The organism is Streptomyces sp. NPDC058284 (assembly GCF_042881135.1).
Lineage (GTDB): Bacteria > Actinomycetota > Actinomycetes > Streptomycetales > Streptomycetaceae > Streptomyces.
Map to the genome: position 1 here is coordinate 57,672 of NZ_JBHVYE010000004.1, position 57,240 is coordinate 114,911.

The 57,240-nt window shown below is 69.9% G+C and carries 45 protein-coding genes and 1 pseudogene (1 of these 46 cut by a window edge); 21 read left to right on the forward strand and 25 right to left on the reverse strand.

The features are described 5' to 3' along the window. Positions 1-250: 250 nt before the first annotated feature. Positions 251-697 (forward strand): hypothetical protein, encoded by a 447-nt coding sequence (locus ACFVYR_RS07960; protein WP_384253295.1) that lies wholly within the window; start codon positions 251-253, stop codon positions 695-697. A 138-nt stretch (positions 698-835) separates the two neighbouring features. Next, entirely contained in the window at positions 836-1,222 is a 387-nt protein-coding gene (locus ACFVYR_RS07965) for a hypothetical protein (RefSeq protein ID WP_384253293.1), read from the forward strand. Positions 1,223-1,427: 205 nt separating this feature from the next. On the opposite strand, the gene ACFVYR_RS07970 is transcribed toward ACFVYR_RS07965, so the two are convergent. Then, on the reverse strand, positions 1,428-1,718 hold the full coding sequence (locus tag ACFVYR_RS07970) for a DUF6228 family protein (RefSeq protein ID WP_384253291.1): 291 nt from the start codon (positions 1,716-1,718) through the stop codon (positions 1,428-1,430). 151 nt (positions 1,719-1,869) lie between these two features. On the opposite strand from ACFVYR_RS07970, the gene ACFVYR_RS07975 reads away from it, so the two are divergent. After that, positions 1,870-2,862, forward strand: a complete 993-nt coding sequence (locus ACFVYR_RS07975) for an aldo/keto reductase (protein ID WP_384253288.1) — start codon at positions 1,870-1,872, stop codon at positions 2,860-2,862. Between the two features lie 29 nt (positions 2,863-2,891). On the opposite strand, the gene ACFVYR_RS07980 is transcribed toward ACFVYR_RS07975, so the two are convergent. After that, positions 2,892-3,500, reverse strand: a complete 609-nt coding sequence (locus ACFVYR_RS07980; protein ID WP_384253286.1) for an SGNH/GDSL hydrolase family protein — start codon at positions 3,498-3,500, stop codon at positions 2,892-2,894. 283 nt (positions 3,501-3,783) lie between these two features. Then, positions 3,784-4,053 (reverse strand): DUF6233 domain-containing protein, encoded by a 270-nt coding sequence (locus ACFVYR_RS07985; RefSeq protein ID WP_384253284.1) that lies wholly within the window; start codon positions 4,051-4,053, stop codon positions 3,784-3,786. 233 nt (positions 4,054-4,286) lie between these two features. Between ACFVYR_RS07985 and ACFVYR_RS07990 the strand changes: the two genes are divergently transcribed. Further along, positions 4,287-6,263 (forward strand): hypothetical protein, encoded by a 1,977-nt coding sequence (locus tag ACFVYR_RS07990; protein ID WP_384253282.1) that lies wholly within the window; start codon positions 4,287-4,289, stop codon positions 6,261-6,263. Positions 6,264-6,390: 127 nt separating this feature from the next. On the opposite strand, the gene ACFVYR_RS07995 is transcribed toward ACFVYR_RS07990, so the two are convergent. The 5 genes from ACFVYR_RS07995 to xylB form a co-directional block, all read right to left on the reverse strand. After that, positions 6,391-7,914, reverse strand: a complete 1,524-nt coding sequence (locus tag ACFVYR_RS07995) for an aldehyde dehydrogenase family protein (protein WP_384253279.1) — start codon at positions 7,912-7,914, stop codon at positions 6,391-6,393. A 285-nt stretch (positions 7,915-8,199) separates the two neighbouring features. Then, a complete protein-coding gene (locus ACFVYR_RS08000) occupies positions 8,200-9,468 on the reverse strand; it encodes a GAF domain-containing protein (protein WP_384253277.1) in 1,269 nt (422 codons plus the stop codon). A 181-nt stretch (positions 9,469-9,649) separates the two neighbouring features. Further along, complete coding sequence (locus ACFVYR_RS08005; protein ID WP_384253275.1) at positions 9,650-10,249, reverse strand: N-acetylmuramoyl-L-alanine amidase; 600 nt, start codon at positions 10,247-10,249, stop codon at positions 9,650-9,652. Between the two features lie 421 nt (positions 10,250-10,670). Further along, the gene (locus ACFVYR_RS08010) at positions 10,671-11,900 is read right to left on the reverse strand and encodes an ROK family protein (RefSeq protein WP_384253273.1); all 1,230 of its coding nucleotides are present in this window, start codon (positions 11,898-11,900) and stop codon (positions 10,671-10,673) included. 14 nt (positions 11,901-11,914) lie between these two features. Beyond that, the gene (gene xylB / locus ACFVYR_RS08015; protein ID WP_384253271.1) at positions 11,915-13,369 is read right to left on the reverse strand and encodes a xylulokinase; all 1,455 of its coding nucleotides are present in this window, start codon (positions 13,367-13,369) and stop codon (positions 11,915-11,917) included. A gap of 119 nt (positions 13,370-13,488) precedes the next feature. Here xylB and xylA point away from each other — a divergent pair, with 119 nt between their 5' ends. Then, positions 13,489-14,655, forward strand: coding sequence for a xylose isomerase (gene xylA, locus ACFVYR_RS08020; RefSeq protein WP_384253269.1), 1,167 nt, complete (start codon positions 13,489-13,491; stop codon positions 14,653-14,655). Positions 14,656-15,107: 452 nt separating this feature from the next. Here the strand turns inward: xylA and ACFVYR_RS08025 are convergent, their stop codons facing one another. Continuing rightward, positions 15,108-16,430, reverse strand: a complete 1,323-nt coding sequence (locus tag ACFVYR_RS08025) for an SWF or SNF family helicase (RefSeq protein WP_384253266.1) — start codon at positions 16,428-16,430, stop codon at positions 15,108-15,110. After that, on the reverse strand, positions 16,427-19,318 hold the full coding sequence (locus tag ACFVYR_RS08030; protein WP_384253263.1) for a DEAD/DEAH box helicase: 2,892 nt from the start codon (positions 19,316-19,318) through the stop codon (positions 16,427-16,429). Before ACFVYR_RS08030 ends, ACFVYR_RS08025 begins: the two co-directional genes overlap by 4 nt. A 237-nt stretch (positions 19,319-19,555) precedes the next feature. Here ACFVYR_RS08030 and ACFVYR_RS08035 point away from each other — a divergent pair, with 237 nt between their 5' ends. Continuing rightward, the gene (locus ACFVYR_RS08035) at positions 19,556-20,608 is read left to right on the forward strand and encodes a fatty acid desaturase family protein (RefSeq protein ID WP_384253260.1); all 1,053 of its coding nucleotides are present in this window, start codon (positions 19,556-19,558) and stop codon (positions 20,606-20,608) included. 165 nt (positions 20,609-20,773) lie between these two features. After that, positions 20,774-20,956: a hypothetical protein gene (locus tag ACFVYR_RS08040; RefSeq protein ID WP_384253258.1), complete on the forward strand. Its 183-nt coding sequence runs from the start codon at positions 20,774-20,776 to the stop codon at positions 20,954-20,956. A gap of 109 nt (positions 20,957-21,065) precedes the next feature. On the opposite strand, the gene ACFVYR_RS08045 is transcribed toward ACFVYR_RS08040, so the two are convergent. Both ACFVYR_RS08045 and ACFVYR_RS08050 read right to left on the reverse strand, forming a co-directional pair. After that, positions 21,066-21,890 (reverse strand): hypothetical protein, encoded by an 825-nt coding sequence (locus tag ACFVYR_RS08045; RefSeq protein ID WP_384253255.1) that lies wholly within the window; start codon positions 21,888-21,890, stop codon positions 21,066-21,068. Between the two features lie 141 nt (positions 21,891-22,031). After that, positions 22,032-22,337, reverse strand: a complete 306-nt coding sequence (locus ACFVYR_RS08050) for a hypothetical protein (protein ID WP_384253252.1) — start codon at positions 22,335-22,337, stop codon at positions 22,032-22,034. A 99-nt stretch (positions 22,338-22,436) separates the two neighbouring features. Between ACFVYR_RS08050 and ACFVYR_RS08055 the strand changes: the two genes are divergently transcribed. Continuing rightward, entirely contained in the window at positions 22,437-23,372 is a 936-nt protein-coding gene (locus ACFVYR_RS08055; protein WP_384253249.1) for an oxygenase MpaB family protein, read from the forward strand. 21 nt (positions 23,373-23,393) lie between these two features. Here ACFVYR_RS08055 and ACFVYR_RS08060 read toward each other — a convergent pair whose 3' ends face one another. Beyond that, positions 23,394-23,993, reverse strand: a complete 600-nt coding sequence (locus ACFVYR_RS08060; RefSeq protein WP_384253246.1) for a class I SAM-dependent methyltransferase — start codon at positions 23,991-23,993, stop codon at positions 23,394-23,396. Between the two features lie 162 nt (positions 23,994-24,155). On the opposite strand from ACFVYR_RS08060, the gene ACFVYR_RS08065 reads away from it, so the two are divergent. The 7 genes from ACFVYR_RS08065 (at position 24,156) to ACFVYR_RS08095 (ending at position 30,786) form a co-directional block, all read left to right on the forward strand. Next, a complete protein-coding gene (locus tag ACFVYR_RS08065) occupies positions 24,156-24,932 on the forward strand; it encodes an MHYT domain-containing protein (RefSeq protein WP_384253244.1) in 777 nt (258 codons plus the stop codon). Positions 24,933-24,984: 52 nt separating this feature from the next. Further along, a complete protein-coding gene (locus ACFVYR_RS08070; protein ID WP_384253241.1) occupies positions 24,985-27,615 on the forward strand; it encodes a nitrate- and nitrite sensing domain-containing protein in 2,631 nt (876 codons plus the stop codon). After that, positions 27,612-28,046 carry a roadblock/LC7 domain-containing protein gene (locus ACFVYR_RS08075; protein ID WP_384253238.1) on the forward strand — a complete coding sequence of 145 codons (435 nt, stop codon included), beginning with the start codon at positions 27,612-27,614 and terminating at the stop codon, positions 28,044-28,046. The genes ACFVYR_RS08070 and ACFVYR_RS08075 overlap by 4 nt, the downstream gene beginning before the upstream one ends. 62 nt (positions 28,047-28,108) lie before the next feature. Continuing rightward, positions 28,109-28,519, forward strand: a complete 411-nt coding sequence (locus tag ACFVYR_RS08080) for a DUF742 domain-containing protein (protein WP_384253235.1) — start codon at positions 28,109-28,111, stop codon at positions 28,517-28,519. Then, entirely contained in the window at positions 28,500-29,105 is a 606-nt protein-coding gene (locus ACFVYR_RS08085) for an ATP/GTP-binding protein (RefSeq protein WP_384253232.1), read from the forward strand. The genes ACFVYR_RS08080 and ACFVYR_RS08085 overlap by 20 nt, the downstream gene beginning before the upstream one ends. A gap of 233 nt (positions 29,106-29,338) precedes the next feature. Further along, on the forward strand, positions 29,339-29,752 hold the full coding sequence (locus tag ACFVYR_RS08090) for a roadblock/LC7 domain-containing protein (RefSeq protein ID WP_384253228.1): 414 nt from the start codon (positions 29,339-29,341) through the stop codon (positions 29,750-29,752). Between the two features lie 110 nt (positions 29,753-29,862). After that, entirely contained in the window at positions 29,863-30,786 is a 924-nt protein-coding gene (locus tag ACFVYR_RS08095; RefSeq protein WP_384253225.1) for a DUF6397 family protein, read from the forward strand. Positions 30,787-30,819: 33 nt separating this feature from the next. Here ACFVYR_RS08095 and ACFVYR_RS08100 read toward each other — a convergent pair whose 3' ends face one another. Genes ACFVYR_RS08100 through ACFVYR_RS08115 form a run of 4 tightly spaced genes read right to left on the reverse strand, consistent with a single transcriptional unit; the run spans position 30,820 to position 36,195 of the window. Beyond that, positions 30,820-31,398, reverse strand: a complete 579-nt coding sequence (locus ACFVYR_RS08100; RefSeq protein WP_384253222.1) for a tetratricopeptide repeat protein — start codon at positions 31,396-31,398, stop codon at positions 30,820-30,822. 56 nt (positions 31,399-31,454) lie between these two features. After that, positions 31,455-32,636: a winged helix DNA-binding domain-containing protein gene (locus ACFVYR_RS08105; RefSeq protein ID WP_384253407.1), complete on the reverse strand. Its 1,182-nt coding sequence runs from the start codon at positions 32,634-32,636 to the stop codon at positions 31,455-31,457. A gap of 36 nt (positions 32,637-32,672) precedes the next feature. Then, a complete protein-coding gene (locus tag ACFVYR_RS08110; protein ID WP_384253219.1) occupies positions 32,673-33,575 on the reverse strand; it encodes an acyl-CoA thioesterase in 903 nt (300 codons plus the stop codon). A gap of 46 nt (positions 33,576-33,621) precedes the next feature. Further along, complete coding sequence (locus ACFVYR_RS08115) at positions 33,622-36,195, reverse strand: DEAD/DEAH box helicase (RefSeq protein WP_384253216.1); 2,574 nt, start codon at positions 36,193-36,195, stop codon at positions 33,622-33,624. A gap of 61 nt (positions 36,196-36,256) precedes the next feature. Here ACFVYR_RS08115 and ACFVYR_RS08120 point away from each other — a divergent pair, with 61 nt between their 5' ends. Then, positions 36,257-37,051, forward strand: a complete 795-nt coding sequence (locus tag ACFVYR_RS08120) for a metal-dependent hydrolase (RefSeq protein WP_384253213.1) — start codon at positions 36,257-36,259, stop codon at positions 37,049-37,051. Between the two features lie 122 nt (positions 37,052-37,173). On the opposite strand, the pseudogene ACFVYR_RS08125 reads toward ACFVYR_RS08120, so the two are convergent. From ACFVYR_RS08125 to ACFVYR_RS08140, 4 genes and pseudogenes are all read right to left on the reverse strand, one after another. Next, positions 37,174-39,017: pseudogene (locus tag ACFVYR_RS08125) on the reverse strand (ABC transporter ATP-binding protein). Beyond that, the gene (locus ACFVYR_RS08130; protein WP_384253210.1) at positions 39,014-40,831 is read right to left on the reverse strand and encodes an ABC transporter transmembrane domain-containing protein; all 1,818 of its coding nucleotides are present in this window, start codon (positions 40,829-40,831) and stop codon (positions 39,014-39,016) included. The pseudogene ACFVYR_RS08125 and the gene ACFVYR_RS08130 overlap by 4 nt, the downstream one beginning before the upstream one ends. A 315-nt stretch (positions 40,832-41,146) precedes the next feature. After that, positions 41,147-42,928, reverse strand: coding sequence for an ABC transporter ATP-binding protein (locus ACFVYR_RS08135; RefSeq protein WP_384253207.1), 1,782 nt, complete (start codon positions 42,926-42,928; stop codon positions 41,147-41,149). Further along, complete coding sequence (locus ACFVYR_RS08140; protein ID WP_384253204.1) at positions 42,925-44,826, reverse strand: ABC transporter transmembrane domain-containing protein; 1,902 nt, start codon at positions 44,824-44,826, stop codon at positions 42,925-42,927. Before ACFVYR_RS08140 ends, ACFVYR_RS08135 begins: the two co-directional genes overlap by 4 nt. 202 nt (positions 44,827-45,028) lie before the next feature. Between ACFVYR_RS08140 and ACFVYR_RS08145 the strand changes: the two genes are divergently transcribed. After that, positions 45,029-45,775 (forward strand): L,D-transpeptidase family protein, encoded by a 747-nt coding sequence (locus ACFVYR_RS08145; protein ID WP_384253201.1) that lies wholly within the window; start codon positions 45,029-45,031, stop codon positions 45,773-45,775. A 52-nt stretch (positions 45,776-45,827) separates the two neighbouring features. Further along, a complete protein-coding gene (locus ACFVYR_RS08150) occupies positions 45,828-47,447 on the forward strand; it encodes a peptide-N4-asparagine amidase (RefSeq protein ID WP_384253198.1) in 1,620 nt (539 codons plus the stop codon). A gap of 133 nt (positions 47,448-47,580) precedes the next feature. On the opposite strand, the gene ACFVYR_RS08155 is transcribed toward ACFVYR_RS08150, so the two are convergent. From ACFVYR_RS08155 to ACFVYR_RS08165, 3 genes are all read right to left on the reverse strand, one after another. Next, the gene (locus tag ACFVYR_RS08155) at positions 47,581-49,068 is read right to left on the reverse strand and encodes a Gfo/Idh/MocA family protein (RefSeq protein WP_384253196.1); all 1,488 of its coding nucleotides are present in this window, start codon (positions 49,066-49,068) and stop codon (positions 47,581-47,583) included. Positions 49,069-49,267: 199 nt separating this feature from the next. After that, complete coding sequence (locus ACFVYR_RS08160; RefSeq protein ID WP_384253194.1) at positions 49,268-52,216, reverse strand: FAD-binding and (Fe-S)-binding domain-containing protein; 2,949 nt, start codon at positions 52,214-52,216, stop codon at positions 49,268-49,270. Positions 52,217-52,297: 81 nt separating this feature from the next. Continuing rightward, positions 52,298-52,741, reverse strand: a complete 444-nt coding sequence (locus tag ACFVYR_RS08165; protein ID WP_384253191.1) for a MarR family winged helix-turn-helix transcriptional regulator — start codon at positions 52,739-52,741, stop codon at positions 52,298-52,300. 94 nt (positions 52,742-52,835) lie between these two features. Here ACFVYR_RS08165 and ACFVYR_RS08170 point away from each other — a divergent pair, with 94 nt between their 5' ends. From ACFVYR_RS08170 to ACFVYR_RS08180, 3 genes are all read left to right on the forward strand, one after another. Next, positions 52,836-54,644, forward strand: a complete 1,809-nt coding sequence (locus tag ACFVYR_RS08170) for an ABC transporter ATP-binding protein (RefSeq protein WP_384253188.1) — start codon at positions 52,836-52,838, stop codon at positions 54,642-54,644. Positions 54,645-54,687: 43 nt separating this feature from the next. Further along, entirely contained in the window at positions 54,688-55,500 is an 813-nt protein-coding gene (gene mltG, locus ACFVYR_RS08175) for an endolytic transglycosylase MltG (protein WP_384253186.1), read from the forward strand. A gap of 117 nt (positions 55,501-55,617) precedes the next feature. After that, positions 55,618-56,319 carry an antibiotic biosynthesis monooxygenase gene (locus tag ACFVYR_RS08180; protein WP_384253183.1) on the forward strand — a complete coding sequence of 234 codons (702 nt, stop codon included), beginning with the start codon at positions 55,618-55,620 and terminating at the stop codon, positions 56,317-56,319. 27 nt (positions 56,320-56,346) lie between these two features. Here ACFVYR_RS08180 and ACFVYR_RS08185 read toward each other — a convergent pair whose 3' ends face one another. Continuing rightward, positions 56,347-57,240, reverse strand: partial view of an NAD(P)-binding domain-containing protein gene (locus ACFVYR_RS08185; RefSeq protein ID WP_384253405.1) — the 3' portion only. The gene runs 165 nt beyond the window's last position; only the last 894 of its 1,059 coding nucleotides appear in the window; its start codon lies beyond the right edge, outside the window; the stop codon is at positions 56,347-56,349.

Genomic DNA, 57,240 nt, shown 5'->3' on the forward strand with positions numbered 1-57,240 from the left:
GGGCCAACCGTGTCCTGGACACTGTGTCGGCGTCTACACGCAGGGTGAGCACCGCCCCGACGCTAGCAGTTGTCGCGATGGATTTGAACTGGCTCGAATGCTTTCCGGCGTGAGGCCCACGCCTGCTTGAGTCGTGTTGTCGAACAACGGCAGCAACGTTCACTGCCCGATCTGAGGCGGTCGTCTCCGCACTTGCGCATCGGGCACTCAAGGAACAATCGGGCACTCAAGGAACAGGGGAGTGGTTGTCATGGTGAAGTTGAAGGACACAACGACGGTGAAGAGCCACACGAGGAAGGTCGGCATGGCCGTGACGGCAGCCGTGTCGGTTGCCGGAATGGTCTTCGCGGCGGCACCCGCTTCCGCCGCCGGTGCAGCCACCTTCTCGATCGAGTACGGGGCGAGCTACTACAAAGGCACGGCCAGCTGGTCCAACCGGTCGGTCAGCGTCGACGGATCGTTCAAGGCCAGCAACTGTCGACGGGTCTACGCGCGGGCGTTCGCCGGCAGCACCTCACTGGACTTCAAGAGCAGCAGCACCTGGTGCAACCGATCCGGTCCTGCGGACTTCGCCCTTGCCGCGAACGTCGTAGGTGGGTCCGACAACATCTGGCTCTACATGACCGACGAAAACCAGAACTACCTCAAGGGACAGACCTGCTACCGCGCCGGATACTGCGTCGACGGCCTGCACTAAGCGGTTTGGGCGGTGATGGTCCGTCCGCTGAGGGTTCCGCTGAGGGGACCGAGTCGCCAGCGCCCGGTTCCGCTTCACCCGGTTTGATGCCGCACGCGACCGCGTGTCGGGCTCCGTAGTCCCCATCCTGGAGTTCGCATGAAGACTCATCTCGCCGCCGCCCTCGGTTCGGTCGTGCTGACCGCGGGTGCCTTGCTGGGCGCTCCCGCCGCCTCCGGCGCGCAGACCGCCCCCTACCCGAGCACCCCTATCGACATCAGGCTCGGCGCCAGCTCCATCCGCGGCACCCTGACGTGGTACGGGTCGCCGGTGGCCGCTGGAACATTCCGGTCCGTCGGCTGCAACAGGATGTGGACCAGCGCGTACGATGCCTCTGGCAACGAGCTCGCCTTCTCGAGTACCAACACTCAGTGCGACATGACGTCCTCCTTCAATAGTGCGTTCCCCGGGGCGACGGAGTCCGTCGAGATCTGTCTTGTCGGTGCGAACCTGACACGCAAGTGTGAGTGGTACAACCGGCCATGACCCATCCGACCGGTCGGGCTGCGTAAGGCTGTCGGCTGGCGGCTGCCGGAGTGACGCCCCCCAGAGTCCAGCCGGTTGGTGATCGGCGCGATGCGGCCCGCCCGTCATGATTCGGGTGGGCGGCAGCCCGCGCCTCTCCGTTGGGCCCGCGTCGGACCGGCCCCTCGAAGCGCAGCAACGCTGTCCGGCGCTCCTCGGCTTCCAGTCAAGTGGTCACCGATGCGACCCAGCCGCCAGCCGCCAGCCGCCAGCCGCCTGCGGCCTGCGGCCACGGCCGCAAGGCCCAGGTCAGCCCGACGTGGCCGCCGGACCCGAAGTCCGCCGGCACCGTCAGGTCTTGGTCGTTGGTCTGCCAGCTCCGCTGGCCGCCCCATCCCCGGTAGTCAGCGGCGAGCTCTTCCAGGAACGTGGTGAGATCGCTGCCCCAGATCCAGGCGACGACTCGGGTGTACCGGGCCGACCCCGGCCACTGTGCGGGACGGGGCGCGCGGCACACCCGGCAGGCCTGGCTCTGCCCTTGGCCTGGACATGGCCTTGGTCGTGGCCTTGCGCTGGAGTGCACTCCAGGTGCCAGGATCCCGATCACCGCCGATCGACGGCGGCTGCTCGTGGGCTTGAGGAGGGGGTATCCCGTGCGTCATCACGCCATGGGGTTTCAACGGGTTTCTGCGCTGTGCCTGGGCACACTGCCGTTCGGCACGGTGGTCGACGAGGAGATGTCCTTCGCGCTGCTCGACCGGTTCGTCGAGAAGGGCGGCACGTTCATCGACACCGCGAACTGCTACTGCTTCTGGCGCGAGGGAAGCGACGGCGGCGACAGCGAGCGGCTGCTTGGCCGCTGGCTGGCCACTCGCGGGATCCGGGACGAAGTGACGGTGGCCACCAAGACCGGCGCACTGCCCGCCGGCGAGGGGACCTGGCCCGCCAACCGCGAAGGCCTGTCCGCGCAGGCCCTGCGGCACGCCGTCCACGGCAGCCTGCGGCGGCTCGGCACCGACCGGATCGATCTCCTGTACGGGCACATCGACGACCCGTCGACCCCCTTGGAGGAGACCGTCGGCGCGTACGCCGCGCTCGTCGCCGAAGGCCTGGTGGGCCAGGTCGGCATGAGCAACCAGAACGGGACACGGCTCTCCCGCGCCCGAGACCTGGCGAAGCGGCAGAACCTGCCCGCCTTCACCGCGCTCCAGCAGCGGCACACCTATCTGACACCGGCGCCCGACGCGGACTTCGACTACCAAGTGGCCCTGGACGAACCGACGCTCGCGTATGCCGCCACGCAACCCGATCTCACCGTGCTCGCCTACAGCGCGCTGCTGAACGGCGCCTATGCGGGCAGCAAGCCCGTCCCGGCCGAGTACCGGCACGACGGCACCGAGCCTGCCCTGCGGGTCCTCGCAAAGATCGCGGCGGAGACAGGGGCCACGCCCGGCCAGGTCGTCTACGCCTGGATGCTGCAGAGTTCGCCCACCGTCATCCCGCTCGTCGGCGTCAGCCGCCTCGACCAGCTCGACGAGGCACTTGAGGCGCTCGACCTGGAACTGACCGAGGAGCAGCGCGCCCGCCTGGACGCCACACGAGCGGCCGCGCCGCGCCGCCCCGACTCCCTGCGACCCGACGAGACGTCGCGGATTTCGTAGAGAGTGCGCTCAGCACCTGGAAGAGGGTCCTAGAGAGGGTCCAGCTCGCCGAGTCCCATGACGCGCAGGGCGTGGTCGGCCATGCGGCGGTGGCCGACCGCGTTGGGATGGGCCGGATCGTCGAGCCAGGCGATCGGGTCGTCCGAGCCGTGGTGCTCCCGCCAGTACGCCTCGTGGTCGACGAGCAGTGCGCCGGTGTCCGCGGCGATCTCCCGTACCGCCTGACAGTACGCGGGAAGCGCCGCGCGCCGGTCCGAGCCGGAGACGCTGACCAGTACCGGCGTGTGCAGGACGAGCTGGGACGCGGGGGGCGTCCGCTCGATGATGCTCCGCACCGCGTCATGGAATCGCGGCAGTCCGGCCTCGCCCTCCAGACAGTCGTTGGTGCCGAACGAGACCGAAAGCACGTCGGGCTCGTGGCGGCCGACGAGCAGGTCGTACGCCGCGAGCAGGTCGGTGGCCGTCCACGCGGAGACGCCGGTGTTGATGACGACGTCCGTGAGGCGGTTCAGCTGCCACCGGACGCGCTCGTGGAGATGCTCCACCCAGCCGCGGGCGCCATGCGTGTGCAGCACACCCTGGGTGATGCTGTCTCCGGTCGCCACCCAGGTCATGGGTGAATCGGCCAGCCGGATCATGCGCTCTTCCTTCCGGGTCCGGTCTCCGCGCGTCCCTGATGAGCACGGTGTCCCGGTGGTACGACAGGGTGCCTGCTCAAGATCGTGAGCACAATGTGCGCGCCGTGTCGCCACATCACGAGCCCGTTGAGGCTGGCCTCCCGATGTCGGACGGCCTCGGCGCCCCGTTGGGCAGGCCGCACGATCTTCTCTTGGAGCAAAGGGATGGCGACTGCGCTCCGGCGTGAGCCCTGCAGATGTCCCGCCGTGCGTAGCCGGCGCCGCATCGGCCGCAGGCTGAGTTCTACTCCAAGATCCCCAACTCGGCGTCGGGCTTGCAGTGCGTGCAGGCCCGGATGCCGCGCGCCAGCTGCCGCCGCGCCTCATCGCGCGTGATCGGACGCCGACGCTTCGCGGTGTAGCAGTCCCCGCGATGCACCTCGATCGGTGGCGCGCCCTGCCCGATCCTGAGCTCGAGGATCCAGTCGGGAACCGGCGGCCGCGCCAGTCCGCCGCGTGCCGGCTCAACTTGCAGCCGTTCCTCGTCCGCGATCCACCTGCGCGTGCGCGCCACGTCCCGTTCCTGTATACGTTCCACGAAGCGCAGCAGGTCGAGACGGGTAAGAGGAGCATGTGGTGGAACTCCGGAAGAGCCGCACCCAGCTCATTGACGGTCAAACCTGCGCACGGTTCGCGGGCCACGTGACCGCCGGTGTGCGCTCCCGCGACGGAGCGCCGGGTTAGCAAGGTGAAGCGCGTGCCCCGGCATCGGCGAAAGCCAGGCAGGTGATCCGGCAGGATGGCCGCATGTCCCACACCCCGATACGCCCCGCACAGCCCTTCGACGAGAAGTGGATCGCCCAGGCCCTCAACGGTTTCATCGAAGGCTCCGGACACTGGGGGCCCGGCACGCTCGCCGTGTTCACCGAGGTCGGCGGCTACTTGACCGGGAGCAGTGAGGAGGTGCCCGCGCGGTACCGGGGCTGGAACTGGTACCGGTTCATCGGCCGGTGCGGCGCCGTGGCCCTGCGGGCGAGCTCTTTCCACGTGCAGGACCATCTGCGCGAGGTGCAGCTGGCGATGCTGGATGTCTGGGCGGAAACTCCCTTCGCCGACCCGGAGGTTCGCGCCCGGATGCGTACGGGCGTCCTCGAACTCGCCGACAACGACACGCATGCCGCTCGGACCCACGAGGGTGCGGTGGTCGCTCTGCACGGGCTCGGCGCCGACCGGGACGGGCAGCGCTTCGTCGAGTTGCGCACCGGCACCGCCCAGCCGCCGGCGCCAGGTCGCATCACGTCCACCGAGCCGGTGCCCGCGGCCGGTTGGGACACACCTGACCGTCTGCGGCGCCTCGTGCACCTCGTACGACAGAAGGGCCCCGCGCCCTGGGACCGCGCGGCGGCCGCGATGCTCGCCGAGCGGACCGGGCTGAGCAGGGCCGGTGCCGCACTGCTGCTCGCCGGGATACCCGACGTGAAGTACGGGTACCGGGGCCTCGACGCCGAGGCGCGCAAAGTGATGGGACTCAAGCAGTCCGAAGCCGAGGCCGGTGAGCGGGAATTGGCGTCCCTGCGGGTGGCCGAGCGCCTCGACCTGCTGGCCGACGTGCTGCCCGCGGACCCCGAGCAGCTGTGGCTGGAGGGCGGGCAGCTGGCGCTCGCCGAGCGGATCGCCGAGGCGTGGTGCAGGCAACAGGGCGTACGTCCCGTCGTGCCCGAGTCGACGCTCGCCGTCGCCGCCGAGCACAGCGATGTACGGATGGCCCCGGCAGCCGTGTGCGCCGTGTTCGCCGATCCCGCGCGCGAGCCGCGGCTGACCCGCGACCCTGACACCCGGCTGCGGGTGAACAGCATCAGCGGCGGCGGCTGGGAGGGCGACGAGGGTTTCCGTTTCAGAGAGCTGCTCGCCGTGGTGTGCGACGCCGTCGACTGGGTGTACGCCGAGCTTCCCGAAGGGGATCCCGTACGCCGCGGTGTCCCCGAGACCGTACGGCTGCTGCGGGAACGCCTGGCCCACCCGGAGTTGCTGCTCTCCGCCCGTGGGCGCAGCCTGCGCGGCCGCACCGTGGCGAGCCTGCTGCCGGGCTTTCCCGGCGCCTTGCCCTACTTGGACGCCGCCGAGTCGCTTGCCCATCCCACGCTGGACGACGGCCTGGTCGTCGTGTCCGAGGCAGGGTTCGACCGGCGCGGTGAGCGCGAGGCACCCAGCGTGTACTTCCGGCCCGGCCGCTACGGGGCCGACGAGCGCTCGCGGCGCCTGGAGGCCGTGGTGGGCGTGGAGGACTCTCATCTGGCCCTGGTCCGCCGACTGCGCGGTTCCGAGTTCGAGCGGATCGTGCAGCGCATAACCGAGGCGTCGCTCCCGCCGGGCGGTTACGAGACCGATCCACGGCTCTCCGCACCAGAGGTGGTCGAGGAGGCGGCCGCCACCACTGGTCTGGATAGGGACGCTGCTACTTTGTATCTACAGCTGCTCGCCCTGCCCATGCCCACCGACCGCCGTATTCGCCGCTTCAACTGGTGGACACCCGCGCACCACAAGGACGTTGCGGCCGCACTCGTCGAAGCCGGTCTGGCGGTCGTCGACCGCAGGGCCCGCGCCGGGCGGGGGGTGTTCCTGCCCGGCGACTGGGCCGGCGGGGACAAGTTCTACCCTCCGATGGAGACCTGGAAGGCCGGACTGCTCGGGGTCCGGGTCATCGGGCACAAGGTCCACTCCCGGCCCGTCGCCGGCCCCCTGCCCGAACTCTTCTCCCGGGCCTGGCGGACGCGTCCCCACTGAGCGCGGTGGCACTTTCCGCAGATTGCGCCAGAACAGCGGAGGATGATCCTCATAGACCACGGACTACGGCGAGGTATTCGTTTCGGGTCCGTTCTACGCGGAGCCTCCAGGCAACCCACTTGCGGCCCTAGAAGAACCCAAGTTTCTTGGGGCTGTAGGAAGTGAGAATGTTCTTCGTCTGCTGATAGTGCTCCAGCATCATCTTGTGCGTCTCGCGGCCGATGCCGGACTGCTTGTAGCCCCCAAATGCAGCATGGGCCGGATACGCGTGATAGCAGTTCGTCCAGACGCGGCCCGCCTGGATCGAACGGCCGGTCCGGTACGCCATGTTGAGGTCACGCGTCCACACTCCGGCCCCGAGGCCGTAAAGCGTGTCGTTGGCCGTCTTGATGGCGTCGTCGAAGTCGTTGAACGACGTGACCGAGACGACCGGGCCGAAGATCTCCTCCTGGAAGATCCGCATACGGTTGTCGCCCTCGAAGATCGTCGGCTGGACGTAGTACCCACCCGCCAACTCCCCCTCGTACTCGACCCGCCGACCGCCCGTCAGCACCTTGGCACCTTCCTGCTGACCGATGTCCAGATAGGAGAGGGTCTTCTCCAGCTGGTCGTTGGAGGCCTGGGCGCCGATCATGGTGTCGGTGTCGAGCGGGTGCCCGGCCTTGATCTGCTCGGTGCGCGCCACGGCCGCTTCGAGGAAGTCGCTGTAATGCCCGCGCTGCACCAGGGCCCGCGACGGACAGGTGCACACCTCGCCCTGGTTGAGGGCAAACATGGTGAAGCCCTCCAGCGCCTTGTCCCGGAAGTCGTCGTCGGCGGCCCACACGTCGTCGAAGAAGATGTTCGGCGACTTGCCACCCAGCTCCAGCGTCACTGGTTTGATGTTCTCGGAGGCGTACTGCATGATCAACCGCCCCGTCGTCGTCTCCCCGGTGAAGGCCACCTTGGCGACGCGCGGACTGGAGGCCAGCGGCTTGCCCGCCTCGGCCCCGAACCCGTTGACGATGTTGACGACCCCCGGCGGCAGCAGATCGGCGACCAGGCTCATCCAGTAGTGGATGGAGGCCGGAGTCTGTTCGGCCGGCTTGAGGACGACGGCGTTGCCCGCGGCCAGCGCCGGTGCCAGCTTCCACGTGGCCATGAGAATCGGGAAGTTCCACGGGATGATCTGCGCGACGACACCGAGCGGCTCATGGAAGTGGTACGCGACGGTGTCCTCGTCGATCTCGCTCAGCGACCCTTCCTGACCGCGGATGACACCTGCGAAGTACCGGAAATGGTCGATGGCGAGCGGAATGTCCGCGGCCAGCGTCTCGCGGACCGGCTTGCCGTTCTCCCAGCTCTCGGCGACCGCGAGCCGTTCGAGGTTGGCCTCCATTTTGTCGGCGATCTTCCGCAGGACGTCCGAACGCTCGGTGACCGACGTACGTCCCCACGCGGGCGCCGCGGCATGCGCCGCGTCAAGGGCCCGCTCGACGTCCTCCGCGGTACCCCGGGCGATCTCGGTGAAGGGCCGGCCATTGACCGGGCTCGGGTTCTCGAAGTACTGACCGCGGGCGGGCGCCACGTACTCGCCGCCGATGAAGTGGTCGTAACGCGACTGGTAGGAGACGATCGCGCCCTCGGTGCCGGGCGCTGTGTAACGGGTCATCTCGGCTGCCTCCCGATGAAGGCCGCCCGCCGTCGGGCAGCTCTCGCCCGGAGGCTAGGAGGCCGGACGTTGCATGCAGGTTGCGCTTGCGCCCCTTCCGCTCGACGCTTGCGCCGCGCCCTCGCTCCCTCCCGCAGTACGGATTGCCGCAGCCTGTATACGCCGCTCACTCACCGCGCCTTGCTTGAAGCTGCCTGCCGCTTGTCCTATCCGGCCCACTGCCCTGTCTCCTGGCCCCGTGACATGCTCGCCGATGCCGCCGACCCTCCCTCCGTTGTACGTTGCCTACGTGCGCTCGCGGCCCGGCGGGGCCAGTTCGGCGTCGAGCTCCCTCAGACGGGTCAGCACCGGCGCTGTCGGGCGCAGCGCGGCCAGCGCCCGCCATACCAGTAGGTCGTCCTCACCCCACGGTGCGTGTGCCCAGTCCGCGAGCAGATCGGGGTCGTTGCGGGCGATGAGCGCCGATCGCAGCTGATTGGCAAGCCTGCGCCGGAGCCGGACCAGAGCAGGCGCCTGCGACTGCGGAAGCAGCGGTCCCGCGTACGCCGCGGCAGCCGCTGTCACCGCTCCCGACCCCAGCCGACGCTCGACGGTGTCGACGTCGCACTCGACGGGTGCCGTCAGCCGGTACGGCCGCGAACGGAGCAAATCGGCGCCGAGCACCCGCCGCAGCCGCGCCATCTCGGCCCGCAACGTCACCGGCGGCACCGACTCGTCCTCGTACAGCGCACACAGCAACTCGTCCCCGGTCAGCCCTTCCGGATGGCGAGCCATGAGCACGACGATCTCGCTGTGCCTACGGCTGAGCCGCACCTTGCGCCCACCCACGAGCAACAGCACCTCGTCCCGGCCCAGGGCGGCCACCTCGATGGTGTCCCCGGAGCCCACCGGTGGGGCCAGCAGCGCCAGTTGGGACTCCGCAGCCCGCGCGACTGCCTGCACGAACGCGAGACTGTGCGGGTGCGCGAGACCGTTCCCACCGGTGATGTCGACCGCGCCGATGAGCCGCCCTGTCCGCGGATCGTGCACCGGAGCCGCCGCGCACGTCCACGGCTGCACACGCCGCATGAAGTGTTCGGTGGCGAAGACCTGCACCGGACGGTCCACGGCGACCGCCGTCCCCGGAGCGTTCGTCCCCATGGCGGACTCCGCCCACCGCGCCCCCGGGACGAAGTTCACGCGCCCGGCACGTTGCCGCGTCTGGGTGTGGCCCTCGACCCACAACAGCCTGCCCTGCGCGTCGCACACCGCGAGAAGGTGCTCCCCGTCGGCCGCGAAGGTCCCCATCAACTCCCGGAACAGCGGCATCACCCGTGCCAGCGGATGTTCAGCGCGATACGCGCCGAGGTCACCGTCGGCCAGCTCCACCGCCGCGCCGGTGCCTTCGGGACTCACCCGCGCTCTCGCCGACCTCCGCCATGAGTCCGCCACCACCGCACGCACCGGCCGGGAAACCGTCCCCACGTCCGCGAACCTCTCATGTGCCCGGCGTATCGTCCGCACCCGCTCGGCGAGATCGGCGCCCGGCTCCAGGGCCACCCATGGATCGATCAACTCGGCCTCCTGGGACGTCCTGGGACAGCGATGCGGTGCCGCCATCGTCGCCCCACAGACGGAGACCGACAAGGACGCGCGGTACGTAGGGGCAGAGTTGGGGTAGAGGGATGCCGAGCCGTGAGCGGAAGCGGTACGACCCGGGGCGGGCGAGCCGGGTGGTCTCCGAGTGTCCAAGCGGTCAGGCGAAGTTGACGAGGCGTAGGTAGCGCGACCAGTCCCAGTACGGGCCGGGGTCCGTGTGGTTCGAGCCGGGAACCTCATGGTGGCCGATGATGTACTCACGGTCCTTGGGGATGCCGTACTTCGTGCAGATGGCGGCGGTCAGTGCGGCGGACTGCTCGTACATCGCGTTGGTGAAGTACTCGGGTTTGTCGACCCACCCTTCGTGCTCGATGCCGATGCTGCGTGTGTTGTAGCTCCAGTTCCCCGCGTGCCAGGCGACGTTGCGCTCGCGGACGCACTGGGCGATGTGTCCGTCCCTGGAGCGCACCACGTAGTGGGCCGATACCTGCTTCGCCGGGTTCTGGAAGATGGCGAGTGTGTCCGCATAGGTCTCCTGTGTGACGTGGATGACCACGTAGTCGACGGGGTAGGTGCTGGGGCGGTTGGCGGCGGTGTAGTTGGAGCTGCTGGCCGGCACCGACTCGGCCAGTGGGTAGTCGACCGCCCAGGACTGGGCGGTGGCACGGGCGGCGGGCAGGAGCGCCGCGGGGACGGCGGCGGCGACCGCGCCCTGCAGCAGTCGGCGCCTGCTGGGTGAGCGTCTTCCTCGATCCATGACTGGCCTGCCTCTCGGTGGGGGGAACGGCTGGACTGGCGCTGTACTTGAGAGGTCCACTGCTTCGGTACAGGTTCACTGCACTAGTACAGGTTCAACTGCGCTGGTAATACCCGTTGAGAGCCATGCCCTCGCTCTGTCGCGCGTGCCTGTCGCCGAGGGTCAGCGGCGCACGGTCGATACTGACGCCCAGGGAACGGGTAGCCCCGGCTCACAGACTCGGCCGCGCACGATGCGGTCTCCGCCATCAGGGGAAGTGGCGCTTGGCGTGAATTACGTTACGGCGCCCGCTGGTTGGGACGGAAGGGCGTAGCTCGGATCTGTGTACAGCAGCGTGATTGTGGATATCTCGGCCACCCGTTCGGTGGGTGTCACGTCAGCGGACGCCCACTCGGGCTTGCGTCTGAGCCCAAGCCCCACCTCACGCAGAGCCGGAGCTCACCGCAGAGCCTGCGCCCAAGCCCGCAGGGTCGTCCAGCACCGCCCGCGCCACCGAGTGCGCCGCGCCCAGCAGGGGCCCGTCCGAGCCGAGGTCGGAGACCGTCACTGCGCAGGCCCGGCCGGCCGTTCGCTCCGTCAGCTCCTGCTCGATAGCGGGCAGCAGCCAAGGGGCAAGGCGTGACAGTGCGCCACCGAGCACCACGGTCCGCGGATCCAACAGATTGACGGCACCGGTGAGAGCGATGCCCAACGCGGTCCCGGCATCACGCAGCGCCCGCTGCACCGTGACGTCACCCGCGGAGGCCCGCTCAGCGAGCCGTTCGCTCCGGCCTGAGCCGGGCTCCAGACCCGCCGCACGCAGCACTGCCTCCTCGCCCGCGTACTGCTCCAGGCAGCCACGGCCTCCGCAGGGACAGGACCGCCCATCGGGTTTTACGGGCACGTGGCCCAACTCGCCCGCGAAACCGTGCGCTCCGCGCAGCAGCTGCCCGTCAACGACAAGCGCGGCCCCGATGCCGATCTCCGCCGAGACATGGAGGAAGTCCTCGGAAGAATCCTCGCCGAGCCACAACTCCGCGAGCGCGCCGAAGTTGGCTTCGTTGTCCACGGTCAAGGGCAGGCCGGTGGGCAGAAGGCTGCCCAGGTCGATGTCGTGCCAGCCGATGTTGGGTGCGCGGACGGCCGTCTGCGTGTCGCGGGCGACCAGGCCGGGAACAGCCACGGCGAGGCCCGCGGGGGACAGGCCGGCCTGCCGTGCCTCGGTGCTCACCTGCTCCACCAGGATGGCGAGTTCCTCCAGGACCGGCACGGGCGAGCGCCCGCGGTTGCGGGCCGGCCGCTCGGCGCGTGCGCGGAGTTCGCCCCGCAGGTCGACGGCGCACGCGGCGAGATGGTCGACGCCCACCTCGGCGCCGATGCCGACGGGACCGCGCGCGCTGACCGCGAGGGCGGATCCGGGACGCCCCACCCGCCCCGGGCGCTCCGGACCCAGCTCGTCAAGGAGCCCCGAGCGGATCAGTTCGTCCACCAGAGTGGAGACGGCGGCACGTGTGAGCCCGATACGGGAGGCCACGGCGGCCCGGGACAGCGGCCCGTGAGCGGCCACGGTGTGCATCACTCGGGAGAGGTTGCGGCGGCGCATTCCCTGTTGGGTGTCGGGCAGGCGCGCGCGGGACGCGACCCTGCGCTCGTCGTGCAGCGGTGCGGTCATGCCTCGGTCAACCCTCACTCCCCACGGGGCGCCCTGTCCAGAAGCGGCGCCGCGTCGGAGAGTACCCCGGAGATCCGGGCCAGCGTTGCCGCATCCCGCTCGACGGGCCCGAGCACGGGGCCCCTGGCGGTGTCCCACCGTCGCGCGATCGCGCTGGGATCCTCTTCGGTCAGCAGGCCCGCCGCCTGCGCCGCCGCGCCGAGCGCGACCAATTCCTGAGCTTCGGGGACCTGGACGGGGCGTCCGGAGAGGCGACGTACGGTGTGCTGCCAGGCCCTCCCACGTGCTCCGCCTCCGATGAGCAACAGCGGGGACGACCGGTCGGCGTCCGAATCCAGTACCAGGTCGAGTGCACCGAGCAGTGAGTGCACGGCCCCCTCGTACGCGGCCCGCAACAACTGTCCGGGCGTCGTGTCGTGCCGCAGGCCGTGCAGTACCCCGGAGGAGTGAGGCAGGTTCGGGGTGCGCTCGCCGTCGAGGTAGGGCAGGAGCGTCACCGCACCACCGGGTTCGACGGCCTCGCGGTCCAAGTGGAGGAGTTCGGCGATCCGGTCCACGGCCAGTGTGCAGTTGAGGGTGCAGGCCAGCGGCAACCATGCGCCGCGCGCGTCGACGAAGCCCGCGACCGTGCCGGTCGGGTCCGAGGGACGGTTCTCCGACACCGCGTACACGGTGCCCGAAGTACCGAGGCTGAGCACCGGTGTGCCGGGACGCAGCCCCAGTCCCAGAGCGGCGGCCGCGTTGTCACCGGTGCCCGGGGCTACCAGCGTGCCTCTGGAGAAGGGCAGATCGTCACAGTCCCGGACCGTTCCGACGACTTCGCCCGGGCGTGCGACACGGGGGAGCAACGCCGGATCCAGGCCCACCATGCTGAGGATGTCCTCGTCGTACTGCTCCGTTCCCGACGCCCACCACCCCGTTCCGGAGACGTCGCCGCGGTCGGTCGTGCCGAGCCCGGTGAGGCGTTCCGTGAGGTAGTCGTGCGGCAGGCGCACGGCAGCCGTGGCTCGGGCCGCGGCGGGCTCGTGCTCGGCGAGCCAGGCCCACTTCGTCACGGTGAAGGAAGGTCCCGGCACACTGCCGACGCGATCCGCCCACTCCTTGGGGCCACCGAGGCGTTCGACGAGACTCCGTGCCTGCGGGGCCGACCGTACGTCGTTCCAGAGCAGGGCCGGCCGCACCGCGCTGCCGTCCTTGCCGAGTGCGACGAGCCCGTGCTGCTGGCCGCCGATCGACACCGCCGAGGCCTCCCGAGCGGCCTGCCCGCACTGCCGGAGCGCCGCGCACAGTGCGTCCCACCACTCCTGGGGGTCGCTCTCGCGGTGTTCGCCCACGGTGACGCGGTGCGGGGCCTGCCCGCTCGCGACGACGCGGCCGGTGGCCGTATCGACGACCAGTGCCTTGGTGGACTGTGTGGAGCTGTCCACACCGACGACGAGCGGGCCCTGGACTGTGGGCGCTGATGACATGACGGTCTCCGTTCCTGCGGGTCTTCCCGGGTATGCCCCGAAGTTCCCTCCTCTTCCCAGTGGCGCCCTCGGATACTAATTTGTAAACGGCCATGACGAAATAGGCGAGGGAGCCGCACATGAACTACCAGCCCACTCCTGAGGACAAGTTCAGCTTCGGCCTGTGGACGGTCGGCTGGCAGGGCAGGGACCCGTTCGGAGACGCCACGAGGGCCGCGATCGATCCGGCCGACTCGGTGCGGCGCCTCGCCGAACTCGGTGCCTACGGAGTGACGTTCCACGACGACGACCTCATCCCGTTCGGGTCGTCGGAGGCGGAACGCGAGGGCCACGTCAAGCGCTTCCGGCAGGCACTGGACGCAACAGGTCTCGTCGTGCCGATGGCCACGACGAACCTCTTCGCCCACCCCGTCTTCAAGGACGGCGCGTTCACCGCCAACGATCGCGACGTGCGCCGGTACGCCCTGCGCAAGACGATCCGCAACATTGACCTCGCGGTCGAACTAGGCGCGCGCACCTACGTCGCCTGGGGCGGCAGGGAGGGGGCGGAATCGGGTGCGGCGAAGGACGTGGGCAATGCGCTCGACCGCATGAAGGAGGCCTTCGACCTGCTCGGTGAGTATGTGACCACCCAGGGCTACGACCTGAGGTTCGCGATCGAGCCGAAGCCGAACGAGCCGCGGGGCGACATCCTGCTGCCCACCGTCGGTCACGCCCTCGCGTTCATCGAGCGCCTGGAGCGGCCCGACATGTTCGGTGTCAACCCCGAGGTGGGGCATGAACAGATGGCGGGCCTGAACTTCCCGCACGCCATCGCCCAGGCGCTGTGGGCGGACAAGCTCTTCCACATCGATCTCAACGGCCAGACCGGCATCAAGTACGACCAGGACCTGCGGTTCGGCGCCGGTGATCTGCGCAGCGCCTTCTGGCTGGTGGACGTCTTGGAGCGGGGCGGGTATGACGGGCCGCGGCACTTCGACTTCAAGCCGCCGCGTACGGAGGACTACGGAGGAGTGTGGGCGTCAGCCGCGGGGTGCATGCGCAACTACCTGATCCTTCGCGAACGTGCGGCCGCCTTCCGCGCCGACCCGGAGGTACAGGAGGCGTTGCGCGAGGCGCGCCTGCACGAGCTGGCCGTTGCCACCGCTGACGACGGACTGTCCGGCCTGCTCGCCGACAGGAGCGCGTACGAGACATTCGATGCGGAATCGGCGGCAGCGCGCGGGATGGCCTTCGAGCGCCTCGACCAGTTGGCCATGGACCACCTCTTGGTGGCCCGGAGCTGAGCGCTCTCTTCACGTCCCCTCCGTCGGTGTCGCACCCTGAGCGGTATTTCCGACGCGAGGCGTCGACCTCGGCAGGCGATCAGGAACGATGACGGCGCCTCCTGCGAGGGGCAGGAGGCGCCGCCGTCAGCCACCGGTCGATCAGCACCCGAGAGCGCGGTGCCCGGGTCAACCCCCTTACCGATAGTTCGCGCGGACAGAGCTGACGCATCCGATGCTTCGGGTCGAGCCGGAGAAGGCTCCCGCGGCCAGACCCTCCTGAACCGACGTACTCCACGCTCGCTCACGACATGGCCGCGCTCAATCGCTGGTCAGAGGGAGTGCGTGCGCCGGTGTTCCCGGCGCACGGACACCCGAGTCGAATGCGCCGGCGGGCTTCTTCGCACGTGTTTCGGCCATGTACCACCTGCCACACCGACGCATGAGGCTTCCAGACCGTTGAGCGCCCGCTGTCACTCGCTGCCGGTGGCCATGGCCAACGCGGTCGCCGGGTCGTGGGCCGCCGGCCCTGCCGGGGCCCAACGACCGCCGTCCTTGCGATAGGGCCACCAGCGGCCGTCGCGTCCATGGCGCAGTTGTGCGTCCGCACCGATGACGGTCCAGCGGTTGGCGGCCGCCTGCAGCCGGGGCCGTTCGTCGTCGTCCCAGGCACCCTCCAGAGCGGCACGCGCGCGTGCCAGTGTCTCCTCCTTCGGCGTCCACTCCTCTTCGAGTACGTGGAGCGCGGCGCGCCCGCCGTACCGCCAGGCCCGTACGGCGAGGGCCAGGCCGTGCGGACCGCGGCCGGACGCGTCGGCGAGCCGCGCCTCGACCACGGCGCCGGGCGCACCGGCCGCCAGTCGCACGGCGTCCTCGCCGCTCGTCAACTCGTCCTCGACAGGCTGCCTCTCATGCTCGGCGGCGAGCGCGTCCGCCAGCATCCGGTACGCCTCGACAGCCGTCTGTGCGGCCAGAAACTCCACCGCTGACACATCGAGACCCGGCGCAGGTTCCGCCTCGGTGTCCAGCGCGGGCGGCAGGCCCGGCTCTGCGGGCAGCGGAGGCAGCGCGGGCAGCGGCGGGAGGATGGCGCCGTCCGCGTAGGCCTCCGCGGCGTCCACGCCCTCTGAGGCGGTCTCCTGGCTGCCTTCCGAAGGCTGCTCCGCGTCGACTGTCGTGACGCTTCGCACCTGGAGCTCGTCGAGGAGTATCCGCTCTCCGCGGCCGCGCATCAGGAGCAGGACGAAGGGGTCCTCGTCGAGCAGACGCGCCACTTGGTAGCAGAGCGCCGCAGTGTGCCCGCAGTGGTCCCACGCGTCGCAGTCGCACTCCGGTTCCAGGTCCCCGATGGCGGGCAGGAGTTCGATCCCGGCGGCCGCGGAGTCCTCCACCAGATGCGGCGGCATCTCGCGGTCGAGGAGCGCCGCGATGTGCCCGGCCCGCTCGACCGCCATGGCCAGGAAGCGGTCCCACTCCTGCGAACTCAGCTCCTGCAGCAGGACATCGGAACGGTGCGGGGTGCCGTCGCGGTCCTTGACGACCGCCGTGATCCGGCCGGGCCGCACCGAGACCGCGCCCACGGCGCCCGCGCGCGCGAGCCTGCGGCCCGCCTTGAGCTGCTGCAGGTCGAGTGCCGTGTCCTCGAGAGCCTTGAGCCAGGCCTGCCCCCACCAGCTCTGCGCGAAGCCCTTGCCGTGCGCGGGCGGCAGCGCCGCGAACGTGCGCTCCTCGGCCTGCCTGCCCGCGCGCGGGCCGTCGTCCCCGATACCGAACGACTCGTCATGGATGTCACTCATCGCGTTCCCCCTCGCAGCTCCACCAGATCCGACAGCTCGGCGTCGGTCAGCTCTGTCAGAGCGGCCTCGCCGGAGCCGAGGACGGCGTCCGCCAGCTCCCGCTTGCGCAGCAGCATGTCGGCGATGCGGTCCTCGATCGTGCCTTCCGCGATCAGCCGGTGCACCTGCACCGGCTGCGTCTGCCCGATGCGGTACGCGCGGTCGGTGGCCTGCGCCTCGACGGCGGGGTTCCACCAGCGGTCGTAGTGCACCACGTGCTCGGCACGCGTCAGGTTCAGGCCCGTTCCAGCCGCCTTCAGAGACAGCAGGAAGACCGGGACCTCGCCGTCCTGGAAGCGCTGCACCATCGCCTCCCGTCCCGCGACGGACGTGCCGCCGTGCAGGAACTGCGAGGGGACACCGCGGGCCGAGAGATGCTGCTCGATGATCCGCGCCATCTGGACGTACTGAGTGAAGACGAGCACGCTTGCGCCTTCGGCAAGGATCGTGTCGAGCAACTCGTCCAGCAGTTCCAGCTTTCCGGAGCGACCCGGGATCCTGGGCGTGTCCTCCTTCAGGTACTGCGCGGGGTGGTTGCAGATCTGCTTGAGACCGGTGAAGAGCTTGATGATCAGGCCCCTGCGGGCGATGCCGTCGGCGCCGGAGATCTCCGCGAGCGTCTCGCGCACCACAGCTTCGTAGAGGCCCGCTTGTTCGGTGCTGAGCGAGACGGCGCGATCGGTCTCCGTCTTCGGTGGCAGCTCGGGTGCGATCCCCGGGTCCGACTTGCGGCGGCGCAGGAGGAACGGACGTACGAGCTGTCCGAGCCGCTCGGCGGCGGTGGGATCCGCGCCGCCCTCCACGGCCTGGGCGTAGCGCGTACGGAAGGTGCTGAGCCTGCCCAGCAGGCCGGGCGTCGTCCAGTCGAGGATCGCCCACAGCTCGGAAAGGTTGTTCTCCACCGGAGTGCCGGTCAGCGCCACGCGCGCGCGTGCACCGATCGTGCGCAGTTGCTTGGCCGTGGCCGAATACGGATTCTTGACGTGCTGGGCTTCGTCGGCGACGACCATGCCCCAAGAGGTCTGACCGAGCTTCTCCGTGTCGAGCCGCATCGTGCCGTAAGTGGTCAGCACGAACTCGCCGTCCGCCAGGCCCTCCAGGTCGCGCCGGGCCCCGTGGAAGCGGCGGACCGGCGTGCCGGGTGCGAACTTCTCGATCTCGCGTTGCCAGTTGCCCATCAGCGACGTCGGGCAGACCACCAGCGTGGGCCCCGCTGACTCCTCCTGCGCCTGACGGTGCAGATGCAACGAGATCAGCGTGATCGTCTTACCGAGACCCATGTCGTCGGCGAGGCAGGCGCCGAGACCGAGCGAGGTCATCCGTGCCAGCCAGTTCAGGCCGCGCAGCTGGTAGTCGCGCAACTCGGCGGCAAGGGCCTCGGGTTGTCCGACGGGCTCCATGCCCTCCGGGTCGGCGAGTCGTTCACGCAGGGTGGCGAGCCACCCGGTCGGTTGCACGTCGACCGGCTGCCCATCGACCTCGGCCGTGCCGGTCAGCGCGGCGCTGAGCGCGTCGATCGGGGCGACCTTGTGATCATGCCGATCGCGGGCGCGGCGGGCCTCTTCGGGATCGATGAGTACCCACTGATCGCGCAGGCGCACCACCGGACGGTTGGACTCGGCGAGACGGTCCAGTTCGGCCCGGGTCAGCTGTTGGCCGCCCAGCGCGAAGCGCCAGTTGAAGGCCAGCAACGCGTCGGCGGACAGGAAGGACGGCGTGTCCGAGGAAAGCTTGTGCGGGCCCTTGCCCTGCTTGTCATCCTCCTCGTCCGGCGGGCCGATGACCGCCCGAGCGGTGAGATTTCGCGCCAACTCCTTGGGCCAGTGCACGTCGACACCCGCGACGGCCAGCATCCGGGCGCCTTCACCCAGGAGCGCGGTGACGTCCTCGTCGGCCAGCTCGATGGCGTCGGGCACGGTGGCGGAGAGCAGTGGGGCGAGCGGCGGCCACGCGCGCGTGGCACGACGCAAGGCCAGCAGGGCGTCCATGCGCCAGCGCGGCCCGAAGGCCTGCTCCGGCGTCCCAGTTCCGGCCCACACGTCGGCGGCGTCCGCGACGAGGGACGGGTCACTGACGCTGTGCAGCTGCGGAACCGCGCGGAACGGCAGACGCGTGCCGTCCTCGGCGACCGCGGCGAGTCCGGGGACCTCCACGCGCAGCGAGACGCGGACACCGGCGTCGTGACCGGCCGCCACGTCCAGGGCCCAGGCGCGCTGTTCGGGAATTCGCTGGGGCTGCGGTGCGGTGAAGACGGAGCCCCCTGATGCCAAGGGCGCCGCGGGGGAGCGCGGCAGGGTGTCGGCCACGGAGTCGAGGAACTGGCGCAGCAGCCGCTCCGGCTCGGGCAGGCGCAGCGGCGTCCCGCCGTCCAACGGCAGCGCGTGGGCGGCCGGTGGCATCGCTGCGGCCAGCTCGCGCAGCCGCTGCAGGTCCTCGGCGCCCAACGGCCCCGCACGCCACGCGTCGTAGTCGCCGGCGGTCAGTCCAGGCAACAGCAGCCCGCGGGCGGCCAGTTGCAGCGCCAGTACTCCTGCCGTACCCCAGAAGGCACCCGTCGCGTGTACCCCTGCCGCGGCACGCGCGCGCGTGAGGACCGGCAGCGCGGCGCGGACAGGCAGAAGCACCGTGGGCACCGTGGCGAGCTCCACGCCGTCATCCCCGGGTACGACGAGCTCCAGCTCCTCGTAGGAACCGGCCGCGATGTCAGGAGGTCCGGTGCCGTCCGGGCGCCAGAAGGCGACGCGTCCGTCGCGTGGAGGATCGCCAGGCACGAAGAGCACGGAACAGCGGCAGAGTTCGGGGATCTCGGAGGGCGATACGACAGGGGGCCTGTGCACAGCGAGACGCATTCCTCAAATTTGACTACTGAGACTGGAACGGCCGAGGGTACCGCACGGGCGGCATCCCCCCGATGGTCGACGGCGGTGATTCAGGTCACTACGGCAGGGAGGGGTGTTGCCAGCCCCCCTCTGCCGAGCGGTGCTGCCCCCCGGTCGTACCCGGGTGGTGCCGCCATGGCGGCCATGGGCCGCTGATCCGTACGTTCTGTGAGGTCAGCCCGTCGTCACGAACACCGGAGACCCACCATGCCCCAGGCCGCGGCAGTCGCGGAACGCCCTCCAGTCAACCCTGGCAGGCAGACCGCCGGAAGTGATTTCGCTCCCCTCCTGCGCACGGTCAAGGAGCAGGGTCTCCTGAACCGCCGCATCGGCTGGTACATACGCACCATCGCGATCAACACCCTCGCGATGGCGGCTGTGGGCGTCGGAATGTGCCTTCTCGGAACCTCGTGGTGGGTACTGCTGCTCGCCCCCGTCCTGTCCGTCCTGTGCGCCCGGACGGCGTTCATCGGCCACGACGCGGGCCATTCGCAGATAACCGGAAACCGGTCCGCCGGCCGCGCCATCGGCCTCGTGCACGGCAACCTCTTGCTCGGGATGAGTTCGGCTTGGTGGAACGACAAGCACAACAGGCACCACGCGAACCCCAACCACATCGAGAAGGACCCCGATGTCGCCGCGGACATCCTCGTATGGACCAGCAAGCAGGCCAAGGTCAGGGTGGGTTTCCGGCGCTGGCTCACCCGCAATCAGGCCTGGCTCTTCTTCCCGCTGACGCTCCTTCAGGGCGTCGCCATGAAGATCTACGGCTTCAAGGACCTGCGTCGCCAGGATGCGCGCGAACGCGTGGTGGAGGGTTTCCTGCTCGTCGCTCACCTCGTCGGCTACGTGGCGCTGCTGCTCACCGCGATGCCCCTCGGCCACGCCGTCGCCTTCGCCGCGATCCACCAAGCGCTGTTCGGCCTGCACCTCGGGCTTGCCTTCGCGCCCAACCACAAGGGCATGGAGATGCCGGACCCGGACGGGGAACGGTGGGGACACCTGCGGCGCCAGGTGCTCACCTCACGCAACATCCGCGGCGGCCCCGTGGTCGACTGGTTCCTCGGCGGCCTCAACTACCAGATCGAACATCACCTGTTTCCCAGCATGCCCCGCCCGCACCTCCGGCTCGCCCAGCCGGTCGTGCGCGCACACTGCGCCCGCGTAGACATGTCCTACGCGGAGGCCGGATTCGTCGACTCCTACCGTCAGGTACTGCGCCACATGTACGAGGTCGGCGAGCCGCTCCGGATCGAGTAGCCGGAAGGGCGGTGAGTAGCCATTCCGCGAGCCAGGGTTCTGGGGACCGCGACCAGTAAGGGTCACGGTTCAGGGCTCTCTCAGGGGCGCGGTCAGGAACCACGAGAGGCCCGATCCCGTTTTCCAGGGCAGAGAGCGGCAGAAGCCGCGAAGGAGGCGACACACATGTCGAAGAACGCGAAGATCGCCGCAGGAGGTGTGGCGGCCGGACTCATTCTGCTGATCTGGCTGCCGTGGTGGGCCGCACTCCTGATCGTGCTCGGAGTTCCCACGGCTGCCTATCTGACCCTCGACTCTGGTCAGCGGCGAAGGCTGCGGCGCGTCACGCGCAAGGAGATAGGACGCTGAGAGCCGTGTGCGCGGTCCGATATCCGTGAGGCCCGGCCGCTCAGAGCTGCGTCCTTGGCAGTCCTGAAGCGGGCGGCCGGCCGATCCGCGAGGGAGTCTCCGGCCCGGCTCAGGAAGGGCGGACCGCCATCTTGTCGAGGGCTTCCAGCAGCGCGGGAAGTTCGGGCCCCCGGCCCACCGGAAGCACCTCTCCAGGTTCCTCGTCCAGCAGGACGAATGCGATGTCGTCCGTCCTGGCGACCATGGACCAGCCGGGTCCGTCGGCCCGAAGGGTGCGCGCGTCCCCCGAGGCGAAGGACGAACGCACCCGGCCCAGCGGCGGGGGAGTGTCCACGTACGCCCGGGCTTCCGCCAGGACCCGCCGGACGCCGGTCGGCGGAGCCGCTCCGGTGCTCTCCGGGGCATCCTCTTCGGCTCCGCCCCCGGCGAAGTCGACGTCGTTCACCTGAGCTCGCCAGGCCGCCCACTGCAGCGCTATCTCATCGGCGCCCAGCCGCCGCTGAGCGGGCCCCCAGGTGTCGGCAGTCGGTGGTGAGAGCGGTGGCCGCGCGGCGTCCTCGGGGTCCGGTTCCGGATCGTGCGGGGCCGGCACCCCGGGAGCTGCCACGGCGACCGCGAGAGGCCAGCCGGGCAGCGCGGTGACCACCGTACGTTCGTCAGGCGACAGGTCGTACTCCATGCCGCAGTCCCAGGAAGCGATCGCCACGGCCACGAGGGACACGTCATCGACGACGACCGTCCAGCGCGCGCCCTCGCCGTCCTGGCCGAGCACCAGTCCGTACCCGGCGGCGAGCGGCGCGAGACCGAGCGCCGCGCATGCCTCGGGATAGTCGTCGCCCAGCACGCTGGGGAACTTCGCGGGCGTGAGGAGCACTGCTGTCAGCACGTACAGCGCGTCGTCCTCGGCGGCGACAGCGTCGTCCGTCCCGGCCATGCCAGCCTCCCCATCGCTTCATCCGTCGGCGCACCCTAACCACTCGCCCCAGAGATCGTCGAGGGGTGGATGACCAGGAAATTCACGAGCGGCCCACCGTCTCCGACAGCCCGGGAGGGGAACCGGCGCAAGACGGGAGAGTCACGCGGCGGGCAGACCCAGGAGTGACCGGGCCACGTCCCGCGGTGCTTCATCGCGTTCGCGGGCGAGAGCGATGACCGCTCGGCACGCGAGCTCGCTCACGCCGAACGACAGTGCCTCCGGAGAGACCCAGCCGGTGGCTTCGTCCATCTCGTCCTCATCGTTCTCGGCGCATGCCGACACATAGACGGCGGCCGCTTCGAAGAGGTTGTGCGTGCGCCTGGGACACTCATGTATCCGGGCGGGATCATCCACGTCTCGTACCGGCTTGTTGGCACGCCAGTATTTGCGGAATCCGTCAAACATGCGGTCCACCTTCCCCCGGCACGGCCACCGCCGCTGAGCGTTCATCTTCCGTGCACCAAAGTAGAGTTGGTGCTCCGGCGACAGAAGGGGGACCGCGCCATGAAGCGTTTCGAGCGGCTCGAGCAGATCAGGCGCCTGGATCCGGAGCGGGACTTCCTCGAGATCTACCGACTCACCACGGCGTTCGAATTTCCGTGGGACTATACGCGCGCTCTCGAACTCGCGCTCTACCGCACCTACGCAGTGCCCAGTATCGGTCGTCTGCTCGCACAGACAGCCGAGCTGACGAATCGTACGCAGAAGCGTTACGACGACACGGTGCTGCTCCTCGACGCCGTCGTGGAGCACGGTTTCATGAGCGAAAAGGGCCGCACCGCCATCCGCCGCATCAACCAGATGCATCGCAGCTACGACATCAGCAACGACGACATGCGCTACGTACTGTGCACCTTCGTAGTGGTACCGAAGCGGTGGATCGATGCCTACGGCTGGCGCAGGCTGTCACGTCACGAGAGGGAGGCCACCGCCGCGTACTACCGCACCCTCGGGCAGCATCTGGGCATCAAGGAAATCCCGGCAAGCTACGACGAGTTCGAGGCGACCCTCGACGGCTACGAAAAGGCCTACTTCAACTGGGACCCAGAAGCGCGTGCGGTGTCCGACGCGACATTGGCCCTGATGGCCTCGTGGTATCCGCGCCCCATGGCTCCGCTGCTGCGCCGTGCGACCCTTGCGCTCCTCGACGAGCCGTTGCTGCGGGCTTTCCGCTATGAGCAGCCGGGTGCGGTCACCCGCTCCATCGTCAGGGGTGCGGTGCGACTGCGGGGGCGCACGGTGCGCCTCATGCCGCCGCGCGTTACGCCGCATCACGCGCGACAGAACCGCGAGATCAAGGGATACCCGGACGGGTACGAGATCGCCGAGCTCGGCTCGTTTCCCGTGCCCGGCGTTCGTGGATGTCCGGTTCCACGCAGCGGCGGTTCAGCGGCGACTTGGCCCGACCTGGTACAGCGGGGCACGACACCGCGATCATGACCGCCGTCGCCCGGGGCGCGCTCAGTCCCGGCGTACGGCCACTGCGAGAAAACGGGCATCCTCGTCGACGTAGGACGTCATGCGCCAGCCGGAACCGGTAAGGAGCGGGGTGAGGTTCGCCTCCGCCCGCAGATCGTCCGGAGTGAGCTGCCGCCCCTGCCGTACCGCGAGCGCCGCCCTGCCGATGGGATGGAAGAGGGCGAGCAGCCCTCCAGGGCGCACCACCCGCCTCAACTCCCTCAGATTCTCGGCGGGGTCGGGCAGATGGGCGATGAGGCCGGCGCCGAAGACCGCGTCGAGTGACTCCGCGCGCAGCGGCAGACGCGCCACGTCGGCACGCACGAGCTCCCCGTGGTGGTGCCTGCCCGCGCGTGTAGCGGCCTCCAGCATGGCCGGCGTCAGATCAACCCCGAGGACCACGCCGGAGGGCCCTACGGCGTCCCTGAGCGCCGGCAGCGCTCGCCCGGTCCCGCATCCGGCATCGAGTACGGACGAGCCCGGGCGGAGCGTCAGCTCGTTGACGGCGGCTCGATAGGCCGGTCCGTCGTCGGGAAAGCGGGTGTCCCAGCCGGCCGCGCGCGCTGTGAAGAACTCCTGGACCTTCGCATGGTCGTCGCTCATGCGACCCATGATCCCGCACGCGGTCGTACGCGGTCGCACGCGCGTTGGGTGCACTCGTTCGAGCGTGACGCGATCGTTCCAGGCCGCCTCTCTGTCATATTCCGGCAGCTTTCGAAATGCGCCCCCATCGTGCGCCCCAGGTCGGACTAGCGTCCCGGGGCCATGGGACACCTGGACCACGCCACCTTCGGCTGGCTGACCCCCGTACTGTCGTACGCGATGGCCTGTATCGGCGCCGCCCTCGGGCTGCGCTGCACCGTCCGCGCGCTGGGCGCCTCGGGCCGCTCACGCCGCAACTGGCTTGTCACCGCCGCCTCCGCCCTCGGTACCGGCATCTGGACGATGCACTTCGTCGCCATGCTCGGCTTCGGCGTCACCGGCACAGAGATCCACTACAACGTGCCCCTCACCATCCTCAGCCTCCTGGTCGCGGTGGTGGTGGTAGGCACCGGAGTCTTCGCCGTGGGATACGGACGGGATCGCGCACGTGCCCTCGCGCTCGGTGGGCTCACCACGGGGCTGGGCGTCGCGAGCATGCACTACCTGGGGATGGCGGCCCTGCGCCTGCACGGCGACGTGAGGTACGACCCGGTACTCGTCGGACTCTCCGTGGTCATCGCGGTCGTCGCCGCGACCGCGGCTCTGTGGGCAGGTCTCAACATCAAGTCGCCGCTCGCGGTCGTGGTGGCGTCACTGGTGATGGGCGGGGCGGTGAGCAGCATGCACTACACGGGAATGCTAGCGGTGAGCGTAAGGGTGACTCCCTCCGAAGCAGCACTGCCCGGCGCCACGACGATGCAGTTCATCTTCCCTCTCGCCGTAGGCCTCGGGTCCTACCTCTTCCTGACCTCGGCATTCGTCGCGCTGTCCCCGACCACGGGCGAACGCGAGGCCTCCGTTTCGGCCCAGCGACCCCTCGACGACGCAGCCCGCTTCTGACGTCGACGGGCCGGCCGGGCGACACACCGCACCCCACCCCAGCGAGGAGGCCATGGACATCCCCCGCAGCACTCCCGAGCCGTCCGACACAGCACCTCTGCCTCCGGATTCCCCGACGCGTGGCCGCCGCGCCCACGCGGGCCCACCCGCCGATGAACACCACGACCGAGAGGAACGGTTCACCGATCCGTCGCCCACCAGAGCACTCACGCGCGCGGGTTGGTGGCGGGCACGGCCGCGCACTGTGCGCGCCAAGATCGTCTGTCTGCTGATGGTGCCCGTCGTCTCGCTCCTCGCCCTGTGGGGCTACGCGACGGTCAGCACGGCACAGGACGTGGCACGCCTGCGCCAGGTGCAGCGCGTCGACGCCGACGTGCGTACGCCGGTCGAGGCGACCGTCACGGCACTCCAAGCGGAACGTGTCGCCGCCGTACGGTACGCGGCAGAACCGGACGCCGACCGTGGCGGCGCACTGCGAAGGCAGGCGACGCGGACCGACCGCGCCGTGGCCCGGCTGACCTTGGGTGACCATCGAACCGTCGCGGACGGAGCGGGACTCCCCAAAGGCGTGACCGACCGGCTGTCAGCGTTCGTGTCCGGCGTCGGGGGCCTGCGCTCCTTGCGGGGCGAAGTGCTGGACGGCCGAACGGGGTGGGACGCGGCGTACGGCCAGTACACGAAGACGATCACTCGCGCCTTCGCGGTGGGCGGCGCCCTCACCGGCATGCAGGACGCCGCACAGGGGTCCCACGCGCGCGTGCTGCTCGAATTCTCCAGAGCGGGGGAGATGCTGGCGAGAGAGGACGCCCTGCTCGCCGCCGCCCGGCTGGACGGGGCCCTGGAGGGTGAGCGGCTCCGGCTGTTCACCGGTGCGGTCGCCACCCGCCGGACGCTGACCGAAACGGCGGTCGCGGACCTGGGCGCACCGGAGCGGGCGGCCTGGCGTGAAGTTGATGCAGGCGGCGCCTACGGAGTGGTTCGGGCCACCGAGGACAAGGTGACGCTGGCCGAGCCCGGCCGCAAGGCGCTCGCCGCTGCCCCAGGGGGCCCCTGGGACGAGGCCTACGCGGCTGTCAGCGGCGGGCTCCGCGCCATTGAGGAGAAGGCGGCACACAGCGCCGCGGACGGCGCCGACCCGCTCACCCACGGAGTGCTCACCGCGGCAGGTGCCGCCGTACTTCTCGGACTCGTCGCGGTCGCCGCCTCACTCGTCATCTCCGTACGCATCGGCCGAGGCCTCGTCGTCGAACTCGTCAGCCTGCGCAACGGTGCCCTGGAGATCGCTCACCGCAAACTGCCGGAGGCCATGCGGAGGCTGCGCGCCGGAGAGGAGATCGACATCCGTGCCGAGGCACCCCCGGGGCCGGCCGCGGAGGACGAGACGGGACAGGTCTCCCAAGCGCTCGATACCGTCCACCGGGCAGCGCTGCGTGCGGCGATCGAGCGTGCGGAGCTCGCCAGCGGCATCTCCGGAGTGTTCGTCAATCTGGCCCGCAGAACGCAGGTCCTCGTACACCGGCAGCTCAGCCTTCTCGACAGCATGGAGCGCAGGGCGGATGATCCCGACGAACTCAGTGACCTCTTCCGGCTCGACCACCTGACGACCCGGATGAGGCGCCACGCGGAGAGCCTGATCATCCTGTCCGGCGCCGCCCCGGGCCGCGCCTGGCGGATGCCCGTCTCCCTGACGAACGTGGTGCGTGCGGCGGTGTCCGAAGTCGAGGACTACGCGCGCGTGGAGGTACGACAACTCCCCGCGGCCTCGGTCATCGGGACCGCCGTGGCCGACCTCACCCACCTCTTGGCCGAACTCGTCGAAAACGCCGCCCAGTTCTCACCGCCCCACACCAAGGTGCGGGTCAGTGGCGAACCGGTGGGGAACGGCTATGCCTTGGAGATCGAGGACCGAGGGCTCGGCATGGGCAAGGAGATGCTCACCGAAACCAATCGCCGCGTCGAGCAGTCCGAGGGGCTCGACCTGTTCGACAGCGATCAGCTCGGTCTCTTCGTGGTCAGCAGGCTCGCAGCTCACCACGGCATCAAGGTGCACCTGCGCACGTCCCCTTACGGCGGCACCACCGCGGTCGTGCTGCTGCCCACTGCGCTGCTGCACAGCCACACGGCGGAAGACACCGGGACCCACACCGCTACGACCCGCCCCCTGGCACGCAGGGACGACCCGGGCAAGGAGTACGCCCCCGTGCGGGGAGCAGCCCATCACCACATGAACGCCGACTCTGTTCCCGCCCCTGCCCCTGCACCGCATCCCGTGCTGGCCGCAGCGGCCGAGGAATCGTCCGTCGTAGGCGTCACGACGTTGCGTCTGCACCGGGGTGGAGACACGCGGGACACCCCGGAGACCACTTCCGCCGATCGTCACGGCAACGGCTCCCTCGACATAGCCAGGGCCGATGCCCACGATACGTCGGGCGAACTGCCGCGCCGAGTCCGTCAGGCGAGCCTCGCCCCTCAGCTGCGCGAACGCCATCCCGCGGACCAAGGCGACTCAGCAGGAACAAGGAGACAGGACGAGCGCAGCCCGGAGCAGGTGCGCGACCGCATGACCGCCTACCGCGACGGCTGGGCCCGCGGGGGCGGCCCGCTTCCCGGCACCGGCGGTTCGGCCCCGGCGAGTCCGGCGCATGAAGCGGGCACGGACAGCAGCGAAGGAGACACCACATGATCCAGGATCAGCGCACCCCGACAGAGCAGACCGGACAACTCGACTGGCTGCTGGACGACTTGGTACTGCGCGTGGGCGAGGTGCGGCACGCCGTGGTGCTGTCCAACGACGGACTGCCGGTCGGTGCGTCCACGGGTCTCACCCGCGAGGACGCGGAACACCTCGCCGCCGTGGCCTCGGGCTTCCACAGCCTGGCCAAGGGGACAGGCCGGCACTTCGGGGCAGGCGGAGTGCGCCAGACAATGGTTGAGATGGACGACGCCTTCCTGTTCGTCGCAGCCGCGGGCGACGGCTCCTGCCTTGCGGTTCTCTCCTCAGTGGCGGCCGACATCGGCCTTGTCGCGTACGAGATGGCGCGCATGGTGAAACGGGTCGGCGAACACCTCTACACTCCGGCGCGCTGCGTCGAGCGGCCGCCGGTCGCCGGATGACCGGGACGGTCGGGACCTCATGACCGAAGACGCAACGCCGTGACCGAGGGCGGTCGGAACGTATGACCGAGGACATGAGCAGCATGCCGGATCGGCCCGGCAGCCAGTGGTACGACAACGAAGCCGGGCCCCTCGTCCGGCCCTACGCGATGACGGGCGGGCGGACCAGTCCGGGGCCCCGCGGGGTCCGCTTCGACCTGATCGCCCTCGTGACGTTCGATTCCGACGCCCCTGGGCCGGGTGACGCCGTGCTCGGCCCTGAACACCGGGCTCTGATGGAACTGTGCCGCGCCGAGACACAGTCCGTCGCCGAGCTCGCCGCCGGCGCTGATCTGCCCGTGGGGGTGGTCAGGGTGCTTCTCGGCGATCTGCTGGAGATGGGTTGCGTCACGGTCACCCGACCGGTGCCGCCAGCGCGGCTTCCCGACGAAAAGATCCTGCGAGAGGTGATCGATGGGCTCCGAGCGCTCTGACGCCATGGCCGCCGAGACAGCTGCCATGGCGCTGAAGATTCTGGTCGCGGGCGGCTTTGGAGTGGGCAAGACCACCCTGGTCGGCGCGGTCAGCGAAATCCGCCCACTGCGCACCGAAGAAGTGCTGAGCGAGGTGGGCCATTCGGTGGACGACACGGAAGGCGTCGACCGGAAGACCACGACGACTGTGGCCATGGACTTTGGCCGCATCACCATCCGGTCCGGCCTGTCGCTGTACTTGTTCGGCACTCCGGGCCAGGACCGGTTCTGGTTCCTGTGGGACGAGCTGTCACAGGGCGCTCTCGGCGCAGTGGTGCTCGCGGACACCCGACGGCTCGAGGACTGCTTCCCCGCAGTGGACTACTTCGAGCATCGTCACATCCCGTTCGTCGTTGCGGTCAACTGCTTCGCCAACACGCGTGCCTACGGCGCGCAGGACGTGTCGCGTGCCCTGGACCTCGACCGAGGAACGCCGGTGGTGCTGTGCGACGCCCGGGACCGTGATTCGGGCAAGGAGGTGCTGATACGCCTGGTCGAACATGCGGGGCGGGTCCATACCGCACGGCTGCTCGACTCCGTGGGCTGAGGCCACCGAGCCATCCGATCGGCGTGCTGTGCGGGACGCCGCCCATCCCCGACGGTCGAGAGGCCGACGGCGCAGGTGCCGGGCCAGACGAGGGCCCGTCATTGGTCACTGGTCATTGGTGATCGGTCATCTTCTGTGCCATGTCCCCATCACGCTTGCCGGGGCGCCGGTCGTGGTGAAGGCTGGCAGGTCAGATCCTCCAGCCAGGGGGAAGGGACACGGGGAGACAGAACATGGGGCACAACACGGGGCTCGGCTGGCTACTGGACGACTTGACGCAGCGGATGGAGCACGTACGGCATGCGCTGGTGCTGTCCAACGACGGCCTGGTGACCAGCGCGAGCTCGGATCTCGAACGGGAGGACGCAGAGCATCTCGCCGCGGTCTCCTCCGGACTGCACAGCCTCGCCAAAGGGTCCGGGCGACACTTTCATGCCGGCGACGTGCGCCAGACGATGATCGAGTTCGACGACGCCGTCCTCTTCGTCACAGCGGCGGGCGAGGGCAGCTGTCTGTGTGTTCTGAGCTCGGCGGAGGCCGACATCGGCCAGGTGGCCTACGAGATGACGCTGCTCGTGAACCGTGTCGGAGAGCATCTGGGCGTGGACGCCCGACAACCCGAACGCACGCCAGTCGTGGACCTCTGACCTGCGCTGACGTCGCCACGTCAAGAGTTATCCACAGGCTCGGCGAGGATCGCGGTGATCGGGCTACGGTTTTTCCCGAGAGCAAGCACATCTCACGGGGGAGATCAACCATGACCGGTGACACCATTACGCAACCCGCACGCGCGGCGACCCTGCCGTCGGCGGTCACGCCGAGCCGGGCAGCGAAGGAACTGGGGCTGAAGCGGGGCGAGTTCGACCTGGCAGTAATGCTGGGGCGCATCCGCACGGTAGGGGAGGCGACGGGCGGCCAGCGACGGGTCACCCGCGAAGAGATCGACCGACTGCGCGGCTGCGACGGTTTTCCCGAGACGCTGCGGGAGAGTGTCAGAGCCGTGGGCACCACGGAAGCCGCAGGGCTCATGGGCATCACCACGGCCCGGTTCACCCGCCTCGCACGTGCCGGCGTCCTGACGCCCGTGCGCTTCTACCTGAATCGCTACCGGGCGGTCGTGTGGCTCTACCTCGCAGAAGAACTACGGCATTTCGCCGAATCCAAGATCAACGCCAAGCTGCTCACGGGACGTATGCCGGAGACGATGCGGGACCGCCTCGACGAGGGCCAGGACCTGCGAGCACGCAATTGGCGGGGGCGTTACGCAGGGTTCCTCCTGCGCCAGTCCGACGATCCGTGGGAGCGCGCCGCCGCCATGGCTTCCCTACTCGACCCGGTACAGACCGCGGAGCTCATCAGGGACCCCTACGAACGGGCCTACCTCAATCGGCTCAAGCCCGTGCCCCGCACCCATGGAGCACCGGACTCGCCCGGGGCACGGATCCTGGAGAAGATCACGACCGCGGACGACCCCGACGAGATCCGGTGGCTGCGCTCAAGCCTGCTGATCGGTCTCGTGCAGGCCCGAGCACAGCGTCCGGCACCACGGCCCGCTCAACACGCCAAGTCTGTGACGGCCACGCCCCAGCCCGCCTCCGAGCCGTTGAGCGAGGTCGCGGTCCAGGGGTCACGTCAGGAGTCGCGAGGCTTGATGAAGTGGTTGCGCCGCAGGAGGACATAGGACGCAGGCGTCGGGGCATCGGTGCAGGCGCCGTTACACCGTCGCGTCCAGGTCCTTGGCGTACTCCTCGATGGCGGGGAGGTAACCCGCCAGTTCCGGATCGCTGCTCGTGGCGGCGAGCAGGGTCAGAAGCATCTTCATCGCCTCATGGGTCCGGCCGGTGTTGTACAACGCCATGGCCAGGAATGTCTTGAGTGCGCCGTCATCGGGGAACTCCGCCGCGGCATCGGCCAGTGTGGCGACGGCTTCTTCGTAACGCCCCAATATCCGATAGGTACTGCCCAGACCCAGCAGAGCTCCGCGGCGATCGACGTCCGACAGGCCCGGCACACTGACCGCTCGTTCGTAATGCGGCACCGCCTCCGCCTCGAGGCCGAGTGTGTCGTGGACCCAGGCAGTCTGATACGCCACCTCCACGTCATGGGGGAGATGTGCGCAGAGCGCTACGAGTCGCTCCCTGGCTTCCTCGCGTCGGCCGGTCTCGCGTAGCCGAACGGCTTCCGACAGCAACCGATCCCTGTCCACACCAATATCTCCGAGCAACTCCCCGTCCCCTTCGCCGCGTTGCGATTCATGCCGTCCGTCCCGGCCGCAACGAAAACCGCAACCCATCCCGAACGGAAGCGCAGATGTCTGTCAAGTCCTGCTGTCGCCCTGCCCTGATGCCGTCACCGGGCCAATTCTTCCTCAAGCCAGGTACGTCCCCGGGTGCGCGGGCTGAGCCGTACGCCGGCCAGACGCGAGGTGAGCCGCTCGGCCTCGGCTTGCACCGCTTCCCGCGCATCTGTGCCGACGTCCTCAAGGAAGCCGCACACGACATCACCGTTGCCGTCCTGGGCCCAACCGCCGATGATGCGGCCGTTCCACCACACGGAGGGGCCGATGTTGCCGCTTCTGTCGAAGAGACGCGGGCCGTGCTCCCCGAGGAACCATTGGCGGTGCTGCCAGCCCATAGGGGTGGAGTCCAGCGCAGGCAGCAGAGCGGCCCACGGCTCGGAGCGGGGAGTCTCCTCGACGTCGTCGGGAAGCAGCAGCCCGGGCGCCCCCTCCAAGTCGACCTCGACGGGACGCAGTTCGGTCAGCGCCCGCTTCGTCTGGGTCTTGGTCCACCCGGCCCACCAGCGCAGGTCGTCCGCAGTGGCCGGACCGAACGCGCGCAACCACCGCCGGGCGAGCTCTGTCTCGGCCTCCTGGGTGTCCCAGTCGGCGAGGCCACCGGGAAACCAGTCCGTCAGCGGCGCCCATCGATACTGATGGGAGGCCCACGTTCCGCGCGGCCTTCCGCGTACTACGTGACCCTCGGCGGAGAGCAGCAGAAGGAGCCGGCTGGCCAGCTTCTGCCGGCCCTCGTAGCTCTTGCCGCGCGCCATGACCAGCTCGGTGCTCAGAAGAGGGTCGTCGCCGGCGAGTTCACTCGCCGTCGCCTCCCCCCGTCCTTTGAGAGCACGCAGCGCCACGTCCTCGGCCTGCACCAGCCAGGCCTCGACACCCGTCGCGTCATCGGCGACGCCGGCTTCGGCAAGCATCCGCAGGACGAGACGGCGCTCCCTCGTGGCAACTGCTCGCGAGCAGGCGGCCTGCAACACCGGAGCCACGTCCAGGGACGTCACGAAGACCGTGCGCCGCATCCCCATCAGGCGGATCAGGGACCGATCCTCGTACAGGGCACGCTCCACGTCCGCCACACGACCGTCCCGCATCCGGGCCCAGGCGCCGATGTACACCGACGACGGGTCGGTGCCGTGCAGGGCCAGCAGCGACCGGGCCACCTCGACCGGATCGTCCGACCTGGTCCGGGCGGTCAGCCGGTGGCGGAGCGCCAGCCTCGCCCGCCGCTCCGCTGCCTCGATCCGTCGCAATGCGCCTCCCACCCGGATTGCCGCTGATCATCTGTCTGGTGTCGGACTGTCCATGTGGCGCTCCCCATACGGACGGAACAGCCCCTCTTGCACCACTGACACCAGGAGCCTGCCCTCAGCGTCGTAGATGCGGCCACGGGCGAGGCCCCGGCCCCCCGTGACGATGGGCGACTCCTGGTCGTAGAGGAACCACTCGTCGGCGCGGAAGGGGCGATGGAACCACATGGCGTGGTCGAGCGAGGCCATGTCGAAGCCCCGCGGGCCCCAGAGCGGCTCCACCGGGATGCGGACGGCGTCGAGGAGCGTCATGTCGCTCGCGTACGTGAGTGCGCAGGTATGCACGAGGGGGTCGTCGCCCAGTGGGCCGACGGCGCGCATCCACACCGCGCTACGTGGCTCGGCGTCCTTGATCTCCTCGGCGGTCCAGCGCAGCCGTTCGACGTAGCGGATGTCGAAAGGCTGGCGCCGGGCCATGCGTTCCAGCTGCTCCGGCAGCGCGCCGAGGTGCTCCCTGATCTCCTCGGCGACCGTCGGCAGCGACTCCGGATCCGGAGCCGCGAGGCGCGGCGGCAATTGGTGTTCGAAGGCGCCCTGCTCGGGCTGGTGGAAGGAGGCGGTGAGATTGAAGATGGTGCGACCCTGCTGGACGGCGGTGACGCGGCGCGTGGTGAAGGAGCGCCCGTCCCTGACCCGTTCGACCTGGTACACGATGGGAACGCCCGGGCGACCCGGGCGCAGGAAGTACGCATGGAGCGAGTGCACCGGGCGGTCGCCCTCGGTGGTCCTGCCCGCCGCCACCAGGGCTTGTCCTGCGACCTGCCCACCGAACACCCGCTGCAGGGATTCGTTCGGGCTGCGGCCCCGGAAGATGTTGACCTCGATCTGCTCCAGGTTCAGCAGGTCGACCAGCCGGTCGGCGGGATTGTTCATGACAGTTCCTCGACTTCTGTCCGGGAGACGCGGATCCTCGGGGCGCTCAGAGCTGGCCGACGTCCGTGACACGGACGATGGCGCGGCCCTCCTCGTCGGAAGCCGCGAGATCGACCTCCGCGCTGATGCCCCAGTCATGGTCGCCGTTCGGGTCGGCGAACGTCTGCCGGACGCGCCACAGACCGTGCTCGGGATCCTCCTCGATGAGCAGCAGCTTGGGGCCACGGGCATCGGGGCCGGTGCCGAGATCTTCGTACTCGTCCCAGTACTTGTCCATGGCCTCACCCCACGCATCCGCGTCCCAGCCGGATTCGGCGTCCAGCTCGCCCAGCTCCTCCACATGGTCGAGCGCGGCCAGCTCGACCCTGCGGAACAGCGCGTTGCGGACCAGGACGCGGAAAGCGCGGGCATTGGCGGTGACCGGCTTGACCTGGTCGGCCTTCTCCTGGGCCTCTTCGGCCGTCATGACCTCAGGGTTCGCCAGCTGCTCCCACTCGTCGAGGAGGCTGGAGTCGACCTGACGCACCATCTCGCCGAGCCAGGCGATCAGATCCTCCAGGTCCTCGGACTTCAGGTCGTCCGGGATGGTGTGCTCCAGGGCCTTGTACGCGCCCGCGAGGTAGCGCAGCACGATGCCTTCGGTGCGGGCGAGCTCGTAGAAGGACGTGAATTCGGTGAAGGACAACGCCCGCTCGTACATGTCCCGGATGACGGACTTCGGGGACAAGGGGTGGTCGCCGACCCACGGGTGGCTGGTGCGGTACGTGTTGTAGGCGTGGAAGAGCAACTCCTCCAGGGGCTTCGGGTACGTGATGTCCTGGAGCCGTTCCATCCGCTCCTCGTACTCGACACCGTCCGCTTTCATCAGGGCCACCGCTTCGCCCCGCGCCTTGTTCTGCTGGGCCGCGAGGATCTGGCGCGGGTCGTCGAGAGTGGACTCGACGACGGACACCATGTCCAGGGCGTAGGAAGGGGACTCGGGGTCGAGCACTTCGAAGGCGGCGAGGGCGAACGTCGAAAGGGGCTGGTTGAGGGCGAAGTCCTGCTGAAGGTCGACCGTCAGGCGCACGATGCGTCCCGTGGCGTCCGGCTCGTCGAGCTTCTCCACCACGCCGCCGGCGAGGAGGGAGCGGTAGATCGCGATGGCCCGGCGGATGTGCCGCAGCTGCTGTTTGCGCGGTTCGTGATTGTCCTCGAGGAGATGGCGCATCGCCTTGAAGGCGTTGCCGGGCCGGGCGATCACGGAGAGCAGCATGGTGTGCGTGACGCGGAAGCGGGAGGTCAGCGGCTCCGGCTCAGATGCGATGAGCTTCTCGAAGGTGCTCTCGGACCAGGCGATGAAGCCCTCCGGCGCCTTCTTGCGGACCACCTTGCGGCGCTTCTTCGCATCATCGCCGGCCTTGGCGAGGGCCTTCTCGTTCTCGATGACGTGCTCGGGCGCCTGGGCGACCACGAGTCCCGCCGTGTCGAAGCCCGCACGCCCGGCGCGCCCGGCGATCTGATGGAACTCCCGCGCCCGCAGCGTGCGGACCCGGGTGCCGTCGTACTTGGTGAGCGCCGTGAAAAGCACGGTGCGGATCGGCACGTTGACGCCGACACCCAGGGTGTCCGTGCCACAGATGACCTTGAGAAGGCCCGCCTGGGCGAGCTTCTCCACCAGTCGCCGGTACTTGGGCAGCATGCCGGCGTGGTGCACGCCGATCCCGTGGCGCACGTACCGGGAGAGGTTGCGGCCGAACTTGGTGGTGAAGCGGAAGCTGCCGATGAGGTCGGCGATCTTGTCCTTCTCCTCGCGCGTGCACATGTTGATGCTCATCAGCGACTGCGCGCGCTCGACCGCCTGGGCCTGAGTGAAGTGCACGATGTAGACCGGCGCCTGCTTGGTCTCCAGGAGCTCGGTGAGCGTCTCGGTGATCGGCGTCAGACGGTATTCGTACGACAGCGGGACCGGGCGCGTCGCGGAACGGACGACCGAGGTGGGCCGGCCGGTGCGTCGTGTCAGGTCCTTTTCGAACATGCTGACGTCGCCGAGGGTCGCCGACATGAGGATGAACTGCGCCTGCGGGAGTTCAAGGAGCGGGATCTGCCAGGCCCACCCGCGGTCCGGCTCGGCGTAGAAGTGGAATTCATCCATCACGACCTGGCCGATGTCGGCGTGCTTGCCGTCCCGCAGCGCGATCGAGGCGAGGACCTCGGCCGTGCAGCAGATGACGGGGGCGTCGGCGTTGACCGACGCGTCGCCCGTCAGCATGCCGACGTTCTCGGTGCCGAAGAGTTTGCACAGGTCGAAGAACTTCTCCGACACCAGAGCCTTGATGGGCGCCGTGTAGAAGGTGACCTTGTCCTGGGCGAGCGCCGTGAAGTGGGCGCCCGCCGCGACCAGGCTCTTGCCGGACCCGGTCGGCGTGGACAAGATCACGTTCGCCCCGGAGACCACCTCGATCAGCGCCTCCTCCTGGGCCGGGTAGAGCGTGATGCCCTGGTCCTCGGCCCATGTCGAAAAGGCTTCGTAGAGGGCATCGGGGTCGGCATCCGGCGGCAGCTGATCGATAAGGGTCACACCCCCATCTTGCCTTCCTTCCCACCTGATCAGGGAACCGGACGTTCCCACGAAGATCACGAACGCTACGCTGTGTCGCCAACGGGGCGTCAGAAGACTGGAAATGGGGCGGGCAACAGCAATGATGGGACCGGCACACTCGCTGTCGGGGGCGGCAGCCTGGCTGGGGGTCGGTGCCGCTGCGGCGGCCGCGGGACACACGATGCCCTGGCCGGTCCTCCTCGTAGGAGCGCTGATCTGCGCCGGGGCGGCGCTCGCGCCCGATCTCGACCACAAGTCGGCGACCATCTCACGGGCCTTCGGGCCACTCTCGCGGGGCCTGTGCGAAATTGTCGACAAACTCTCGTACGCCGTGTACAAGGCGACCCGCAAACAGGGGGACCCGCGTCGCTCCGGCGGTCACCGCACGCTCACGCACACCTGGCTGTGGGCGGTGCTGATAGGGGCGGGCGCATCGGCTCTGGCGATCTTCGGCGGACGCTGGGCGGTCCTCGCGATCCTCTTCGTCCACATGGTGCTCGCCATCGAAGGCCTGCTGTGGCGGGCGGCCCGCGGGTCGAGCAGCGATGTGCTGGTGTGGCTGCTCGCGGCGACGAGTGCCTGGATCCTCGCCGGAATCCTGGACGAGCCCGGCAACGGCTCGGACTGGATGTTCACCGCGCCTGGCCAGGAGTATCTGTGGCTGGGCCTGCCGATCGTGCTCGGTGCGCTGGTGCACGACATCGGGGATGCGCTGACCGTCTCCGGGTGCCCGATCCTGTGGCCCATCCCCATCGGCCGCAAGCGCTGGTACCCGATCGGACCACCGAAGATGATGCGGTTCCGAGCCGGAAGCTGGATCGAGCTCAAGGTGCTCATGCCGGTGTTCATGCTGCTCGGGGGAGTGGGCGGCGCGGCCGCGCTCAACTTCATCTGAAGACTGTTCTTCGAACGCAGGACGAAGACTTTGGCCGGGCGGGTCGCCGTCCTCGCAGGGATGGCCGCCCGCCCGGGGACGGCTGTTGCCCGGACGCAGACCAAGGCAAAGCCCGCCATCACTCAGGGTGCGGGCGGGTGCTTCCCATGCCAGGAGTGCCACAGCGCGGCGTAGCTGCCATCGGCTGCCACGAGCTCGTCGTGGGTGCCGAGCTCGGTCAGCCGGCCATCCTCGATGACCGCCACGCGGTCCGCGTCGTGGGCCGTCTGCAGGCGGTGGGTGATGGCGATGACGGTGCGTCGCGGAGGACGGCGGCCAGGGCCCGTTCCGTATGACGTGCCATCGCCGGATCCAGGAGCGCGGTAGCCTCGTCGAGGATCAGCGTGTGCGGATCGGCGAGCACCACGCGAGCCAGTGCCAATCGCTGGGCCTGGGCGCTGTGCAACCGATGGCCCCCGGGGCCCAGCTCCGTGTCCAGCCCGTCCGGCAGGCCGCCGGACCAGTCGGCGCCGACCGCAGTCAGGGCGGCGCTCAGTTCGATGTCCGTGGCGGACTCCGCCGCGATGAGCAGGTTGTCACGCACGGTGCCCAGGAAGACATGATGTTCCTGCGTGACGAGGACGACCTGACGCCGCAGCCGCTCGGGCGGCAACTCGACGATCGGCGTGCTGCCGACGGTCACCGCCCCTGCCGTAGGGGCGTCGATGCCTGCCAGCAGACGGCTGAGGGTACTTTTGCCCGCTCCCGAGGGGCCGACGATCGCCAGGCGTTCACCGGGGCGCACGGTGAGATCGACGCCGCGCAGGACCTCGCCACCGGCGCCGTACGCGAAGCGCACCCCGCGGATCTCGATGCGCTGGTGCTCGATCGTGCCCCCAGGTCCGGGGATCCGAGGGGCGACGGACGGGGTGGAGGGATCGGCCGGCTCGGCAGGGACGGCGGCAAGGCCCTCGACCCGGGCGAAGGAGGCACCACTGCTCTGCAGCTGTTCGACCTGTTGAAGGATCGTGTCCAGCGGCTGGGAGAGCTGGCGCAGGTACAAAGCCGACGCGACCACCATGCCCAGGGATACGGAACCCTGCTCGTGCAGAGCGCCGCCGACGAGCAGCACGACGACGACCGGCACGGCGTACGAGATGTCGATCGAAGGGAAGAGAACGCTGCGCAGGAACAACGTCCGGTCGTGGGCAGTGAGGCACCGCTCGATCTCCGCCTCGATCTCCGCCTCGCTCTCCGTGACACGACGGCCCTCCAGACCGAAGGCCTCGACGGTGCGGGCTCCGGTCGCGGTGGCGGCGAGCACCTCCGCCAGCGAGGAGTGGGCCGCTCCCTGCTGGAGGTAGGCGGAGCGGGCCCGGCGCAGGTACCAGCGAGTAGCGAACCAGATGCCGGTGAGACCGAGCACGCCGCAGACACCGAGCAGCGGGTCGAGCAGGAAGACGGCGCAGAGAATGAACAGCGCCTGCACGGCCGCGACGAACACATCGGGGCCCGTATCCCGCAGCGCCTGCCCCGCGGTCGCCACGTCAGTGCTGCCGCGGGCCGTCAGGTCTCCCGCACCGGCCCGTTCCACGACCGAGGCGGGCAGGGCGAGCGCCCGGTCGGCGAACTGTTCCCGGATACGGGCGAGGGTCCGCTCACCGAAATGGTGGGCGAGGTAGCGGGCGTGGCGCGCCAGGAGAAGCTGGGCGAGGGCTCCGGCGAGGATGCCGAGTGCCAGGCGGTCGACGGCGGAGACACCTCCGCCGTCCTTGACCGTGTTGATGATGCGCCCGAGCAGCCACGGTCCGACAAGGCCCGCGGCCGCGGCGGGCGCATTGAAGACGATCATCGTGATGAAGGCACCGGTGTCCTGGCGGATGAGGCGGACAGCGGCTTGGCGGACCTGGCGGCGGCTGGCTACAGGCAGGTGCCCGGCTCCGGGATCGGCCGCGTCGCCACGGCCGGCCGGCGTTGCGGGCGTCATCGGAGTGCCTCATGATCCGGCTCGGCGGAAGGGTGGGAAGGCGTGCGGTCTCGTGGCGCGTGCGGCTCATGCGCCACATCGCCCTCGCCCTCGTCGGCGTCGGGCAGCACCAAGCGCCTGTAGTCCGGGCGCCCGGCCAGCAGCTCGGTGTGTCGGCCGATGGCGGTGACACGGCCGTCGACCACGTAGTACACGACGTCGACATGGTCGAGTACGAGAGAGGACGTGCTGGTGACGAGTGTGGTGCGGCCCTTGCGGGCGGCGCGCAGATGGGCCGCCATGGTTGCCGCGGTGTGGGCGTCGACTGCCGACGTGGGGTCGACGGCAAGGAGGACTTCCGGGTCGGCGACGAGGGCGCGGGCCAGCCGGACGCGCTGGCGTTGCCCGCCGGAGAGGTTGTGGCCGTGCGCATCGAGGATGGCGTCGAAGCCGTCCGGCAGTCCGAGGACGATGTCACGGGCCACGGCCGCGTCCACCGCGTGGGCGAGGGCGATCTCATCCGGGGACCGGCGCCCGGAGAGCGCCGCGCGCAGCGTACCGGCGAAGAGGTCGGCTTCGTTGTCCGCCACCAGGATCCGTGCGCGCACCTCGTCGAGTGCGACGGTGTCGAGGCGGACCGAACTCCAGGTGGCGGGGGAGGGCGCGAACCGGCCGAGGCGATCGACGATGTCTGTGCCATCCGAGGCACGAGCGCTGACGAGCGCGGTGAAGGTCCCGGGTGCCACCTCGTCCCCGGACTGCGGGTCGCGCAGCACGGACGGTGCTCTGGGGGCAGGGAGCGGACGGGCGGACCCATCGGGGAGTCTCGCACCGGCCGTGTCGCCCCCACGCTCCAGGTTCAAGAAGTCCACGACGCGCCGCGCGGCGACCAGGCCTCGGCCGATGTCGTAGCCGCCCTCGATGAAGAATGTTACGGGCACCACGAGCACGGCGACGTAGCCGTAGACAGCCACCAACTCGCCCACCGTGATGGTGCCCTGTGCGGCCATGCGCGCGGCGAGCCATGTCACGGCGGCCAGGAACAGGGTGGGCAGGCCGAGGCCGAAGGCCTGGATCCAGCTCATGCTCGACCCGACCCGGTAGTCCTCGTCCTGCAGCCTGCGCGAGGCCTCGCGGTAGCGGGTGGCGAATGCCCCCTTGCCGCCGAGTCCGTTGAGGACGCGGAGACCGCCCGCGAGGTCCCCGAGTATCGCGGCGAGTGTGCCCTGGCGCTCCCGGTAGTCCGTCTCCGCCCTCTGCAGCCGGCCGAGGAAAGGACCGATCAGTACAGCGAGCAGCGGCACGCCGACCAGCACCACCACGGCGAGCAGCGCGGAGACGGAGAGCGGCAGCGCGGCCACCACGAAGTAGGCGATCACCGCACCCACACCGGGTCCGGTCACGGTGAGTGTCTGGCTGATCACGCCCACGTCGGAGTGGCCGATGGTGACGACCTCGCCCGCGGAGAGCCGTTGGGGCAGCGCGGCGCCGAGCCGGGTCGCGTGGCCGACGACGACACGCACCGTCCGGCAGTAGGCGTCGAGCCGGATCCTGGTCATCGTTCGGTGCCGCATGATCGCCAGCCGAGCGTTCAGGATTCCGATGCCGAGCAAGGCGGCGGACCAGCCGAGGAGGGCGGGCCGGTCGCCGGGCAGCAGGCCGTCGTCGATGGCGTGGGACAGGACGTACGGGGGAAGCGTCAGGCAGATCATCCAGGCGCTGCCCAGCAGCGCGCCCAGAGCAACGCGTTGGCGCTGGTTGACAATCGTCCACCAGAGGTAGCGGGCAGGCCCGCGACGGTCAGGGGTGCCGGGATCCGTGGGCGATGCAGCCATCCACGCACCCTGGCCACCCCTGTGTGGATGGTGGCAGGGCACCCCGGGCGCGAGTGCCCTCGCTCGCCCGCCGAACCACTGCGGCAGGATGCCGGGTGCTATCCGCCATCGGTTCAACTTCCGCCCGACGCTGACCGCGCGGACGCCGACCGCATCCACACCGGCCGCATGCACGCCGACCGCACGCACACCGGCCCCATGAATGCGTGCCCCACGCCCACTAGCCTCACGTCCACAACTCCTACGCCCACACGTCCCACGCCCGAGCGCCCCGTGCCGCACGCGCGCCCCACCTTCGTGCGTCTCGCACGCCTCCTACCCGTGCCAGGACCGCCACAGTGCCGCGTACGCACCGTCCGCCGCCACCAGTTGGTCGTGGCTGCCCAGTTCGGTGATCCGGCCGTTTTCGACCACCGCGATCACGTCCGCGTCGTGTGCGGTGTGCAGTCGGTGGGCGATCGCCACGACGGTGCGGCCGTCCAGAACGCGGGCGAGGGAGCGTTCCAAGTGCCGTGCCGCGCGCGGGTCGAGGAGCGAGGTCGCCTCGTCCAGGACGAGGGTGTGCGGATCGGCGAGGACCAGTCGCGCCAGAGCGATCTGCTGCGCCTGTGCAGGCGTCAGCGCGAAGCCGCCGGAGCCGACCTCGGTGTCCAGACCGTCATCGAGGGCCTGTGCCCAGTCGGCGGCGTCGACCGCGCCGAGCGCTGCCCAGAGTTCGGCGTCGCGTGCCCCAACCCTGGCGAGCAGGAGGTTGTCGCGCAGAGAGCCCACAAAGACGTGGTGCTCCTGGTTGACCAGGGCCACATGTGCGCGTACCTCCTCCGCGGGCATGGCGGACAAGGCGGCACCGCCCAGGGTGACGCGGCCGGTCCGCGGTCCGTAGATCCCGGCGAGCAGCCTGCCGAGAGTGGACTTGCCCGCTCCGGACGGGCCGACCAGGGCCACGCGCGAGCCGGGTTCGACGGCGAGGGACACCTCGCGAAGGACGTCCACGCCCGCGCGGTAGCCGAAGTGCACGTCGTCGGCGAGCACGTGGCGCCCGTTCGGCACCACGGAGGCGTCGCCGCTGTCCGGCTCGATGTCGCGCACACCGACGAGCCGGCCGAGCGAGACCTGGGCGACCTGCAGCTCGTCGTACCAGCGCAGGATGATCCCGAGCGGGTCGACGAGCATCTGCGCGATCAGCACGCCCGTGGTCAGCTGCCCCACGCCGATCCAGCCCTGGAGGACGAAGACACCGCCGATCATCAGAGTCGAGCAGAGCACGGTCGTGTGGGTGAAGTTGATGACCGGGAACAGGACCGAGCGCAGATAGAGGGTGTACCGCTCCCAGGCGGTCCACTCCTTGATGCGGCGCTCCGAGAGTTCGATGCGGCGGGGACCGAGGCGGTGGGCCTCGACCGTGCGTCCCGCGTCGACGGTCTCGGTGAGGGCGGCGGCCACGGCGGCGTACCCGGCGGCCTCCGAACGGTAGGCGGACGGCGCGCGCTTGAAGTACCAGCGGCAGCCCACGACGAGCAGGGGTACGGCGACGAGTACGGCGGGCGCCAGCGGGGGCGCGGTCACCGTGAGACCGGCGAGCAGCAGCACGACCCACACCACACCGATGGCGAGTTGCGGCACGGCTTCGCGCATGGCGTTGGCGAGACGGTCGATGTCCGTGGTGATCCGGGAGAGGAGGTCGCCGGTACCGGCCCGCTCCAGGACGCCGGGCGGCAGCCCGACGGAGCGTACGAGGAAGTCCTCCCGCAGGTCCGCCAGCATCCGCTCGCCGAGCACCGCCCCGCGCAGCCGCACTTCGCGCACGAAGTAGGCCTGCACCACGAGCGCGAAAGCGAACAGCCCGATGGTGAGCCCCAGATGGAGGTCACGGGTGTCGTCCGAGACCTTCTCGACCAGGCCACCGAGCAGGTAGGGGCCTGCCATCGAGGCGACGACGGCGAGCGTGTTCACGAGGATGAGGAGCAGGAAGGACCGGCGGTGGCGCTGGAAGAGTTCGCCCACGTAGGCGCGCACGGTCGCGGTCGAGCCTATGGGCAGCGTCTCCGCCGTCGTGGGGAGGGCCGGATCGTAGGCCGGGGGAGCCAGGCCGGTCATGCCGTCTCCTCGATGTCGAAGTCTGTCAGGGCGGCTTGTGCAGTGACGCGTTCGGCGTCGGTCTCGCGAGTCACGACGGCGCGGTACCGCGGTTCGTCGTGCATCAGTTCGCGGTGTTCGCCCACTGCCGCGACCTCGCCGTCGGCCAGGAAGACGACACGTTCGGCGCGGTCCAGGAGCAGCGGTGACGAGGTGAGCACCACGGTGGTGCGTCCACGGCGCAGCTGCCGGATGCCGTCGGCGACCCGGGCCTCGGTGTGCGAGTCGACGGCGGACGTCGGCTCGTCGAGCACCAGTGCTTCCGGGTCGGTGACCAGCGAGCGGGCCAGGGCGAGGCGTTGGCGCTGGCCTCCGGAGAGGGAGCGGCCGCGCTCCGTGAGATGGGCGGCCATCGGGTCGTCGTCCACCGATGCCTGCGCCAGCGCGTCGAGCACGTCGCCGCACTGCGCCGCGGTCAGCGCCTCCGTAGGGCTGACCGCCCCTGAGCCCGGTACGTCGAGAAGTGCGCGGAGGGTCCCGGAGAGCAGGACGGGGTCCTTGTCCTGGACGAGGACGGCGGTGCGGGCGGTGTCCAGGGGCAGGTCGTCGAGCGGCACGCCGCCCAGGTGTACGGACGGCAGAGCGGCTGCCTCCTCGAACGCGGGGTGTCCGCCGAGCCGTTCGGCGAGTCGACCCGCCTCGTCGGGGTCGCCGCAGACCACGGCGGTGAGCCGTCCGGCCGGGGCGAGCAGGCCGGTCGCCGGGTCGTACAGGTCACCGGACGGCTCCAGCGGGCCTCCCGTGGGAAGCACCGGGTCGGCGCCCCGCCCTACGGAGTGCTCGCAGCCACCCCCGGCATCCCCAGCATCCCCGGCCTCCCCGGCGCGGGCCTCACCTGTAGCACCCCCGGAAACCGCCTCCGTCGTCCGTCGCAGAGCCAGAACCCTCGCCGCCCGCGTCGCGGAGGGGCGCGAGAAGGAGTACGCCATGGCGATCTCCTCGAAGTGCCGCAGCGGGTAGTTGAGCATCATGATGGCGCTGTAGACGGTGACGAGCTCGCCCACCGTGATGCGGCCCTCGCGGGCGAGATGGACGCCCTGCCAGACGACCGCGATGAGCAGCAGGCCCGGCATCAGAACCTGGATCGCCGAGATGGCGGCCCACATCCGGGCACTGCGCACCGCGGCGGTGCGGACCTCCTGGGACGCGCTGCGGTAGCGGTCGAGGAAGAGTTCCTCGCCGCCGATGCCGCGCAGTACCCGCAGGCCAGCGACGGTGTCGGAGGCCAGCTCGGTGGCCCGGCCCGCCTTCTCACGCTGGAGATCCGCCCGGCGTGTGGCGCGGGGCAGCAGCGGGAGCACGGCGAGCGCGAGCACCGGGATGCCCACCGCCACGACGACGCCGAGGGCGGGCTGGTAGAGGACGAGCCCGACGCAGACCAGGACGACCGTGAAGGCGGCAGCCGCGAATCGCGACAGCGCCTCCACGAACCATCCGATCTTCTCGACGTCGCCGGTGGAGACCGCCACGACCTCGCCGGCGGCGACGCGCCGGGTGAGCGCGGAGCCGAGCGCGGCCGTCTTGCGGGCGAGCAGCTGCTGCACCCGGGCGGCGGCCGTGATCCAGTTGGTGATGGCGGTGCGGTGCAGCATCGTGTCACCGACGGCGATGGCTATGCCGAAGAGGCCGATCAGTGCGCCCGAGAGGGCGAGCCGTGCACCGGAGCGGTCGAGTACGGCTTCGACGGCGACGCCGACCAGGTACGGCAGGCCGGCGATCGAGCTGAAGTGCAGCAGGCCCCAGGCGAGGGACTTGAGCTGTCCGCCCAACTGGTTGCGGCCGAGCCACAGCAAGAAGCGCGGTCCCGACCGGGCATCGGGGACGCCGGGGTCGGGATACGGAAGGTCGCGAATCTGCATGATGTCCCAGGACTCGGTGCGGCGGCCGTCGCTCCGGGCGATGACCGAGGAAGCGGACGGCGGTTACAAACCGTGAAAGGTTCACCTCGCGCGGTGGTCCGAAGCAAACGATTTTCCGTTCCGGGGTAAAGAATCGGCCCGGTCCCGGCCTCGGCCGCGGGGCTTGTCGGGGGTGCCGTGGGCCGGGTGCGACCATGGGCGGATGCGTATAGCCGGTGTGGTGCGAACGGTGGTCGTGGTAGCGGCCTGCGGTGTCCTCCTGACGTCCTGCGGGGACGGGGACGACAACGCTGCGGGGAAGGGTGAGGCCGGGCACGGCGGGAGCGCGGGGCAAGGCAGCGGAGCAGGAGCCGCCGATCTCCGGCGCATCCCAGACGTGGGCGACGGCCTGCAGTCCAGGATCCCGAAGAACTCCCGTCAGGTGGTAGCGGTCTACGGCGACGGCGTGGACTCGGCGAAGTCGACCGTCGTCCTCTACACGAAGTCGGGCGACAAGGACACGACCTGGCAGAAGGCCCGCAGCTGGCCCGCGCACAACGGCAAGAAGGGCTGGACCACCGACCACCACGAGAACGACAAGCGCAGCCCGGTCGGCGTGTTCACGCTCACCGACGCGGGAGGGGTGCTCGCGGACCCCGGCGCCAAGTTGCCCTACACGAAGTCGGCGTCCATCCAGGCCCCGCACTACTGGCCCAAGACGCACTGGCACGACTTCGACTACGTCATCGCCATCGACTACAACCGCGCCAAGGGGACTCCGCCGAACGACCCGACGCGCCCGCAGGGCCAGGCCAAGGGCGGCAGCATCTGGCTCCACATGGACCACGGCAGCGGCACTTCCGGTTGCGTGAGCCTGTCCAAGTCGGGGATGGAGTCCCTGCTGCGCACGCTCGACCCGAAGCAGCATCCGGTAGTGGTGATGGGGGACAGGACCAACCTGCGGGCATGAGCCGGTGGTCAACACCGTTGCGGTGATGGGCGACTGCCCATAGAAATCACCCATGAGAAGACGCGTCATGTCCATGCTCGTCGGGGCAGCCCTCGCCGCGAGCACCCTCCTCGGCGCGGGCCCAGCCGCGGCCGCCGCACCGCCGCCGGAGTTCGGCAGCGACTGGCACGACCCGGTCACCGCCGCACCACCAGTGCCGAAACCGCACACCCGATCCTGCGAAGTCGCGGTCGCCGAAGCGCAGTTCAAGGACTTCACGCCGTACGTGGGAACGTACGACCCGCCGAAGCAGTGCGGTGAGGGACGCCCGGGGAAGTGGGGCAAGGTGGTGCTGCGCCTCGACGGAAAGGTCAAGGGACGGCAGTACGACCGTCTCGGCTACCTCCGCATCGGCGGTGTCGAAATCCTTCGCACGTCGACTCCGGAGCCGTCGGCGGACGGCATCACCTGGTCCGTGGAGAAGGACGTCACCCGATACAGCGAGACACTGAGCCGCCACCAGCAGGTGGAGATGCTCATCGGGAACGTCGTCAACGACACGTACACAGGGATCATCGACGTCAAGGCAACGCTGACCTTCTACGAGCGGGAGAGCCGGGGCCACCGGCACACGCAGGCGCCGGTCCCCGACCGGGTCATCCCGCTGGGGGACAGCACCACCCTCACCACCCCGCGCAACAGCGAACGCATCGTCGCCGAGGTGTACGCCACCGGGTCCGGCGGCGGGTGCGAGGAGTACTGGTATCTGACGGTGCCCGCTACCGCGCCCTACTCCTGCAAGGCCGACAACGGCCCCTACCGCGAGGTGCAGGTCAAGGTCGACGGGCAACTGGCGGGTGTCGCCGCGCCGTTCCCGACCGTGTGGACCGGCGGCTGGTCCAACCCCTTCCTCTGGTACGTGATCCCGGGGCCCCGTGCCTTCGACATCAAGCCCCTCGAATACGACCTGACCCCGTTCGCCGGCATCCTCAACGACGGCCGTCAGCACCAGGTCGAGGTCTCCGTGGTCGGCGTCCCCGAGGCACAGACCGGCTGGAGCACCCCGGTCAACGTCCTGGTGTGGCAGGACGAGAAGAGCGACCACGTCACGGGCCGGCTGACCCGCCACCAAGAGGGCGCAGTCGCGAACGAGTCGACATACAGGCCGGGGTCCGGCGGGGAGGCGCACCGGCTGGACACGGAGGGTGGCCACCGGCTCAGCCTCTCGGGGTACGTGAAGACCTCCCACGGACGCGTGACGACGACCGTGACCCGCGCCCTCGCGAACACCTCCGTCCACCGCTGGACCGACGGTGAGGCGATGGACGCGCTCGAGGCCACCTGGACCGACCGGGAGACGGTCACGACGGGCCACCGCGCCGTGCGCACCGACCGGACGTACACCATGGACGGCACGACGACCCTCGGCGCCGGTGACCGGCTGCGGACCGCGATCTCCCTCGGCGACCGCGCCGAGAGCGTCACGACCGGTGATGGGCGGCGGAGCGACCGGGTGGTGCTCGACGACCGTTACGACGGCGACGCGACGTACACCGCCAACGTGCCGCGCGATCAGCGGCACGCCGTGGGCACATCGCGCGAGCGCTACCGGCTCATCGGCGACGCGGGCTGTTACAACCGCACCCTCTCCACCGTTCAGGGAACCCTGACGGAGGACCGCCGACGCTGCTGAGAGCAGCGGGCGGGACGGGTCCCGGGAGGGCTCGGCGGTCCGCGTACCGACGCCGAGCCCACCCGGGCCCGCATCAAGTCCCGTGCCTCTTAGATCTTGCCCCCCGGTCGGCAGGGAGTCCCGGCTGCCTGCGTCACTCCTCCTTCGGCTTCTCCGAGTCCAGGCCCGGCCGGGCCTTCTTCCACAGGCCGCGCGTGAAGTCGGGGATCGCCTGCGGCGCGCCCTTCGCCTTGATCGACAGATGGCTGAGCGGCACGGGGGACGTCCAGGTCGCGGCGTCGTACACGTCGAAGTCCGGCACCAGACCGAGCCGCATGGTCTGCATCAGGCGGAAGATCATGATGTAGTCCATGCCGCCGTGCCCGCCGGGCGGGTTGGCATGCTCCTTCCACAACCAGTGGTCGAAGTCGGCGTACGCGGCGAAGTCGCCCCATTCGTCGTCCGTGTGGTCGGGCTCGATGTAGATGCGCTCCGGGTAGTCCTCGAAGACGCCCCGTGTGCCGCCGAGGCTGTTGATGCGGCTGTAGGGATGGGGCGTGGAGACGTCATGCTCCAGACGGATGACCCGCCCCTTCGCCGTCTGGACGAGGCTGATCGTGCGGTCGCTCTCGATGTACGTCTCCTTCCAGCTCGGGTCACCCGCGGGCATGTGTTCCTTGCGGTACTGGGCGAGGCCGAGGGAGGGCGTTCCGAAGCTGGAGATGTGCGTGACGCGGTCACCGCGGTTGACGTCCATGTAGTTGGCGACCGGGCCGAAGCCGTGGTTCGGGTAGAGGTCGCCGCGCAGTCGGGTGTGCCACAGGCGCCGCCAGGGACCCTCGTAGTAGTCGGGGTCGAACATGAGGCCGCGCAGGTCGTGGTTGTAAGCGCCCGCGCCGTGCAGCAGATCGCCGAACTTGCCCGCGTGCGCCATCCGCAGGACACGCATCTCGTTCTTCCCGTAACAGCAGTTCTCGAGCTGCATGCAGTGTCTGCGGGTGCGCTCGGAGAGGTCCACGAGCTCCCACAGCTCGTCCAGCCGCAGGGCGATGGGGCACTCCACGCCGACGTGCTTGCCGTTCAGCATCGCCGACTTGGCCATCTCGAAGTGGAAGTCCCAGGGCGACGCCACGTACACGAAGTCGATGTCCCCGCGCTTGCACAGGTTCTCGTAGTCGTGTTCGCCCTTGGTGTACGTCGCCGGTGCGGGCTGGCCCGCGGCCGTGACCTTCTTCGCGGCCGCCGCGGTCTTCTCCTTGACCGGGTCGCAGAGCGCGACGACGCGGACGCCCGGTATCGCGAGGAACAGGTCGATCATGCTGCCGCCGCGGTTGCCGAGCCCGATGATCCCGACCCGGACCGTGGAGCGCCGCTGGAACGGCACGCCGATCATGGTCTTGCCCCGACGGGCAGGGCTCTGAGCCGTGTCCGACACGGCGTTGGCCGCGGCGGCGGGGGTGCCGGCGGCCGGGGTTTCGGCGTGCGCCGTGCCGCCCGCGAAGGCGCCGACCCCCAGGCCGGCGCCGGCGAGGCCCGCGGTCCGGAGCACCGTGCGGCGCGAGCGGCCGCTTCCCCTCGCGCCCTCGGCGGAGTCGTCGGGGTGGGCGCCGTCAGGCGTCGGTGTCGCGTTCTCGTCGTGCATCGGACCTCCGTAGCTCAAAGGCGGCTGGTCTCTGCCACTGGGGCGGAAGCCACCCTTACGGGGGTGCGAGCGGGGCGCAAGGGACTGAAGTGGTCGGGCAGTTGGACTTATCGGACCGGTGCCGGTGCCGGTGCCGGTGCCGGTGTTGGTACCGGTGCCGGTACCCGTACCAGGAGCAGTGCCAGGGCCAGCGCCTCCGTCAGTACCTGGGCTCTTCGGGCGCCGTAGGGCGGGTCGCGCGCTCCAGCTCCAGGAGCACGGAGTAGTAGCCGCGGCCCGTCGCGTGGTCCATGCCGACCTCACACATGCGGTTGGCCGAGAGATGGGCGTCGAAGGAGCGGGACAGGACCTCCGCGGCCTCCTTGCGCGTGGCCGACTCCGTGAGCTCCTTGTGCAGCATGCCGCGGTCGCCCGCGAAGGCACAGCAGCCGGTGTCGTCCGGGACCACCACCTCGTCCGCGCATGCCTCGGCCACGGTACGGAGCCGCGCCTCGTCGCCGAGGTGCTGCATGGAGCAGGTGGGATGCAACACGGCGGAACCGACCGTGCGGCGCACCGTCAGACGCGGAAGGAGTTCGTCGGCGGCCCAGACGATCGAGTCGACGACGGTCAGCTCGCGGTGCAGCTCGCGGTTGTGCGGTGTCAGATAGGGCACGACCTCGTGCGCGATGCCGAGCGTGCAGGACGAGGCGTCGACGACCAGGGGCAGGCGGCCGCCCGCGGTCCAGCCCCAGACCGCGTCGACGATGCGGTTGGCCATGATCCTGTTGCCCGCCTCGTACCCCTTGGAGTGCCAGATCGTCGCGCAGCACGTGCCCGCGACGTCGTCCGGGATCCAGACCGGCCGCCCCGCGCGCGCGGAGACGGCGACCACGGCCTGCGCCAGGGAGAGGTCGCCGGGGCCGCCGAAGATGCGGTTGACGCACGCCGGGTAGTAGACGGCCGCGGCGTCCACGCGCCTGGTACGCGGCAGCCTGCGCGCGGCTGCTCCGGGGATCCGCGGCAGCCACTCGGGGACGAGGTCGGGGCGCACGGCCTTGCGGGCGGCGCGGGTCACCGCGGTGAGCAGGCGGTCACCGATCCTGTCGGCGGCGGCCACCGCGAGCCGGGCGGACGCCTCGACGGCCTTGAAGTTCTTCGCGGCGAACGCGGCCGTCCTCTCCTCGCGCGGCGAGTGCCGCGCATGCCGGAAGTTCTTCATCAGGGCACCCGTGTCGATGCCGACGGGACAGGCGATCCCGCAGGTCGAGTCGCCCGCGCAGGTGTCCACGGCGTCGTAGCCGTACGCCTCGACGAGGCCGTCCTCGACCGGGGAGCCCGCGGGCTGGCGCACCATTTCGCGGCGCAGCACGATGCGCTGGCGCGGCGTCGTGGTCAAGTCACCGCTGGGGCAGGTCGGTTCGCAGAAGCCGCACTCGATGCAGGGGTCGGCGATCAGCTCCACCTTGGGGATGGTCTTGAGGCCGCGCAGATGGGCCTTCGGGTCACGGTCGAGGACGATGCGCGGAGCGAGGATCCCGTCCGGATCGATGACCTGTTTCGTGCGCCACATCAATTCCGTTGCCCGGGGCCCCCATTCGAGTTCCAGAAACGGTGCGATGTTGCGGCCCGTGGCGTGCTCGGCCTTGAGCGAACCGTCGAATCGCTCGACGGTCAGGCGGCAGAACGCGTCCATGAAGGCGGCGTAGCGCTCCACGTCGGAGGGGACCGCAGCGTCGAAGGCGAGCAGGAAGTGGAGGTTGCCGTGCGCCGCGTGGCCCGCGACGGCGGCGTCGAAGCCGTGCCGGGTCTGGAGATCGAGGAGCGCCTCGCAGGCCTCGGCGAGCCGGCCCGGCGGAACCGCGAAGTCCTCCGTGATCAGTGTCGTCCCCGAGGGGCGCGAGCCGCCGACGGCGGTGACGAACGCCTTGCGCGCCTTCCAGTAACCACCGATCGTCTTCGCGTCGCGCGTGAACGTGTTGGTCACCGAGGCGACGGGTGCGACGAGTTCGAGTCCTTCGAGAGCCCGCGCGGCGGCCGACTCGTACGCGGTCTGGGCGGCCTCGTCCGGAGCGCGGAACTCCACGAGGAGGGCCGCCGTCGACTTCGGAAGGCCGGCCCAGTCGGCGGGCACCCCCTGAACGCTCACCGAAGCGCGCAGGGTGTTGCCGTCCATCAGCTCGACGGCGAGCGCGCCCGCCGCGTTGAACAGCGGAACCGCGGCGGCGGCAGCGGGCAGCGAGGGGAAGAAGAGGAGGGCGGTGCTCGTGTGCCGGTCCAGCGGCAACGTGTCGAAGACGATCTCGGAGATGAAGCCGAAGGTGCCTTCGGAACCGACCATCAGGCCGCGCAGGATCTCCACGGGGGTCGAGCCGTCGAGGAAGGCGTCCAGGCGGTAGCCGTTGGTGTTCTTGATCTCGTACTTGGCGCGGATGCGGGCCACCAGCGCGGCGTCGGCCTCGATCTCACGCTTGATCGCCAGCAGGCCCTCGCACAGCGCCGGTTCCGCGCGGGCCAGCTGTGCGTCGGCGTCCTCTTCGGCCGTGTCCACGACCGTTCCGGAGGGGAGGACGAAGGTCAGCGAGGCCACCGTGCGGTAGGAGTTGCGGGTGGTGCCCGCGGTCATGCCCGAGGCGTTGTTCGCGACGACGCCACCGACGGTGCAGGCGATGGCGCTCGCAGGGTCGGGGCCGAGCACCCGGCCGAACCGGGCGAGAGCGGCGTTGGCGCGCACGACCGTCGTGCCGGGTCCGATGCGGGCCCGCTCGCCGGCACCGAGCACCTCGACGCCCGACCAGTGCTTGCGCACGTCGACCAGGATGTCCTCGCCCTGGGCCTGGCCGTTCAGTGACGTGCCCGCCGCCCGGAAGACCACGTCGCGGCCTCTGCCGTGCGCGTACGAGAGGACGGCGGACACGTCGTCGATGTCCTCGGGGACGACCACGACCTGCGGCACGAAGCGGTAGGGGCTGGCGTCCGAGGCGTACCGCACCAGGTCGGAGACGTGCGTCAGGACCTTCTCCGCGCCGAGCAGCGCGGTCAGTTCGGAGCGCAGCGGCTCCGGTGTGCCCGGGGCCAGCCGGTCCGGCACCCGGTCGTGGGACGGGCCCCGCGTGCGCGAGGCGGGACCGGGGCGCAGGGCGTCCGGCTCGGGCTCCAGCAGTGGCATGAGCACTCCTCGGCGGTTGCGGCGGCCCGCCCATCGCCCTCGGCACGGGTACCGGCGGCGATGTGCGGTGGACCGATGGTGTCAGCAGCGGCGGACGTCCGGCACATCGAACAACGCATTCAGCAGGATGCCCAGCTGTGCGCGCTGCTCGGTGTCCAGCGGGGCCAGAACGTCCTCCGCGGCGGCCCGGCGCACGCCGCGCAGCTCGCCGAGGGCCTTGAGTCCCGCGTCGGTCAGTTCGATGCGGATCACCCGGCGGTTGGTGGGGTCGGGCGCGCGTCGTACGAGATCGGCCGCCTCCAGGCCGTCGACCAGGGTGGTCACGGCGCGGGGCACGACTTCGAGGCGCTCGGCGAGATCGGCCATGCGTGGCGGGGTCTCGTAGTGCGCGAGGGTGCGCAGCAGGCGGGACTGGGCGGGGGTGATGCCGGTCGGCCCCAGATGGCGTTTCTGGATCCGCTGCAGCCTGCGGGTCAGCCGCAGCAGCTGTTCGGCGAGCAGGCCGTCGGGGTCCGGGGTGTTCATGCGAGAACTTTATCAGGACCTTGTGCATTGTGAGTATAGGTAACAGTGAGCTATGCTCCCTGAGTCATCGTCGTCCGAGATCCCGAAGGAGCCCATGCGCCACGACGAACCCGCCTGGACGCCGCAGCCCTCAGCCCCCGGCGAGGAGCCGCAGCCGCGCCAGATGCGCCGCATCCTCCGCCTCTTCCGTCCCTACCGCGGCCGCCTCGCGATCGTCGGCCTGCTGGTCTGTGCCGCCTCGCTCGTCTCGGTCGCGACCCCCTTCCTGCTCAAGGAGATCCTCGACACCGCCCTGCCGCAAGGGCGTACGGGCCTGCTGAGCCTGCTCGCGCTCGGCATGATCCTCAGCGCGGTCGTCACCAGTGTTCTCGGTGTCCTGCAGACCCTGATCAGTACGTCCGTGGGGCAGCGCGTCATGCACGACCTGCGCACCGCGGTCTACGGCCGGCTGCAGAGCATGTCGCTGGCCTTCTTCACGCGCACCCGCACGGGCGAGGTCCAGTCCCGGATCGCCAATGACATCGGCGGCATGCAGGCGACGGTCACCTCCACCGCCACGTCACTGGTCTCCAACCTCACGAGCGTGATCGCGACGGTCGTCGCCATGCTCGCCCTGGACTGGCGGCTCACCGTCGTCTCGCTGCTGCTCCTGCCGGTCTTCGTGTGGATCAGCCGCCGCGTCGGCCGCGAGCGCAAGAAGATCGCCACACAGCGCCAGAAGCAGATGGCAGTGATGGCCGCGACGGTGACCGAATCGCTCTCCGTGAGCGGCATCCTCCTCGGCCGCACGATGGGCCGCGCCGACTCCCTCACCAAATCCTTCGCCGACGAGTCGGAGCAATTGGTCGACCTGGAGATCCGGTCGAACATGGCGGGCCGCTGGCGTATGGCCGTCATCTCGATCGTCATGGCCGCCATGCCCGCGGTCATCTACTGGACGGCTGGCCTCGCCTTCCGGATGGGCGGCCCGACCGTCTCGATCGGCACGCTCGTCGCCTTCGTCTCGCTCCAGCAGGGCCTGTTCCGGCCGACGGTGAGCCTGCTCTCCACCGGCGTGCAGATCCAGACCTCGCTCGCGCTCTTCCAGCGCATCTTCGAATACCTCGACCTGCCCATCGACATCACCGAACCCGAGAAGCCGGTGCACCTCGACAGGATCAAGGGTGAGATCCGCTTCGAGGACGTCGAATTCCACTACGACGAGAAGTCGGGCCCCACGCTCCAGGGCATCGACATCGAGATACCCGCGGGCGGCAGCCTGGCCGTGGTGGGCCCCACCGGCTCCGGAAAGTCGACCCTGAGCCACCTCGTCCCCCGGCTCTACGACGTCACGGGAGGCCGCGTCACCCTCGACGGCGTCGACGTGCGCGATCTCGACTTCGACACCCTCGCGCGCGCCGTCGGCGTCGTCTCCCAGGAGACCTACCTCTTCCACTCCTCGGTCGCCGACAACCTCCGCTTCGCCAAGCCGGACGCCACCGACGAGGAGCTGGTCACGGCGGCGCGCGCCGCCCAGATCCATGACCACATCGCGTCCCTCCCCGACGGGTACGACACGGTCGTCGGCGAGCGCGGCCACCGCTTCTCGGGTGGCGAGAAACAGCGCCTCGCCATCGCCCGCACCATTCTTCGCGACCCTCCGGTCCTCATCCTCGACGAAGCGACCAGCGCCCTGGACAACCGCACGGAGCGGGCGGTGCAGGAAGCCATCGACGCCCTCTCCGCCGACCGGACCACCCTCACCATCGCCCACCGGCTCTCCACCGTGCGGGGTGCCGACCAGATCGTCGTCCTGGACGGCGGGCGCACCGTCGAGCGCGGTACCCATGAGGAGCTCCTGGAGCGCGACGGCCGTTATGCGGCCCTCGTCCGCAGGGACGCCCAACTGGAGCCCGCGACATGAAGATATGTCCGGAATGTAAGCATTGGCGGGTTACCGTGCCTGCATGCAGACCAAGACTCCGCGACGTGGCACGATTCGACTGACGCGGCGGGGCCGGATCGCCCTGATCGCGACCGGAGCCGCCGCTGCGGCCGCCGCCGTGGCGGTGCCGTTGCTGCTGCCCGATGACGACGCCGGGCCCGACTCCCTCACCATCCCCGAGGGATGGCGTTCAGGTCAGGTGTACGCCGCTGTGGACAAGGCCCTCGGCGTCCCCGCGGGCACCACGAAGAAGGCCGTCCCGAAGGCAGCCCTGAAACTTCCCGGCGAGGCGCGCGGCAACCCCGAGGGATATCTCTTCCCGGCCACATACCCGATCAGTGCCGAATCGACCCCGGAATCCGTCCTCTCGTTCATGGTGAACACGGCGAACAAGAAGTTCGGCGGCGGCCACGTCACGGCGGGAGCCGGCCAGACTCCCGTGAACGGCTACCAGACGGTCACGATCGCGAGCATGATCGAGGCCGAGGCGGGCTCCAAGGAGGAGATGGGCAAGGTCGCCCGGGTCATCCACAACCGCCTCGAACGCGGTATGCCGCTCCAGATGGACTCCACGATCAACTACGCGCTCAACCGCTCCACACTGGCCACCAGCGAACGCGACACGAAGCTCGACAGCCCGTACAACACCTACGCGCGCATGGGCCTGCCGCCCACGCCGATCGGCAACCCCGGCGAGGCGGCCGTGCGGGCGGCGGCGAACCCGACGCCGGGGAACTGGTTGTACTTCGTGACCGTCAAGCCAGGAGACACACGTTTCACACCGAGCTTCGAGGAACACCAGAAGAACGTGGGGGAGTTCAACAAGGCGAAGTAGCAGGAGCCCAGGGGGGAGATCTCCTGCTCGCCGGATCGGCTGCGCCTTGACCTCAACCGTGGTTCAGGTACAACGCTTTTCACTGATCATGACGCTCAGTTGCAGGAGGAGCCGACCATGGCCGCACCGATAGCACGTGCCTTTCCCGACGTCCGGCGCGCGGATGCCGGCACGATCCTCGTCAGTTCGTGGACCCTGCCGGCCCCAGGGGTCCAGAAGCAGGCCGCGGACCTCGTGATCGAGGAGTGGGAGCAGCAGGAGCGCCCGGCGGGCATGCTCTCGTTCACCACGTTCCTGAGCGAGAACGGCCGCGAGGTCCTCAACTACGCGCAGTGGACGGATGACGACTCCTACCGGGAATGGGCGCGTGCGGCCCGACGGCCCGAGGGCATGAGCAAGGTCGACCGTATGGTCCTGGGCATCGAGCGCCCCGGCCAGGTGCGCTACGGGCTCTACCGCAGCTACGCACCCGATGAGGGACCGGACGGGGCGCCGGGCGCGCTGGTCACGCCCACGTTCGAGACGACCGGGCCGGACAGCCAGCGTGCCTTCGTCGACAACGTCATCGCGATCCTGGAGCGCACCCGCCCACCGGGGCTGCTCGCCGCGCACTTCCACACGAGCAAGGACGGCCGACGGGTGCTCAACCACGCGGAATGGCGGGACATGTCGGCCTGGCGCCGCTTCGCCGAGGGCGGGGGAACCGTGGAACTGGGCACGATGATCGAGGCCCTGGACGGCGTCACTCCGGCCCCCACCCGGCCCAGCGTGCCGCGCTACCTCCCGTACAAGAGCCTGGTTAACGTCGCCGCACCCTGAACCGGCCGCCGGGGCGTCGCAGCCGCCTCACACCGTGACCGGCGCCTCCGCCAGCAACCGCTGGATGTCGCGCACCGCCGCGCGGCCCGCACGGTTGGCCCCGATCGTGCTGGCCGAGGGCCCGTACCCCACCAGATGGACGCGCGGGTCGGCGGCGGCCCGGGTGCCTTCCAGTCGGATGCCGCCGCCCGTCTCGCGCAGCCGCAGGGGCGCGAGGTGCTCGATGGCCGCGCGGAAGCCCGTCGCCCAAAGAATGACGTCGGCGTCGATGCGGCGCCCGTCGTCCCATTCGACGCCGGTCGGCGTGATCCGGTCGAACATCGGCAGCCGGTCGAGGACGCCGTCGGCCCGTGCCTGCCGGATCGCGTCGTTCACGGGCAGTCCCGTCACGGAGACCACACTCCGCGGCGGCAGGCCCTGACGCACGCGCTCTTCGACCATGGCTACCGCCGCACGCCCCCAGTCCTCGTCGAACGGGCCCTCCCGGAACACCGGGGGACGCCGGGTGACCCAGGTGGTCGCGGCCGCGTACGGGGCCATCTCCATGAGGTGCTGCGTTCCGGACGCGCCGCCGCCCACGACGACGACCCGCAGGCCCTTGAAAGCCTTGGGACCAGGGTAGATCGCCGTGTGCAACTGCCGCCCCAGGAAGGTATCCTGGCCCGGGTAGCGCGGCCAGAACGGCCGGTCCCAGGTGCCTGTTGCGTTGATCAGCGCGCGCGTCGACCAGGTGCCCGCCGAGGTCTCGACGAGGAGCCTGCCGCCGTCGCCCTCCCGGACCTTGTGCACGTCGACGGGGCGCCGCACCCGCAGGCCGAAGCGGCGCTCGTACTCGTCGAAGTACTCCCCGATGACCTGCGAGGACGGTCGTGCGGGGTCGGCGCCCCGCAGCTCCATCCCGGGGAGCGCGTGCATGCCGTG

What these genes read in the sequence shown, in the direction of transcription:
- ACFVYR_RS08160 (WP_384253194.1), bottom strand. Translation starts at nt 52,216, where the DNA reads ATGCCACTGCTGGAGCCCGAGCCGGACGCCCTGCGCCCCGGTCCCGCC.
- ACFVYR_RS07990 (WP_384253282.1), top strand. Translation starts at nt 4,287, where the DNA reads ATGTCCCACACCCCGATACGCCCCGCACAGCCCTTCGACGAGAAGTGG.
- ACFVYR_RS08085 (WP_384253232.1), top strand. Translation starts at nt 28,500, where the DNA reads ATGGGCTCCGAGCGCTCTGACGCCATGGCCGCCGAGACAGCTGCCATG.
- ACFVYR_RS08145 (WP_384253201.1), top strand. Translation starts at nt 45,029, where the DNA reads ATGCGTATAGCCGGTGTGGTGCGAACGGTGGTCGTGGTAGCGGCCTGC.
- ACFVYR_RS08180 (WP_384253183.1), top strand. Translation starts at nt 55,618, where the DNA reads ATGGCCGCACCGATAGCACGTGCCTTTCCCGACGTCCGGCGCGCGGAT.
- ACFVYR_RS08110 (WP_384253219.1), bottom strand. Translation starts at nt 33,575, where the DNA reads ATGAACAATCCCGCCGACCGGCTGGTCGACCTGCTGAACCTGGAGCAG.
- ACFVYR_RS08135 (WP_384253207.1), bottom strand. Translation starts at nt 42,928, where the DNA reads ATGACCGGCCTGGCTCCCCCGGCCTACGATCCGGCCCTCCCCACGACG.
- ACFVYR_RS08075 (WP_384253238.1), top strand. Translation starts at nt 27,612, where the DNA reads ATGATCCAGGATCAGCGCACCCCGACAGAGCAGACCGGACAACTCGAC.
- mltG (WP_384253186.1), top strand. Translation starts at nt 54,688, where the DNA reads ATGCAGACCAAGACTCCGCGACGTGGCACGATTCGACTGACGCGGCGG.
- ACFVYR_RS08100 (WP_384253222.1), bottom strand. Translation starts at nt 31,398, where the DNA reads ATGGGTTGCGGTTTTCGTTGCGGCCGGGACGGACGGCATGAATCGCAA.
- ACFVYR_RS08060 (WP_384253246.1), bottom strand. Translation starts at nt 23,993, where the DNA reads ATGAGCGACGACCATGCGAAGGTCCAGGAGTTCTTCACAGCGCGCGCG.
- ACFVYR_RS07975 (WP_384253288.1), top strand. Translation starts at nt 1,870, where the DNA reads ATGGGGTTTCAACGGGTTTCTGCGCTGTGCCTGGGCACACTGCCGTTC.
- ACFVYR_RS08165 (WP_384253191.1), bottom strand. Translation starts at nt 52,741, where the DNA reads ATGAACACCCCGGACCCCGACGGCCTGCTCGCCGAACAGCTGCTGCGG.
- ACFVYR_RS08120 (WP_384253213.1), top strand. Translation starts at nt 36,257, where the DNA reads ATGATGGGACCGGCACACTCGCTGTCGGGGGCGGCAGCCTGGCTGGGG.
- xylB (WP_384253271.1), bottom strand. Translation starts at nt 13,369, where the DNA reads ATGTCATCAGCGCCCACAGTCCAGGGCCCGCTCGTCGTCGGTGTGGAC.
- ACFVYR_RS08050 (WP_384253252.1), bottom strand. Translation starts at nt 22,337, where the DNA reads ATGTTTGACGGATTCCGCAAATACTGGCGTGCCAACAAGCCGGTACGA.
- xylA (WP_384253269.1), top strand. Translation starts at nt 13,489, where the DNA reads ATGAACTACCAGCCCACTCCTGAGGACAAGTTCAGCTTCGGCCTGTGG.
- ACFVYR_RS07995 (WP_384253279.1), bottom strand. Translation starts at nt 7,914, where the DNA reads ATGACCCGTTACACAGCGCCCGGCACCGAGGGCGCGATCGTCTCCTAC.
- ACFVYR_RS07960 (WP_384253295.1), top strand. Translation starts at nt 251, where the DNA reads ATGGTGAAGTTGAAGGACACAACGACGGTGAAGAGCCACACGAGGAAG.
- ACFVYR_RS08080 (WP_384253235.1), top strand. Translation starts at nt 28,109, where the DNA reads ATGACCGAGGACATGAGCAGCATGCCGGATCGGCCCGGCAGCCAGTGG.
- ACFVYR_RS08025 (WP_384253266.1), bottom strand. Translation starts at nt 16,430, where the DNA reads ATGAGTGACATCCATGACGAGTCGTTCGGTATCGGGGACGACGGCCCG.
- ACFVYR_RS08030 (WP_384253263.1), bottom strand. Translation starts at nt 19,318, where the DNA reads ATGCGTCTCGCTGTGCACAGGCCCCCTGTCGTATCGCCCTCCGAGATC.
- ACFVYR_RS08090 (WP_384253228.1), top strand. Translation starts at nt 29,339, where the DNA reads ATGGGGCACAACACGGGGCTCGGCTGGCTACTGGACGACTTGACGCAG.
- ACFVYR_RS08055 (WP_384253249.1), top strand. Translation starts at nt 22,437, where the DNA reads ATGAAGCGTTTCGAGCGGCTCGAGCAGATCAGGCGCCTGGATCCGGAG.
- ACFVYR_RS08170 (WP_384253188.1), top strand. Translation starts at nt 52,836, where the DNA reads ATGCGCCACGACGAACCCGCCTGGACGCCGCAGCCCTCAGCCCCCGGC.
- ACFVYR_RS08070 (WP_384253241.1), top strand. Translation starts at nt 24,985, where the DNA reads ATGGACATCCCCCGCAGCACTCCCGAGCCGTCCGACACAGCACCTCTG.
- ACFVYR_RS08095 (WP_384253225.1), top strand. Translation starts at nt 29,863, where the DNA reads ATGACCGGTGACACCATTACGCAACCCGCACGCGCGGCGACCCTGCCG.
- ACFVYR_RS08155 (WP_384253196.1), bottom strand. Translation starts at nt 49,068, where the DNA reads ATGCACGACGAGAACGCGACACCGACGCCTGACGGCGCCCACCCCGAC.
- ACFVYR_RS08045 (WP_384253255.1), bottom strand. Translation starts at nt 21,890, where the DNA reads ATGGCCGGGACGGACGACGCTGTCGCCGCCGAGGACGACGCGCTGTAC.
- ACFVYR_RS07965 (WP_384253293.1), top strand. Translation starts at nt 836, where the DNA reads ATGAAGACTCATCTCGCCGCCGCCCTCGGTTCGGTCGTGCTGACCGCG.
- ACFVYR_RS08010 (WP_384253273.1), bottom strand. Translation starts at nt 11,900, where the DNA reads ATGACCGCACCGCTGCACGACGAGCGCAGGGTCGCGTCCCGCGCGCGC.
- ACFVYR_RS08040 (WP_384253258.1), top strand. Translation starts at nt 20,774, where the DNA reads ATGTCGAAGAACGCGAAGATCGCCGCAGGAGGTGTGGCGGCCGGACTC.
- ACFVYR_RS08035 (WP_384253260.1), top strand. Translation starts at nt 19,556, where the DNA reads ATGCCCCAGGCCGCGGCAGTCGCGGAACGCCCTCCAGTCAACCCTGGC.
- ACFVYR_RS08065 (WP_384253244.1), top strand. Translation starts at nt 24,156, where the DNA reads ATGGGACACCTGGACCACGCCACCTTCGGCTGGCTGACCCCCGTACTG.
- ACFVYR_RS08140 (WP_384253204.1), bottom strand. Translation starts at nt 44,826, where the DNA reads ATGCAGATTCGCGACCTTCCGTATCCCGACCCCGGCGTCCCCGATGCC.
- ACFVYR_RS08005 (WP_384253275.1), bottom strand. Translation starts at nt 10,249, where the DNA reads ATGGATCGAGGAAGACGCTCACCCAGCAGGCGCCGACTGCTGCAGGGC.
- ACFVYR_RS08130 (WP_384253210.1), bottom strand. Translation starts at nt 40,831, where the DNA reads ATGGCTGCATCGCCCACGGATCCCGGCACCCCTGACCGTCGCGGGCCT.
- ACFVYR_RS08150 (WP_384253198.1), top strand. Translation starts at nt 45,828, where the DNA reads ATGAGAAGACGCGTCATGTCCATGCTCGTCGGGGCAGCCCTCGCCGCG.
- ACFVYR_RS07980 (WP_384253286.1), bottom strand. Translation starts at nt 3,500, where the DNA reads ATGATCCGGCTGGCCGATTCACCCATGACCTGGGTGGCGACCGGAGAC.